The 56,541-nt window shown below is 71.9% G+C and carries 47 protein-coding genes and 2 pseudogenes (1 of these 49 only partly in view); 26 read left to right on the forward strand and 23 right to left on the reverse strand.

Translation table 11 applies throughout. From position 1 onward, the window contains the following. Window positions 1–88: 88 nt before the first annotated feature. The 5 genes and pseudogenes from ACZ4VA_RS37420 to ACZ4VA_RS37440 all read right to left on the reverse strand — a co-directional run. Window positions 89–302, reverse strand: a pseudogene (locus tag ACZ4VA_RS37420) (SDR family oxidoreductase); the annotation flags it as partial. Between the two features lie 115 nt (window positions 303–417). Beyond that, window positions 418–1,044 carry a glyoxalase gene (locus ACZ4VA_RS37425; RefSeq protein WP_468084375.1) on the reverse strand — a complete coding sequence of 209 codons (627 nt, stop codon included), beginning with the start codon at window positions 1,042–1,044 and terminating at the stop codon, window positions 418–420. 159 nt (window positions 1,045–1,203) lie between these two features. Next, on the reverse strand, window positions 1,204–1,581 hold the full coding sequence (locus ACZ4VA_RS37430; protein WP_356173831.1) for an STAS domain-containing protein: 378 nt from the start codon (window positions 1,579–1,581) through the stop codon (window positions 1,204–1,206). 193 nt (window positions 1,582–1,774) lie between these two features. Continuing rightward, the gene (locus tag ACZ4VA_RS37435; protein WP_356239668.1) at window positions 1,775–2,152 is read right to left on the reverse strand and encodes a VOC family protein; all 378 of its coding nucleotides are present in this window, start codon (window positions 2,150–2,152) and stop codon (window positions 1,775–1,777) included. Window positions 2,153–2,288: 136 nt separating this feature from the next. Further along, a complete protein-coding gene (locus ACZ4VA_RS37440) occupies window positions 2,289–3,650 on the reverse strand; it encodes an NAD(P)/FAD-dependent oxidoreductase (RefSeq protein ID WP_356173837.1) in 1,362 nt (453 codons plus the stop codon). A 1,128-nt stretch (window positions 3,651–4,778) separates the two neighbouring features. On the opposite strand from ACZ4VA_RS37440, the gene ACZ4VA_RS37445 reads away from it, so the two are divergent. From ACZ4VA_RS37445 to ACZ4VA_RS37465, 5 genes are all read left to right on the forward strand, one after another. Beyond that, the gene (locus tag ACZ4VA_RS37445; RefSeq protein WP_468084379.1) at window positions 4,779–5,801 is read left to right on the forward strand and encodes a LacI family DNA-binding transcriptional regulator; all 1,023 of its coding nucleotides are present in this window, start codon (window positions 4,779–4,781) and stop codon (window positions 5,799–5,801) included. Window positions 5,802–6,327: 526 nt separating this feature from the next. Next, complete coding sequence (locus tag ACZ4VA_RS37450; protein WP_356239673.1) at window positions 6,328–7,458, forward strand: glycoside hydrolase family 12 protein; 1,131 nt, start codon at window positions 6,328–6,330, stop codon at window positions 7,456–7,458. 205 nt (window positions 7,459–7,663) lie between these two features. Continuing rightward, window positions 7,664–9,910, forward strand: coding sequence for a glycoside hydrolase family 3 N-terminal domain-containing protein (locus ACZ4VA_RS37455; protein WP_468084381.1), 2,247 nt, complete (start codon window positions 7,664–7,666; stop codon window positions 9,908–9,910). Between the two features lie 166 nt (window positions 9,911–10,076). Further along, window positions 10,077–12,302, forward strand: a complete 2,226-nt coding sequence (locus tag ACZ4VA_RS37460; RefSeq protein WP_356239682.1) for a glycoside hydrolase family 6 protein — start codon at window positions 10,077–10,079, stop codon at window positions 12,300–12,302. A 175-nt stretch (window positions 12,303–12,477) separates the two neighbouring features. Then, window positions 12,478–13,593, forward strand: coding sequence for a lytic polysaccharide monooxygenase (locus tag ACZ4VA_RS37465; RefSeq protein WP_468084384.1), 1,116 nt, complete (start codon window positions 12,478–12,480; stop codon window positions 13,591–13,593). Window positions 13,594–13,716: 123 nt separating this feature from the next. Here the strand turns inward: ACZ4VA_RS37465 and ACZ4VA_RS37470 are convergent, their stop codons facing one another. Together ACZ4VA_RS37470 and ACZ4VA_RS37475 are read right to left on the reverse strand one after the other, a co-directional pair. Then, window positions 13,717–14,895, reverse strand: coding sequence for a spore photoproduct lyase family protein (locus ACZ4VA_RS37470; RefSeq protein WP_355791895.1), 1,179 nt, complete (start codon window positions 14,893–14,895; stop codon window positions 13,717–13,719). A 193-nt stretch (window positions 14,896–15,088) separates the two neighbouring features. Further along, window positions 15,089–17,209 (reverse strand): SpoIIE family protein phosphatase, encoded by a 2,121-nt coding sequence (locus ACZ4VA_RS37475; RefSeq protein ID WP_468084386.1) that lies wholly within the window; start codon window positions 17,207–17,209, stop codon window positions 15,089–15,091. Between the two features lie 393 nt (window positions 17,210–17,602). Here ACZ4VA_RS37475 and ACZ4VA_RS37480 point away from each other — a divergent pair, with 393 nt between their 5' ends. Beyond that, a complete protein-coding gene (locus tag ACZ4VA_RS37480) occupies window positions 17,603–18,328 on the forward strand; it encodes a GAF and ANTAR domain-containing protein (protein WP_355793960.1) in 726 nt (241 codons plus the stop codon). A gap of 151 nt (window positions 18,329–18,479) precedes the next feature. Further along, on the forward strand, window positions 18,480–19,184 hold the full coding sequence (locus ACZ4VA_RS37485; RefSeq protein ID WP_468084389.1) for a DNA alkylation repair protein: 705 nt from the start codon (window positions 18,480–18,482) through the stop codon (window positions 19,182–19,184). 19 nt (window positions 19,185–19,203) lie between these two features. Here the strand turns inward: ACZ4VA_RS37485 and ACZ4VA_RS37490 are convergent, their stop codons facing one another. Together ACZ4VA_RS37490 and ACZ4VA_RS37495 are read right to left on the reverse strand one after the other, a co-directional pair. Then, the gene (locus tag ACZ4VA_RS37490; protein WP_389392439.1) at window positions 19,204–20,451 is read right to left on the reverse strand and encodes a hypothetical protein; all 1,248 of its coding nucleotides are present in this window, start codon (window positions 20,449–20,451) and stop codon (window positions 19,204–19,206) included. A gap of 169 nt (window positions 20,452–20,620) precedes the next feature. Beyond that, a complete protein-coding gene (locus tag ACZ4VA_RS37495) occupies window positions 20,621–21,550 on the reverse strand; it encodes an alpha/beta hydrolase (protein WP_356173862.1) in 930 nt (309 codons plus the stop codon). A 240-nt stretch (window positions 21,551–21,790) separates the two neighbouring features. Between ACZ4VA_RS37495 and ACZ4VA_RS37500 the strand changes: the two genes are divergently transcribed. From ACZ4VA_RS37500 to ACZ4VA_RS37515, 4 genes are all read left to right on the forward strand, one after another. Continuing rightward, window positions 21,791–22,669, forward strand: a complete 879-nt coding sequence (locus ACZ4VA_RS37500; RefSeq protein WP_356173865.1) for a helix-turn-helix domain-containing protein — start codon at window positions 21,791–21,793, stop codon at window positions 22,667–22,669. A 364-nt stretch (window positions 22,670–23,033) separates the two neighbouring features. Then, window positions 23,034–23,768, forward strand: a complete 735-nt coding sequence (locus tag ACZ4VA_RS37505) for a D-Ala-D-Ala carboxypeptidase family metallohydrolase (protein ID WP_468084392.1) — start codon at window positions 23,034–23,036, stop codon at window positions 23,766–23,768. A 353-nt stretch (window positions 23,769–24,121) separates the two neighbouring features. Then, window positions 24,122–25,120, forward strand: a complete 999-nt coding sequence (locus ACZ4VA_RS37510) for a YdcF family protein (protein ID WP_356239700.1) — start codon at window positions 24,122–24,124, stop codon at window positions 25,118–25,120. A gap of 134 nt (window positions 25,121–25,254) precedes the next feature. Further along, a complete protein-coding gene (locus ACZ4VA_RS37515; RefSeq protein WP_355785764.1) occupies window positions 25,255–25,728 on the forward strand; it encodes a hypothetical protein in 474 nt (157 codons plus the stop codon). Between the two features lie 60 nt (window positions 25,729–25,788). Here ACZ4VA_RS37515 and ACZ4VA_RS37520 read toward each other — a convergent pair whose 3' ends face one another. Then, complete coding sequence (locus ACZ4VA_RS37520) at window positions 25,789–25,929, reverse strand: hypothetical protein (protein ID WP_356173872.1); 141 nt, start codon at window positions 25,927–25,929, stop codon at window positions 25,789–25,791. A gap of 250 nt (window positions 25,930–26,179) precedes the next feature. On the opposite strand from ACZ4VA_RS37520, the gene ACZ4VA_RS37525 reads away from it, so the two are divergent. Next, window positions 26,180–26,404 (forward strand): hypothetical protein, encoded by a 225-nt coding sequence (locus ACZ4VA_RS37525; protein ID WP_355785772.1) that lies wholly within the window; start codon window positions 26,180–26,182, stop codon window positions 26,402–26,404. Window positions 26,405–26,473: 69 nt separating this feature from the next. Here the strand turns inward: ACZ4VA_RS37525 and ACZ4VA_RS37530 are convergent, their stop codons facing one another. The 4 genes from ACZ4VA_RS37530 to ACZ4VA_RS37545 all read right to left on the reverse strand — a co-directional run bounded on the left by ACZ4VA_RS37530 (window position 26,474) and on the right by ACZ4VA_RS37545 (window position 29,813). Beyond that, the gene (locus ACZ4VA_RS37530; RefSeq protein WP_355785774.1) at window positions 26,474–27,193 is read right to left on the reverse strand and encodes a DinB family protein; all 720 of its coding nucleotides are present in this window, start codon (window positions 27,191–27,193) and stop codon (window positions 26,474–26,476) included. A gap of 72 nt (window positions 27,194–27,265) precedes the next feature. Further along, window positions 27,266–28,267, reverse strand: coding sequence for a TIGR01777 family oxidoreductase (locus ACZ4VA_RS37535; RefSeq protein WP_468084395.1), 1,002 nt, complete (start codon window positions 28,265–28,267; stop codon window positions 27,266–27,268). A 259-nt stretch (window positions 28,268–28,526) separates the two neighbouring features. Next, entirely contained in the window at window positions 28,527–29,213 is a 687-nt protein-coding gene (locus tag ACZ4VA_RS37540) for an HAD family hydrolase (protein ID WP_468084397.1), read from the reverse strand. A 36-nt stretch (window positions 29,214–29,249) separates the two neighbouring features. Further along, window positions 29,250–29,813, reverse strand: a complete 564-nt coding sequence (locus ACZ4VA_RS37545; RefSeq protein WP_355785783.1) for a hypothetical protein — start codon at window positions 29,811–29,813, stop codon at window positions 29,250–29,252. 483 nt (window positions 29,814–30,296) lie between these two features. Between ACZ4VA_RS37545 and ACZ4VA_RS37550 the strand changes: the two genes are divergently transcribed. From ACZ4VA_RS37550 to ACZ4VA_RS37575, 6 genes are all read left to right on the forward strand, one after another. Next, window positions 30,297–31,385, forward strand: coding sequence for a substrate-binding domain-containing protein (locus tag ACZ4VA_RS37550; RefSeq protein WP_356173883.1), 1,089 nt, complete (start codon window positions 30,297–30,299; stop codon window positions 31,383–31,385). 118 nt (window positions 31,386–31,503) lie between these two features. Next, window positions 31,504–32,814, forward strand: coding sequence for an ABC transporter substrate-binding protein (locus ACZ4VA_RS37555; RefSeq protein ID WP_468084400.1), 1,311 nt, complete (start codon window positions 31,504–31,506; stop codon window positions 32,812–32,814). A gap of 118 nt (window positions 32,815–32,932) precedes the next feature. Next, window positions 32,933–33,904, forward strand: coding sequence for a carbohydrate ABC transporter permease (locus ACZ4VA_RS37560; RefSeq protein WP_355788908.1), 972 nt, complete (start codon window positions 32,933–32,935; stop codon window positions 33,902–33,904). Beyond that, window positions 33,901–34,821, forward strand: a complete 921-nt coding sequence (locus tag ACZ4VA_RS37565) for a carbohydrate ABC transporter permease (RefSeq protein WP_388907112.1) — start codon at window positions 33,901–33,903, stop codon at window positions 34,819–34,821. Before ACZ4VA_RS37560 ends, ACZ4VA_RS37565 begins: the two co-directional genes overlap by 4 nt. An 80-nt stretch (window positions 34,822–34,901) precedes the next feature. Next, window positions 34,902–35,879 (forward strand): hydroxyacid dehydrogenase, encoded by a 978-nt coding sequence (locus ACZ4VA_RS37570; RefSeq protein WP_468084423.1) that lies wholly within the window; start codon window positions 34,902–34,904, stop codon window positions 35,877–35,879. Between the two features lie 59 nt (window positions 35,880–35,938). Beyond that, window positions 35,939–37,519, forward strand: coding sequence for an HAD-IA family hydrolase (locus ACZ4VA_RS37575; protein WP_468084403.1), 1,581 nt, complete (start codon window positions 35,939–35,941; stop codon window positions 37,517–37,519). On the opposite strand, the gene ACZ4VA_RS37580 is transcribed toward ACZ4VA_RS37575, so the two are convergent. Further along, a complete protein-coding gene (locus ACZ4VA_RS37580; protein ID WP_468084405.1) occupies window positions 37,506–39,965 on the reverse strand; it encodes a polysaccharide lyase 8 family protein in 2,460 nt (819 codons plus the stop codon). The two genes, ACZ4VA_RS37575 and ACZ4VA_RS37580, sit on opposite strands and share 14 nt — an antisense overlap. Window positions 39,966–41,907: 1,942 nt before the next feature. Between ACZ4VA_RS37580 and ACZ4VA_RS37585 the strand changes: the two genes are divergently transcribed. From ACZ4VA_RS37585 to ACZ4VA_RS37595, 3 genes are all read left to right on the forward strand, one after another. Then, the gene (locus ACZ4VA_RS37585; protein WP_356173895.1) at window positions 41,908–42,345 is read left to right on the forward strand and encodes a peptidoglycan-binding domain-containing protein; all 438 of its coding nucleotides are present in this window, start codon (window positions 41,908–41,910) and stop codon (window positions 42,343–42,345) included. Window positions 42,346–42,627: 282 nt separating this feature from the next. Next, window positions 42,628–43,452, forward strand: a complete 825-nt coding sequence (locus ACZ4VA_RS37590; RefSeq protein WP_355793230.1) for a pectate lyase — start codon at window positions 42,628–42,630, stop codon at window positions 43,450–43,452. A gap of 193 nt (window positions 43,453–43,645) precedes the next feature. After that, a complete protein-coding gene (locus ACZ4VA_RS37595; RefSeq protein WP_356173898.1) occupies window positions 43,646–44,614 on the forward strand; it encodes an aldo/keto reductase in 969 nt (322 codons plus the stop codon). Between the two features lie 99 nt (window positions 44,615–44,713). On the opposite strand, the pseudogene ACZ4VA_RS37600 reads toward ACZ4VA_RS37595, so the two are convergent. Then, window positions 44,714–45,358, reverse strand: a pseudogene (locus ACZ4VA_RS37600) (nucleoside/nucleotide kinase family protein); the annotation flags it as partial. A gap of 243 nt (window positions 45,359–45,601) precedes the next feature. Here ACZ4VA_RS37600 and ACZ4VA_RS37605 point away from each other — a divergent pair. The 3 genes from ACZ4VA_RS37605 to ACZ4VA_RS37615 are packed head-to-tail and all read left to right on the forward strand — an operon-like array spanning window position 45,602 to window position 49,263. Then, window positions 45,602–46,339, forward strand: coding sequence for a beta-phosphoglucomutase family hydrolase (locus ACZ4VA_RS37605; protein ID WP_355791198.1), 738 nt, complete (start codon window positions 45,602–45,604; stop codon window positions 46,337–46,339). Next, window positions 46,336–48,702, forward strand: a complete 2,367-nt coding sequence (locus tag ACZ4VA_RS37610; protein WP_355791195.1) for a glycoside hydrolase family 65 protein — start codon at window positions 46,336–46,338, stop codon at window positions 48,700–48,702. Before ACZ4VA_RS37605 ends, ACZ4VA_RS37610 begins: the two co-directional genes overlap by 4 nt. A 24-nt stretch (window positions 48,703–48,726) precedes the next feature. Beyond that, complete coding sequence (locus ACZ4VA_RS37615; RefSeq protein WP_355791192.1) at window positions 48,727–49,263, forward strand: P-loop NTPase family protein; 537 nt, start codon at window positions 48,727–48,729, stop codon at window positions 49,261–49,263. A gap of 7 nt (window positions 49,264–49,270) precedes the next feature. Here the strand turns inward: ACZ4VA_RS37615 and ACZ4VA_RS37620 are convergent, their stop codons facing one another. From ACZ4VA_RS37620 to ACZ4VA_RS37645, 6 genes are all read right to left on the reverse strand, one after another. Continuing rightward, window positions 49,271–50,683, reverse strand: a complete 1,413-nt coding sequence (locus ACZ4VA_RS37620; protein ID WP_468084409.1) for a CAP domain-containing protein — start codon at window positions 50,681–50,683, stop codon at window positions 49,271–49,273. Window positions 50,684–50,765: 82 nt separating this feature from the next. Next, on the reverse strand, window positions 50,766–51,071 hold the full coding sequence (locus ACZ4VA_RS37625; RefSeq protein WP_356239725.1) for a YkvA family protein: 306 nt from the start codon (window positions 51,069–51,071) through the stop codon (window positions 50,766–50,768). 9 nt (window positions 51,072–51,080) lie between these two features. After that, window positions 51,081–51,974 (reverse strand): MBL fold metallo-hydrolase, encoded by an 894-nt coding sequence (locus tag ACZ4VA_RS37630; protein WP_356173913.1) that lies wholly within the window; start codon window positions 51,972–51,974, stop codon window positions 51,081–51,083. 119 nt (window positions 51,975–52,093) lie between these two features. Continuing rightward, a complete protein-coding gene (locus ACZ4VA_RS37635) occupies window positions 52,094–52,651 on the reverse strand; it encodes an antibiotic biosynthesis monooxygenase (RefSeq protein ID WP_468084412.1) in 558 nt (185 codons plus the stop codon). A 64-nt stretch (window positions 52,652–52,715) separates the two neighbouring features. After that, on the reverse strand, window positions 52,716–53,096 hold the full coding sequence (locus ACZ4VA_RS37640) for a hypothetical protein (RefSeq protein WP_355784882.1): 381 nt from the start codon (window positions 53,094–53,096) through the stop codon (window positions 52,716–52,718). A 302-nt stretch (window positions 53,097–53,398) separates the two neighbouring features. Continuing rightward, a complete protein-coding gene (locus tag ACZ4VA_RS37645) occupies window positions 53,399–54,322 on the reverse strand; it encodes a MurR/RpiR family transcriptional regulator (protein ID WP_355784884.1) in 924 nt (307 codons plus the stop codon). A 170-nt stretch (window positions 54,323–54,492) separates the two neighbouring features. Here ACZ4VA_RS37645 and ACZ4VA_RS37650 point away from each other — a divergent pair, with 170 nt between their 5' ends. Both ACZ4VA_RS37650 and ACZ4VA_RS37655 read left to right on the forward strand, forming a co-directional pair. Further along, window positions 54,493–54,891, forward strand: coding sequence for a hypothetical protein (locus ACZ4VA_RS37650; RefSeq protein ID WP_355784887.1), 399 nt, complete (start codon window positions 54,493–54,495; stop codon window positions 54,889–54,891). Continuing rightward, window positions 54,888–55,721: a DUF1206 domain-containing protein gene (locus ACZ4VA_RS37655; protein WP_355784889.1), complete on the forward strand. Its 834-nt coding sequence runs from the start codon at window positions 54,888–54,890 to the stop codon at window positions 55,719–55,721. Before ACZ4VA_RS37650 ends, ACZ4VA_RS37655 begins: the two co-directional genes overlap by 4 nt. 185 nt (window positions 55,722–55,906) lie before the next feature. Here ACZ4VA_RS37655 and ACZ4VA_RS37660 read toward each other — a convergent pair whose 3' ends face one another. Then, window positions 55,907–56,541: the final stretch of a ThuA domain-containing protein gene (locus ACZ4VA_RS37660; protein ID WP_356239732.1), read on the reverse strand. Its footprint extends 655 nt past the window's final position; 635 of the gene's 1,290 nt are visible here — the last part of the coding sequence; the start codon falls outside the window, past its right edge — the gene reads right to left on this strand; its stop codon occupies window positions 55,907–55,909.

Here is a 56,541-nt window from a genome sequence, read left to right on the forward strand (position 1 = left end):
TCCGCCTTGCAGCTGCACGCACCAGACCCCGCTCGGGTCGGCCGGGACGAACCGTCTGTCACGGCCGACCTGATCCAAACGACAGGCCCTAGCCGAGGCCGCCGTTGCTTTGGAGCAGCTGGCCGTTGATCCATCCGCCCTCCGCCGAGCAGAGGAAGGTGACCAGACGCGCGCAGTCCCGCGGGACCCCGAGACGGCCCAGCGGGGTGAGGCGGGTGATCTCCGCCTTCTGCTCCTCGGCCATCCACCCCGTGTCCGTCGGGCCCTGGGTCGACGGCGTTGCAGGTGACGCCGAGGTGGGCACAGGGCGAGCGGGCGCCCGTCGACCGTCACGTCCCGCCGGGTTCCCCCGGGTGTCTCGCCAGTCATGATCCTCATCCTGGCGGGCCCCGCCGCGAACGGCACCGGGTTTTCCCGTCAGACCGTGACCGCCGGCGACGCGGCCTCCCAGGCGAAGCCGTCCGGGTCGGTGAAGGCCCCGGCGTCGCCACCGATCGTCAGCCGGTGCGATCCCGTGCCGTCGGGGGAGACGCCGGCGTCCTTGGCCAGCGCGCGCCGACGGTACAGCCCCAGCTTGACGGAGCCCGGACCGGTCTCGAACTCCACGTACATCCGGCCGAAGCTCTTCGCCACGGCGAGGCCTTGCTCGACGTAGAACCGCCTGCTCGCGGTCACGTCCGCCACTCCCAGCAGGAGCACCATGCCGTCGATCTGCGGGGTGGCCGGACCGGTGTCCTTCTTCGCCGAGGTCGCGATCTTCCAGATCGCGCCGTCCGGGGCCTGTACGACACCGCCGTAGCCCCAGAGCGACTTCGCGGCGGGCTTCAGCGAGGTGGCGCCGGCGGCCAGGGCGGCGCCCACGAAGTGGTCGACCGTGGCCGGCTGGGACACGGTGAGCGACAGCGTGAACCCGCGGAAGCCGGAGCTGGGCGCCTCGGAGGCGCGCAGCCGCAGCCGCGTGTCCAGGCCGAAGGCCTCGGTGTAGAAGCGGCGGGCGGCCGTGGGGTCGGCCACGTCCAGGGTGAGGGATGCGATGGATGCCATGTCCGCCACGCTAGTTGGGGGTCGGCGGCCGGCGCTTCTCGAATCCTGACCGTTCCGGCGGACCGTTCCCCTTGCGTCTTCGCCAGCCCTTTCGCGGCGTCCGTGCGGTGCCGCGCCGGAAGCGGCCGGGCCCGCGGCCCAGAGGTGGGCGGGCCGGCGTCAGAGCGTGCCCGACGCGAGGTCGTCCTCCCGGCCGTCCGTGGTGCGGCGCAGGGGGAGCCGGGCGCCCAGGTCCGTGGTGTCCGTGACGGCGCGCACGGCGGGGCTGGTGGAGGTGATCTCGACCGGCACCCCGATCATCTCCAGGGCGTCGGTCACACCCAGGAGGCTGTAGAGCCCGCCGGCGTCGCAGTAGGTGACCTCGGACAGGTCCAGCCGGACCAGCCGGGTGCTCCCGGGCAGGACGGCCGTGACGACGGCCTCCCGCAGCTGAGAGCTGGTGTGGACGTCGAGTTCGCCCACCAGCGCCATGAGCACGCCACCCTGGCCCTGCTCGCTGCGGCGCACGCGCAGCCCCGGCAGGAAGTCTCCGTTCACGACCGGCACTCTCCGACCGGCCGGAGCCGGTCATGACTGGGAAGGCCGCTGTTTTCCCAACGGCCCGGCCACAGTCTGCCCGACCCGGGCCCCGTCCTCCGGATCGGAGGGGCCCGTTCGAACATGCCTGCACTGCAGCGACACATCTCGTACACCGGCCGCTCAAAGAGCGCCGGCCGCTCCCGCCCGCCGGTCAGTCCCGGACCAGGCAGAACGGGTGGCCGGCCGGGTCGGCGTACACCCGCCAGCCGCGCCGCCCGTCACCGCCGTCGAGCAGGACCGCACCCGACTCCAGCGCGGTCTCCTCGGCCCGGTCGAGATCCGGGACGCCCAGGTCGAGGTGGAACTGCTGGGGCCGGTCGGGGTCCGGCCACCGGGGCGGCCGATGGTCGGCCACCCGCTGGAAGGCGAGCACGAACCCGGTGCCGGTGTGGAGCGTCGCCCAGTCCTCGCCGAGCGACCAGCGCGGGTCCGGCCGGTTCACCTCCCCGCCGAGCAGCGCCTCGTAGAACCGGGCGAGTTCGAGGGGCCCGGAGCAGTCCAGTACGACGCATTGCAGCTTGGCGGTCATGCCGGGCAGCGTAGACCGGGGCGGGCGCGGGTTTCCGTCCGCGTCCGCCCCGGTCGGGGCCCGCAGCGCCTCCCGGATGCGGCCTCTCACGCTGACCGTCCCCCGAGGGCGCGGAGCCCTCCGCGAAGACCGGCCCTCAGTGGCTCGCGACGCGCTCCTGGAGCTGCTCGGGGGTCAGATAGGCGTCCGTGTATTCGAAGTCCCGCAGCGTGGCGGGGGTGCGCGCCAGGAATCCCGTACGGACGAAGTCGTCGCCCGCCACCGTGTTCAGCGCCCAGTTCGTCGCCACCCTGACCTTCGCCACGTTGGTGCGCAGCGCCGACCAGTGGTAACCGCGGGCGGCGATCAGCGCGGGCAGGCCGCGCAGTTCGACACCCAGTGGCCGGGACACGGCGTCCATGCCACCGAGGTCGACGACGAGTCCCAGGTCCTTGTGGACGTACGGCGACATCCGCTGCCCGCGCAGCGTCGCGATGACGTTGTCGGCGACGTGCTTGCCCTGGCGCATCGCGTGCTGTGCGGTCGGCGGGCACACCGCGCCCTCCACGTCCTTGGCCTCGTCGGGCACGGCGGCGGCGTCACCGAGCGCGAAGACACCGTCGTGGCCCGGCAGGCACATCTCCGAGGTGACCGCCAGCCGCCCCTTGACCGTCTCGGCGCCCAGGGTGGCGATGAGCGGGCTCGCCGCGACACCGGCGGTCCAGATGAGCGTGCGGGTCGGGATCACGCGGCCGTCGGTGAAGGTGACCTCGTCCGGGCCCGCCTTCGCGATGGAGACGCCCAGCGAGACGTCGATGCCCCGCTTGCGCAGCACGTCCAGGGCGCTGCGGCCGAGCTTGTCGCCCAGTTCGGGCATCAGCTTCGGCGCGATGTCGATGAGATGCCACTTGATGAGCTTCGGGTCCAGCCGGGGGTAGCGCTTGACGGCGTTGTGCGTCAGGCGCTGAAGGCACGCGGCGGTCTCGGTGCCCGCGTAACCGCCGCCGACGACCACGAACTGCAGCCGCGCCGCGCGCTCCGCCTCGTCCACGCTGGCGTCGGCGATGTCGAGCTGCGAGATGACGTGGTCGCGGATGTAGACGGCCTCCGCGAGCGTCTTCATGCCCCGGGCGTTGTCGGCGAGACCGGGGATGTCGAAGGTGCGGGTCACGCTGCCCGGGGCCAGCACGATGTAGTCGTACCGCTCGTTGACGATGTCGCCGGAGATCGTGCGCACCACGCAGACCTTGGCCTTGAGGTCCACTCCGATGGCGCCGCCGGGGATGATCCGGGTGCGGTACCTGCGGCTGCGGCGCAGGGACACCGCGACCGACTGCGGGGTCAGCACTCCGGAGGCGACCTGGGGCAGCAGGGGCAGATAGAGCTGGTAGGAGAACGGTGTCACCAGAGCCAGGTCGGCCTCGTCGGGTCCGAGCTTGCGTTCCAGCCGCCGGACGCACTCCACTCCCGCGAAGCCCGCTCCCACTACCAAGATCCTCGGTCGTGACACGATTTTCATCCCTTCACCGGCTGAGACTTGTCTGGCTCCCAGGGGTCTCTCTGCCCCCGGGCAGCCGCCTCGCACTTGTTCGATCCCATCGCGCAACGGGCCGACGCGCCACCGGGCGCCTCTCCGACGGGGCGCCCTTCACCGGGACGGCCGCCGGTCGCGGCCCCGGACGGCGTGCCGACGGCGCCCGGCGACGGCGTCGTCGCCGAGCCGTCTACGAGTGCCCGGGAGCGCGCGAAGTACCCCCGCCGACGCCCGTCCGGTGGGGCGCCCGCGGAACGGGCCGCGACGCATGGCTTTTCCGGCTCCGCGGGCGCCACAACTCCGCTCACTCGTGTCGGAGGAAATCTGTCGTGGCGAGAGTAGACATTCGGCGCCGCCGGGCGCTAACGTCGTCCTCGTAGCCAAGAAGTCATCAAGGCGCGGCGGAGGCGAACCGCCGCGTGTGCTGGACCCGCATATGCAGGGCACGGCAGTGGAGTGGCAGGGCCGGAGGATGCCGGGGTCCTGTCGCTGGCTGCCGGACCCGGCGGCTCACAGGAGCCGTCGACGGTGCGCGGGGACAGCAGGAGCACCATCGGAGATCGAGCACGAAGGAGGTCGACACCATCAGGATCGCCCGGGCGTGTGATCGGCCCGGGTACCGCAGGCCCCGGAACGGAAGGTGGTCTCACGGTCACGCATCCGCGATCCCCGCACTCGCTCACGTCCCCCCGGCGAGCGTGCGGAAACAGAAGGCCGGTGCTGCAGTAGGCCGGCAGATGGTGTTGTAGAAACAGGGGCCCTGGCGCCGAACCGGCGTCAGGGCCCCTCGACTTGCGCCCGGCACGTCCGCGGAGCCGAGTCCCGCAGGAGGCGTTTCGCGCCACCCGCTCCCCGACTCGCCGTTGTCGGCCCGTCGTTGGGCTCTCCGCCGCTCCGGCTGCCCGGCGCTTCGACTTCTTCTCGGCGCTCAGGCTGCCCGGCGTTCCGGCTTTCTGGCGCTGCGATTCCTGACGGACTCCGATGTGTGCGGTGCGGCCGAAGTGCGGCACGCCCCAAGGCCGTTACGCCCCCACCCCCGTGCGCGGAGCGCCCGGTGCCCGACCCGGCCGGGTCGTAGTATCGGGTGATCTCGGGTGGGAGGTGGGGTGGGGTATGGGCAGGCGACGTCCCGGCGGCCCGACGCTGGAGGAGGTGGCCGCCCGCGCGGGGGTGGGGCGCGGCACCGTCTCACGCGTCATCAACAACGCTCCAGGCGTGCGCGGTTCGACCCGGGAAGCGGTGCGGCGCGCGATCGCGGAGCTGGGATACGTGCCGAATCTGGCCGCGCGTTCGCTGGCCGGCCGCCGCGCCGACGCCGTGGCACTGGTCATGACGGAGACGGACTGGCGGCTCTTCGGCGAACCCTTCTTCAGCGAGGTCGTCCGCGCGGTCGGCGACGCCCTGACGGACACCGGCATGCAGCTCCTGCTGACCCTCATCCGCTCCGAGACCGAACGGCAGCGCTTCGTGGAGTACGCACGCGGCGGCCGGGTGGACGGGGTCCTGCTCATGTCCGTCCGCGCCCAGGACCCGCTGCCGGACATGCTCGCGGACGCCGGTCTGCCCACCGTCCTGCTGGGGCGCCGCACCGGCGAGGAGTGCGTGACGTACGTCGACGCGGACAACGTCGGCGGTGCCCGCAGCGCGGTCTCCCACCTGCTGGACAGCGGACGCGGGGCCATCGCGACCATCACCGGACCGCTCGACATGTACGTGGCCCAGTGCCGGTTGCGCGGGTATCGCGAGGCGTTGCGGCGCGCGGGCGTCGCCGACGAGCCGTCCCTGGTCGTGGAGGGCGACTTCACCGAGGAGAGCGGGCGCCGGGCGATGGCCGAACTCATCGAGCGGCATCCCGGCATCGACGGTGTCTTCGCGGCCTCGGACACCACCGCCGCCGGGGCGTTGACGGCGCTGCGCGCGGCCGGCCGCCGGGTGCCCGACGACGTCGGGGTGGTCGGCTTCGACGACTTCCTGCTGGCCCAGAACACGGACCCCAAGCTGACCACGGTCCGCCAGCCGGTGGACGAGATCGGCCGGGCCATGGTGCGGTTGCTGGGGGAGGAGATGGAGGAGCCGGCGGTGGCCTGGCGGCACGTCATCCTCCGGACGGAACTGGTCCTGCGCGACTCGGCCTGAGGCGCGGCGACACTTGCCCGCCGGATCGACGGCGGCGGCTGCGGCTGCGGCCGGGCGAACCGAACCGGCTGCGGTCCACGAAAATCATGCCGAACGAGCCGTACGTGGACCGAGCCGGATGAGGCGTGGGCAAACCGCACCGGCCGAAACCCGCGTGAACGGTGTCGGCCGAGGCGTACGTGAGCGGGCCGAGGCGCACGAGGACCGTGCCGAACGAGGGGTACGTGAGCCCTTCCGTGCGAGGCGTACGTGAACCCTGTTTCGGGGCGGACGGCGCCGGGACTCCGACCGTCGAATGTTTTCGGGAGCGCTCCCAACTCCTCGACGTCCGTACGAAGTTGATTCGCTGAGGGCCTCCGACCTCGGACTTCGAAATTGGTTCGACGGCGTCCCGTCCACACTCTTGTCAGGGACATGCGCGACTCCTACAGTCCCTTTCGAATCGCGAGTGGGAGCGCTCCCATCCTGACGAGGACGGAACGCCCCCGAAGACTCCGGCCGCCCCTCCCAGAGAGGATCCCCCCGCATGCGACCGTTACCGCACCTGGCCCGCGCCGCGCGTGGCCTGTTCGGCGCACTGCTCACCGCTCTCGCTCTCGTCGCGACACTCGTCACCGTCACGACGCCGGCCCACGCGGACACGACCATCTGTGAAGAGTTCGGATCGACCACGATCCAAGGCCGCTACGTGGTCCAGAACAACCGGTGGGGCACCAGCGCCACCCAGTGCATCACCGCCACCGACACCGGGTTCCGGATCAACCAGGCGGACGGATCCGTGCCGACCAACGGCGCCCCGAAGTCGTACCCCTCGGTCTTCAACGGCTGTCACTACACGAACTGTTCGCCGGGAACCAAGCTGCCGGCACAGCTCAGCACCATCTCCGCCGCGCCGACCAGCATCTCCTACGGCTACGTGAACGACGCCGTCTACGACGCGGCCTACGACATCTGGCTCGACCCGACGCCCCGCACCGACGGCGTGAACCGGACCGAGATCATGATCTGGTTCAACAAGGTGGGCCCGGTTCAGCCGGTGGGCTCGCAGGTCGGCACGGCGACCGTGGCCGGGCGCACCTGGCAGGTCTGGTCCGGCAACAACGGCGGCAACGACGTCCTTTCCTTCGTCGCCCCCTCCGCGATCGGCAGCTGGAGCTTCGACGTCATGGACTTCGCCGACCAGGCCGTGGCGCGCGGACTGGCCCAGAACAACTGGTACCTGACGAGCGTTCAGGCCGGCTTCGAGCCCTGGCAGAACGGTGCCGGGCTCGCGGTCAACTCCTTCAGCTCCACGGTCACCACAGGAGGCGGCGGCGACCCGGGCGAGCCCGGCGGCTCCACCGCCTGCAAGGTCGCCTACGGCACCAACGTCTGGCAGGGCGGCTTCACCGCCGACGTCACGGTCACCAACTCCGGTTCCGCCGCCGTCGACAACTGGAAACTGGCGTTCACCCTGCCCTCCGGGCAGCGCATCACCAATGCCTGGAACGCCACGGTGACCCCGTCCTCGGGAGCGGTCACGGCGACCGGCCTGACCCACAACGCGCGTATCGCGGCGGGGGCCAGCCAGACCTTCGGATTCCAGGGGACCTACGGCGGCACGTTCGCCAAGCCGGCGGCCTTCAGCCTGAACGGCACGGCCTGCACGACCGCGTGACGTCCTCGCGGCACGACACCGGTGCGGCCCGCGCCGCCACGACCTGACCGGTCGCCGCGGGCACGCGTCCGGCATCCGCCGCGGCAGTCCGCTCCGGGGCCCGCTCCACTTCCCTGCGCCGACGGGAGGGCCCCGGAGCAACCCGCCGCCCGCCACCCCGCCGTTTCCCCGCCCCTCCGGAGCCCGACCGGAAAGGCCCCCCCGCATGAGCCTTTCGCACTCCCGGCGTCCGGCGCTCGTCGCCGCACTGAGCGCCGTGGCCCTCGCCCTCACCGCGCTCACCGCCGCCGCACCGCACCAGCCCGAGGCGTCCACGTCCTCCGCCGCGTTCCCCTACCAGGACCCGTCCCTGTCGGTGCCGGTCAGGGTCGACGACCTGCTCGGCCGGATGACGCTCGACGACAAGCTGGGCCAGATGACGCAGATCGAGAAGGACGCGCTCGTCCCGGTCTCCGATCTCGCCACCCACCGCATCGGTTCGGTGCTGTCCGGCGGCGACTCCACGGTCAGCCCCAACAACGCCCAGACCTGGGCGGACACCTATGACGCACTGCAGCGCACCGCGCTCGGCACACCGCTCGGCATCCCGCTGATCTACGGGATCGACGCGGTCCACGGCCACAACGCAGTGCGCGGCGCCACCATCTTTCCGCACAACATCGGGCTCGGCGCCACACGCGATCCCGCGCTCGTGCGCCGCGTCGGGCGGGCGGTGGCCGAGGAGGTGGCCGCCACCGGCATCGACTGGGACTTCGCGCCGTGCCTGTGCGTGGCCCGCGACGACCGCTGGGGCCGTACGTACGAGTCGTTCGGCGAGAAGCCCGAGCTGCCCGCCGCCATGGCCACGCTCGTCACCGGCCTCCAGGGCGACACCCTGGGCGCGGACCCCGCCTCCGTGCTCGCCACGGCCAAGCACTACATCGGCGACGGCGGCACCGCCGGCGGCGTCGACCAGGGCGACACGCGGATCTCCGAGGCGGAGCTGCGCGCCGTGCACCTGCCGCCGTTCCAGGAGGCGGTGCGGCGGGGCGTGGGCGCGGTGATGCTCACCTACAGCAGTTGGAACGGCGTGAAGGCGCACGGCGACAAGTACCTCGTCACCGACGTGCTCAAGGGCGAACTCGGCTTCAGCGGCTTCGTCGTGTCCGACTGGGCCGCCGTCGACCAGTTGGACGGACAGAGCGGCTTCACCGGCGCCGAGATCACCAAGGCCGTCAACGCCGGCGTCGACATGGTGATGGTGCCGCACGACTACAAGAAGTTCCTGACGCTGCTGCGAGGTGAGGTGACCACGGGGCGGATCGCGCAGACCCGCGTCGACGACGCCAATCGGCGCATCCTGACGAAGAAGTTCCAACTCGGCCTGTTCGAGCGCCCGTTCACCGACCGGTCACTGACTCCCGGGGTCGGCTCCGCCGCGCACCGGGCCCTCGCCCGGGATGCGGTGCGGGCCTCGCAGGTGCTGCTCAGGAACGAGGGAGGGGTGCTGCCGCTGCCGAGGACGGCGAAGGTGTTCGTGGCCGGCAAGTCCGCCGACGACATCGGCAACCAGAGCGGCGGCTGGACCGTGGGCTGGCAGGGCCGCAGCGGCGCCGTCACCGACGGCACCACCGTCCTCCAGGGCATCCGCGCCGCCGTCTCCGACCCCGCTCGGGTCACCTACGACCGCTACGGGAACGGCATCGACGCGACCTACACGGCCGCCGTCGCGGTGGTGGGCGAGACCCCGTACGCGGAAGGCCGCGGCGACCGGCCGGGCGGCCTGGGGCTGGACCAGGAGGACCTGGCGACGCTCAGCCGGCTGAAGGCGAGCGGCGTGCCCGTGGTCACCGTGCTCGTCTCCGGCCGACCGCTCGACATCGCGTCCCAACTGAGTGACTGGAAGGCGCTGTTGGCGGCTTGGCTGCCGGGCACCGAGGGCGCCGGAGTCGCCGACGTCCTGTTCGGCGGCTACGCCCCCACCGGCAAGCTCCCCGTGACGTGGATGAAGAGCGCCTCCCAGCAGCCCGTCAACGACGGCGACGGGAAGGTCCCCCTCTTCCCGTACGGGTACGGACTGACCTACTCCGGCGCGGACCCCGAACCGACACCGACACCCACGCCGACGCCGACGCCGACGCCGACGCCGACACCGACACCGACACCGACGCCGACCGGCGCCGAGTGCACCGCGCAGTTCCGTGTCGCCTCGTCCTGGGGTGGCGGCTACCAGGCTGAGATCACCGTCCGGAACTCCGGGTCGACTCCCCTCACGGGCTGGGCGGTCGACTGGGACCTGGGCGGGGCCACCGTCACCAACCTCTGGAACGGCACGCTGACCCCGTCCCAGGGCCGGCCCACCGTCCGCAACGCCGCCTTCAACGGCTCGCTGTCACCCGGCGGGACGACGTCCTTCGGCTTCACCGCGAGCGGCACCGCCGGCGCACCCGTCCCGCACTGCGCGGCGAGCTGATCCCCGACACCCCGACGCGCCCGCCGGTGCTCCGCCGAGACCGACGCGCCGGGCCCGGCCACCCCCGCACGGAAGGACGGACGCACGTGCCTGGATGGGCGACCGCCCGTCCAGGCGCACCTCGCACCACCTCGTACCACCCGCAGAACACCCACGAGGAGGGCACATGACCGACCGGACCCCACGCGCAGGCGCCCGTCCGCCGAGGTTCCGCCGCAGACGATGGCGGACGGCCGCGCTCGCCACCACGCTGGCCACCGCCCTGCTGGGCGTGGCGGGACAGCTCTCGCCCCAGCCGGCCGCCGCCGCGGAGGCCCACGTCGACAACCCGTTCGCCGGCGCCACCTTCTACACCAACCCGGACTACACGGCCCTGGTGGGCACTTCAGCAGCGAAGACGTCCGACGCCGCGCTCAAGGCGAAGATGGAGACGGTCGCGACCTACCCCACCGCGGTGTGGCTTGACCGGATCGCAGCGATCGGCGGCGGCACCGCCAACGGAGGCCGCAAGAGCCTGGCCGACCATCTCGACCTGGCACTGGCCCAGAAGAAGCCCGGGCAGCCCGTCACCGCGACCTTCGTCGTGTACGACCTGCCCGGCCGGGACTGCGCGGCACTCGCCTCCAACGGCGAACTGCCCCTCACCCAGGCGGGACTGGACCGGTACAAGAGCGAATACATCGACGCCATCGCCGATGTGTTCGACGACCCGAAGTACCAGGACGTCCGCATCACCACGGTCATCGAACCGGACGGCCTGCCGAACCTGGTCACCAACGGCGCGGACCCGGAGTGCGCCCAGGCCAAGAGCAGCGGCATCTACGTCCAGGGTGTGCGGTACGCCCTGAACAAACTGCACGCCATCCCCAACGTCTACACGTACCTGGACTTCGCGCACTCGGGCTGGCTCGGCTGGGACAACAACCTCTCCCAGACCGTGCAGTTGTACACGGACGTGGCCAAGGGCACCACGGCGGGACTCGTCAGCGTCGACGGACTGATCACCAACGTCGCCAACTACACGCCGCTGGAGGAGCCGTTCCTCACCGACCCGGACAAGACGGTCGGCGGCAACATGGTCAAGTCCGGGAAGTACTACGAGTGGAACCCGAACTTCGACGAGACCGACTTCACGAGGAACGTGCACCGGGCACTCGTGTCCGCCGGATGGCCCGCCGCGACGGGCATGGTCGTCGACACCTCCCGCAACGGCTGGGGCGGAGCGGCCCGGCCCACCGCCGCGAGCACCAGCACCACCCTCGACACCTACATCAGCGAGTCCAAGGCGGACCGCCGCACCCACCGCGGACTGTGGTGCAACGTCGCGGGCGCCGGAATCGGGCAGCGCCCCCAGGCGTCCCCGGCCGGCTACCCCGACTCCCACCTCGACGCGTTCCTGTGGGTGAAGCCGCCGGGGGAGTCCGACGGCGCCAGCACCGACATCCCGAACGACGAGGGCAAGCGGCTCGACCCGATGTGCGACCCCACGTACACCGCGCCCAACGCCGGCAACAGCAAGACAGGTGCCCTGCCGGGCGCCCCGCTGGCCGGACACTGGTTCCACGACGAGTTCGCGATGCTGGTCAAGAACGCCTACCCGGCCGTGCCCACGGACGGCGGCGGCACTCCGGGCGGCGACACCACCGCGCCCAGTGTCCCGAGCGGCCTCAAGGCCACCGCGAAGACGGCGACGAGCGCCTCCCTGTCCTGGACGGCGTCCACCGACGACACCGGGGTGACCGGCTACGACGTCTACCGCGACGGTACGAAGGCCACCTCGTCGCCGGTGACCGGAACCACCTTCACCGACACCGGGCTCAGCGCCGGCACCGCCTACAGCTACACCGTCCGCGCCCGTGACGCCGCCGGCAACGTCTCCGCGCCCTCCAGCGCCCTGAGCGTCACCACCGACCCCGGCGGCGGCGGTCCGGAGCCCTCCGGAGGCCTCACCGTCCGCTACCGGAACAGCGACACCTCGGCCACCGACAACGCCATCAAGCCGAACCTGCGCATCGTCGACACCGGCAGCGACGCGGTCGACCTGACCAAGGTCACCGCCCGCTACTACTTCACCCGGGACGGCGGTTCCGCCACGGTCAACGCCTGGTGCGACTACGCGGCCGTCGGCTGCTCCGCCCTCGACCTCAAGGTCGTGCCGCTGAGCACACCGGTCGCGGGAGCCGACGCCTATCTCGAAGTCGGCTTCAAATCAGGCACGTTGGGGGCCGGCAAGGACACCGGTGACATCCAGCTGCGGATGAGCAAGTCCGACTGGTCGGCCTTCGACGAGGTCGGTGACTACAGCCGGAGCACGGCCACGTCCTACACGGACGCCCCGGCGATCCCGGCCTACCTCGGCACCGTACGCGCCTGGGGCACCCCGCCCGCCTGACCAGCCCGGCCGCCCCAGCGGGCGGCACACCGCCTCCCCGCCCGTCCGGCCGGCACCCTCGCCGGACGGGCGGGGACTCCAAGACCGGCCGCGGCCCGCACCACGGCCCCCGGCACCCGCCGCGACACGCGGCACCCGATCTCGAACCGCCCGAGTACGACCGGAAGGAGAGGACATGGCTCGACGCAGCACCGTTCTGTCGCGACGCGGCACCATTCTGTCGATGGCGGCCGCCTTCGCCACCCTGATCGCGGCGCTCGGCATGACCCTGCTGGGACAGGGCTCCGCCCAGGCACACGGGGTGGCGATGCTTCCCGGCTCGCGCACCTACCTGTGCTACCTGGACGCCCGGACGGGCAACGGAGCACTGGACCCGACGAACCCCGCGTGCCGGGACGCCGTCGCGAAGAGCGGCACGACACCGCTCTACAACTGGTTCGCCGTACTGGACTCCCAGGCGGGCGGCAAGGGCGCCGGCTACGTGCCGGACGGCACCCTGTGCAGCGCCGGCGACCGGTCCCCGTACGACTTCTCCGCCTACAACGCGGCCCGCTCCGACTGGCCGAGGACGCACCTCACCTCGGGGAAGACCCTCCAGGTGCAGTACAGCAACTGGGCCGCGCACCCGGGCTCGTTCCGGGTCTACCTGTCCAAGCCCGGCTGGTCGTCCACGTCCGAACTGGGCTGGGACGACCTGGACCTGATCCAGACGGTCACCAACCCGTCCCAGCAGGGTTCGCCGGGCACCGACGGCGGCCACTACTCCTGGGACCTGACCCTGCCCTCCGGGCGCTCGGGCAACGCCCTGATCTTCATCCAGTGGGTGCGGTCCGACAGCCAGGAGAACTTCTTCTCCTGCTCCGACATCGTCTTCGACGGCGGCAACGGGGAAGTGACCGGCATCAGGAACCCCGGCGGCACCCCGACCCCTACCCCCACGCCCACCCCCACTCCGACCCCGACTCCCTCGGATCCGCATACCGGCTCTTGCATGGCCGTCTACAGCGTCGTGAACTCCTGGAGCGGCGGCTTCCAGGCGTCCGTCGAGGTGATGAACCACGGCACGGAACCGCGCAACGGCTGGGCCGTGGCGTGGAAACCGGGCACGGGCACCAAGATCAGTAGCTTGTGGAACGGTTCCCTGTCCACGGCGAGCGACGGCACGGTCACGGTCAAGAACGTCGACCACAACCGGGTCATCGCCGCCGACGGCAGTGTCACCTTCGGCTTCACCGCCACCTCCACGGGCAACAATCTGCCCGCCGGATCGATCGGCTGCGTGCCGGTCTAGGGCCCGATACGGCGTGCCGGCCGCGTGACCTCCAGAGGTCGGCGGCCGGCCCGTCGCTGTGTGACGAACCGTCAGCATGCCTTGTGGTGAGGCGACTTGCCCAGACGTGGTTGTACCCGTGGCTCAGAACGCGTACCGGATGCGCAGCCAGGGGGCCCGGTCGGCGACCAGATCGCGCAGGCGCCGCACCGCGCGCGCCTTGATGTCCACGGCGTAGCGGACGTTCAGCGCGCCGTTCTCGGAGCGCTTGGCCTCCTGGAGGTCGGGCTGCCACAGGACGTCCTCGGCGCGGGGGTGCCATCCGAGGTTGACCTCGTGCAGCTCCCGGTTGTGCGTCAGCATGATCACCTCGGCGGCCGCCTGCCGCTTGACCCGGTCCGGCAGGACGTCGTCGAGGTGCGTGAGCAGTTCCGTCCACGCCTCCTCCCAGCCGGGGCGCACCACGACGGGGGAGAGGTTGAAGTGCACCTCGTAGCCCGCGTCCAGGAAGTCCGCGGCGGCGGCGATCCGCTCGGCGACGGGGGAGGTGCGCACGTCCAGCAGCCGGGAGTCCTCGGGAGGCATCACCGAGAAGCGGATACGGGTCCGGCCGCGCGGGTCGAGGGCCAGCAGGTCCGGGTTGACGAACTTGGTCGCGAAGGACGCCTTGGCCGTCGGCCACTGCCGGAAGGCGTGCACGAGATCAGCGGTGTTGTCGCAGATCAGGGCGTCGACCGAGCAGTCGCCGTTCTCGCCGATGTCGTACACCCAGGCCTCGGGGTCGCACTGGTTCGGCTCGGTCTTGGGGCCCTGGCGTGCGATGTGCCGGCCGATGTGGGCGACGATCCGGTCGATGTTCGTGAAGACCGTGATCGGGTTGGCGTACCCCTTGCGGCGGGGCACGTAGCAGTAGGCGCAGGCCATCGCGCAGCCGTTGGAGGCGCCCGGGGCGATCCAGTCGGCGGACCTGCCGTTGGGGCGCGTGGCCGGTGACTTCCGCTCGCCGAGCACGAGTGTCTCGCCCTTGACGCGCACCCAGCGTGCGACGTTGCCCTCGTTGCCGTGCAGCCCGGGGATGCGCCAGTGGGACTCGACCTCGACGAGCCGCGCCTCGGGGAACCGGGCGATGATCTGCCGGCCGCGCGGGGAGGCGGCCGCCGCGGGCTCGGCGTGGATCTCCTGTACGGGAAGCAGGCGCCGCGCGGTGTCGGAGTCCCGGTAGGACGGCCGGTCGTGGCTCGGCGCCGCGGGCGCGGGGCCCAGGGCGTCGAGTCCGAACAGGGTGTCGGAGTCGTCGTCCGAGGCGCTGGACGGGTGGTGCATGGACGCTCCGGATCGGATGGCGCGGGACTGGACCGGGTCAGCAGCGGACCGGTCAGAAGCGGACGAAACGCGTCTCCCACTGTACGGGCAGCCACGGCGTGGGGACGGGTGACCCCGGTCGCGAGGGGCCGCGCCCGCCAGGTCCCGAGGGCGCGCCGCCCCCGGTCCGACCGGCACCGGCGGGCGGGGCGGATCAGCGGCCGGACCGTTCCTGCAGGACCAGGAGCGCGATGTCGTCGGTACGGTGCTCGGTCGCACGGGTCATGCTCAGCAGGTCGTCGATCAGCAGGTTCAGGTCACGGTCGTCGGCGCGGGCGAGCCGGCCGGCCAGATCGGCGACGGAATCGTCGAGATCGATACCCGGTGTCTCGATCAGACCGTCGGTGTACAGGAGGAGCAGCATGCCGGGGGTGAGCGGGATCTCGGTCAGGGGGAAGACGGCGTCGGGGTCGACCCCGAGCAGCGGTCCGGGCGCGACGGCGACGGGCCTGGTGTCACCGTCGGGAAGCCGCAGCAGCGGCGGTGGGTGACCTGCGCCGGCCAGCGTGACGCGCCGGGCGGCGAAGTCGAAGTGGGCGTAGAGGCAGCTGGTGAACAGGTCGGGGGACAGTTCCGTCAGAAGCCGGTTGGTCCTGGCGAGGACCCGGTCGGGGGAGGTGCCGAGGGTCGCGTGGGCGTAGACGCCGGTGCGGACCTGGCCCATCAGGGCGGCCGCGGCGACGTTGTGGCCCTGGACGTCGCCGATGACGGCAGCGGCGGCCGTGTCACCGAGCCGGATCAGGTCGTAGAAGTCCCCGCCGATGTCCATGCCCCGGGTCGCGGGCAGGTAGCGCGCGGCGACCCGCGCCCCGGCCACCCGGGGAAGGGTACGCGGGAGCAGGGCCTGCTGAAGGCCGTGCGCGAGGTCCTGCTTGACGTCGTACAGGCGGGCGCGGTCCAGCGCCTGCGCGATGAGCCCGGCCAGCGACGTCAGCACGGCGCGTTCCTCGGCCGGGAACGTGTGCGGTCGGTCGTAGGACAGGATGCAGCACCCGACGGGACGGCCGGAGATGATGAGCGGCAGGAAGGCCCACGCCTCCTTGCCGCTGACCTGCGGCGCCTCGGGATACAGCCGCCGCATCTCCTGCGTGTTCGCGAAGAACGCGGGTGTGCCGTTGCCGAGGGCGCGTCCGGCCGGGGTGAAGTCGGTGTCCAGGGGCAGGCCGTCCAGGCGCTCGATGCTCTGCGCCGAGTAGCCGCGATGGCCGGTGATGCGCAGCCGGCCGGCGTCGGCGGCGGACAGGACCAGGCCCTGCGCGCCGAACGCGGGCATGATCTGGTCGGCGACCAGGTCGATGACGTCCTGGACCCCGACCACCTCGGTCAGCGCGGCGGCCAGGTGGGTGAGCTGGTAGAGCCGCCCGGCGCGCGTGGGGGCGACGCTGCTCGCGGACCGGGCGGTTCCCGGGAGCGGCGGGGAGGGGGTGCCGGTGGGCACGATACGGACGCTGATGCCGCTGGCGTCCGGGTAGAGGTGGAAGTCGAGCCACCGGTCGGGCGGGCGGCACGCGGTGAAGACGATGGGCTCGCGGCTCAGCACCGCGGCACGGTAGCGGTCCTCGTAGGCCGGGTCGTCCAGCCAGCGCAGGGACTGCCACGGCAAGGTCCCCAGCAGGCGGTTCGCCGGGCAGCCCAGCAGGTCTGAGGCGCCGGAGCTGAGGTAGACGAAGCGGCCCCCCAGGTCCAGCGAGCAGCTTCCGCCGGGCAGGCGCTCCACAAAGTCCTCGGCGGCCGTGGACGGGATGCCAAAGCGGTCGTGGTCCGCCGCGGCCACGACCCGGGGCTCGGCGCGCGGGGCGGGAGCGTGGCCCTGCCCAGCGGCCTCCTCCAGCAGCCGGGCCAGCCGCCGGCAGCTCGACGCGATGTTGCCGCGCTCCCGCCCGGTCATGTACGGCGGACGGGTGGCCGGCCACATCAGCAGCAGCGTGCCCCACCGCCGGGCGCCCGTGACCGGCGCGGCGACCAGCGCCAGCGGATACGGAAGCACCATCGCTGTGCGCGGATACGAGCGGGCCATCTCCTCCTGGCTGCCCACCCACACCATCCGGTCCTCCCGGACCGCGTCCGCCACGGGTGCCGGAGAGGCCGTCGCGACCCGTGTCCACGGAGCGGCGAACTCGGCGGGCGCTCCGCACAGCACGTCCAGCCACAGCACCTGCTCACCCGGCGCGAGCAGGTACAGCGCGCCGAGGGACGCACCCGTCCGGCGCACGGTCTCCGCGAACTCGGCATCCAGGGCGCGCTCGGCGGCGGCCGGATCACCCACGCTGGTCACCAGGCACCTCCAGCATCGCGGACGCCTCCCCGGACGGCTGCCACATCAGGCACGCCGGACGCACCGGAAGTCGCCCCCCTCTGGACGGTACGCCGATGGGAAGCGGTCGGCACGTCGCTGCCGTGCCCGGGGCGTGCCACCGGGCGTGTCCGGCACAGGCCCGTGAGGTCGGGCGACAGCCGGGCGGAGCCGCAGGAACGCGGCAGGCATCGGCGGGTTCCGCCAGGGCCCAGCGTGGTACTCGGGAGGAAGGAAGACCACGCCGCCCCGACGACGACACAGGCGCCGGACGGCGGTGGCACCGGAGGTGTTCCTGCGGATGCCGGACTCCGTCGGCCCAGTGGCGCCGACGCCGATCGAAGGGGCCGCGGGCCTTGCGCGAAGGAACACATGATGAACGCTGATGACATGTACGGCAGCAGGGACATCACGCAGTGGCTGCTGGACACCGACACCCTGGAGGAGTTCCTCCAGGCGCTGGCCGAGACCGCCCTGGAGCTGTCGGAGGGAGAGGGCGTCGGGGTGACCGTGGAGGGCGACGGCAAGCCCGTCACGGTGGTGAGCGCGGGCCCCGCGGCGCCCAAGCTGGACGAGAAGCAGTACGGCCGGGACGACGGCCCCTGTCTTCAGGCGCTGCGCACCGGCGAGGAGGTCGCGGTCGTCGACATGCTGCGGGAGAGCCGCTGGGGTGACTATCCCGCCTACGCCGCCGCGTGCGGGGTCCGCTCCTCGCTCTCCCTGCCGATCGCCGCCCACACCCGTACCGCGGGCGCGCTCAACCTGTACGGCGGCCCGCCCGACGCGTTCGCGGACAAGGACCTCACCGCCCTGCGGTTCCTGGCGGCCCAGGCCACCGGTGGCATCGCGGTGGCCCAACGCCTCGCGGACACGCAGGAGTTCACCGCACAGCTCCAGACCGCCATGCAGTCCCGCAGCGTCATCGACCAGGCCCTGGGCGTGATCATGGGCCAGCGCCGCTGCACCGCGGCCGAGGCCTTCGACACCCTGAGGTCCGCCTCCCAGCACCGCAACATCAAACTCCGCGACCTGTGCGCCGAGTTGATCACCAACGTCACCGGAGGACCGCCGGCCGAGCCGGAGTTCCGGCCGCGCGGGTGATCGCCGGGCAATGAGATGTGGGGACTTGTGGGAGCGGGGCCCCGCCCCTTCTCCCGAGGACGCCCGCACCCCGGAGGGTGCACCCGCCGGGGTGCGACACCCACCTCAGGCAGGCTGCGAGGACGGGCCGCGGGCGATACCGTCCGTCGGCATGACCACTGACACCCTGGAACGACTGCGGGCCGAGTTGCGGGAGCGGGCGGACGTCGGGGTGCGGGCGCAGCTGGTGCGGGTTCTCGCCCCGGCGGACGACGACGAGCTGCTCGGCGTACGCGTGCCGCTGATGCGTGAACTTGCGCGAAGGTACCGGGAGTTGTCGCTGGAGGACGTGGACGTCCTGCTGAGCGGCCGGGTGCACGAGGAGCGGTTCACGGGTCTGCTGGTCCTCGCCGAGCGGGTACGCCGCGCCCGGGGCGCCGAGCGGAAGCCCCTGGTCGACTTCTACCTGGCACACACCGGCCGCGTGGACAACTGGGACCTCGTGGACGGCTCCGCGTACGTGGTGCTGGGGCCGTGGCTCGTGGACGGGCCGCCGGAGGCTCTGGAGGTGCTGGACGAACTGGCCGGGTCGGCGTGGCTGTGGGACCGCAGGATCGCCTTGGTGGCCACACTGGCGCTGATCCGGTCCGGCCGCTTCGATTCGACCCTCCGCCTCGTCCTCAGGCTTCGCCGGGACCCCGAGCCACTGATCCACAAGGCGTCCGGGTGGATGCTCCGGGAGATCGGCCGCCGCGATGAACCGCTGACGGTGGACTTCCTCGACCGGCACGCCTCCGAGCTGCCGCGGATCACCGTGCGGTACGCGACCGAACTCCTCACACCGGCCGCGCGGGCCCGCTTCGTCAGGACGCGATAGCGCCCCCGCTCGGTGCGTGTCAGGTGCCGCGCTGGAGACGGACGACGACGGGAGCGGAGAAGGGATCACCGCTCTGGTTGACCTGGACGAGCCCGGCGCCCAGCCATTCGTCGGTGCCCGGGATCCGGTGGACCTCCTCCAGCCACAGCGACTGGTTCGACTCCTTGCGGGCGCCGGTCGACAGGGGCAGGCGGTGCCGCCCGATCTTCACGCACCGGCCGTCGTCGGTCAGGTACCAGTTGCCGTCGAGGAACAGGCCCTTGTCGTCCTCGGCCTTCGGGATCCGCTGGGCGCACCCGCCGGGCGCCGGCTCCTCCTCGGCCCACTTCGAGCCGTCCCAGCGCAGTTGGAGGAATTCGTCCGCGGGTTCGTTCTCGATCTCCCCATGGTTGAAGCTGTTGGTGCCGTAGGCGCGCACCTCGCCGTCGGCGCGCGCGAAGACGTCGCCGAGGCCGGCGCCGGGCTCGGGCGGGAGGGGTTCCTCGAAGCGGGCCTGCGGAGTGTCCACCGACGTCCAGGACCTGCCGTCCCAGTGCATCGAGGCGGGCTGGCTGTACCGCTCACCGGCGCCGGGCTCGGTGCCCGGCCCCGTCGAACGGCTGCCGACCGCCCAGACGTCGGCGGGGCCGACCACCGCCAGGTCGGAGGCGTCGTGGGGGAGCCGGGTCGTGGTCCAGCGGGTGCCGTCCCAGTGCTGGGCGGACCGCTCGCCCGCCAGCGCCCAGATGTCGTCCGGGTCGTCGCCTTCGAGCTCCCCGACGTTGCCCGGCGGGGGGTCGGGCACGGCGGACCAGCGGGTGCCGTCCCACCGCGCCCAGGAGTTCGCGGCGGCGGGGTCCTCGACGGTCAGCGGCCGCAGCCACAGGGTCTCGTCGCCGACCTCCTCGAGCGCCGGCGGATACGCACCGGCACCGAGCGCCTCGGGAAGCGGCTCACGCGTCCACTTCGTACCGTCGTAGTGCAGCAGGAACGCGGGTGACGACCCGTCGTTCTCGCTCCCGACCGCCCATATGTCGTCCTTGGCCAGGGCGGCCACGTCGGTCAGCTTGCCGTTGAAGTCGGCGATGTGCTGGAACTCCCAGGTGAGGGCGCCCTTCGCCACCCCGGAGGGAGGCTTGTCGCCGCCGGACCGGGTGGTGGGGGACCCGTGAGGCCCGGAGTCCGTGGCGCAGCCCGCGGCGGTGAGGACCCCCGCCAGTACGGCCGCGGCGACCGCCGCGCCCCGGTGTCCGATACCCCCGGACCGGCATCCCGCAGACCTGCGCATGATCGCTCCCCCTCGCCGCATCCCCGCCGGCCGCCATCCTCTCCCACCTCGGACCCATGTCCAGGTCGGGGGCCCCTCCGCCGCGCGATGCGCCGCGAGCACCGGGACGACGGTCGCCGCCCGGGAGAGGACGCGGAATCCGAGGGCTGAGGTTCCGCGCGGGGCGAGGTCACGCCGGAGCGGCGGTGAGGTGCGTGGTGTAGAAGTCGGTGAGCTTGTCGACGGCCGGGTCGATGTACTCCTTCTTGTCGTAGAGGTCGACGTGGCTGGCGCCCGTGATCCAGTGGATCTCCGCGGGCCCGGTCGCACGCTGGTGGGCCTCGACGGCCATCCAGGCGGTGACGGCGCGCTCGCCGATGACCTGGAGGACGGGACGGGGGCCGATCAGCGGGACGGCGGCGAAGGCGTCGTGGAAGGCCATCCTGTCGATGCTCTCCCAGGCCAGGCTCTTCGCGGAGCGCTCGTGCCGGCCGCGCGAGGTGCAGTAGTACTCGAAGCCCTCCTCTCCGTGCCGGCCCCCGAGCGCGTACGCCTGCTCGGCGGTCTCGGGGAACATGGTCATCGCACCGGGGTCCTCGCCGCGGGCGGCGGCGCTGCGGGCCGCGGCTGCCGCGTCCAGCAGGGTCTGGAAGACGGACGGGTCCTGGGTGCCGTCGGCACCGAGACGGAACTGGCGGGCGGGCTCGGCGGTGGACACGGTGGCCACGGCCCTGACGCGGTGGTCGCCGCCGGCCGCGGCCAGCGAGTAGCCGCCGGAGGCGCAGATGCCCAGGAGGCCGATGCGGTCGGCGTCGACCACCTCGAGAGTGGTGAGGTAGGAGACGGCGGCCTTGAAGTCCTCCACGCGCTGGGCGGGGTCCTCCAGGCCCCGCGGGAGGCCGCCCGACTCGCCCTGGTGGGCGGCGTCGAACGCGAGGGTGACGAAACCGCGCTCGGCCATCAGGCGTGCGTACGTGCCGGAGGTCTGCTCCTTGACGCCCGTGCCGGGGTGACCGACCACGAGCGCCGGCCACGGACCCGACACCGGGGTGTCGGGCGTGTAGAGGTGGGCGGCCAGCGGGATTCCGGCGCTGTCGAAGGTGACGGTGGTCTGGGACATGGGGGACTCTCCGTAGGACGTGACTGACGTGACTGACGTGACTGACGTGACTGAGGTGGATGACGCGGATCCTGTGTTGTGACGCCTCGGCGCGGTGGACCCGAGGTCCGCTTCCTGCCGGGCACACGTCTACGTTGCGTCAGCCCGCCGACGGGCGGGAGAGCCAGGTTTCTGCCTGGGAAGGAACTTGCCCCCTCACGCAGGTGCCGTGATCGTCGTCGCGGAACGACACTGGAGAACATGACCGCAGACCCCGACTCCCGCGCGCTGGGTGCCTTTCTCAAGGCCCGCCGGGCCCAGCTGACACCTCAGGAGTGCGGCCTTCCCGAGGCGGACTCCGCCCGCAAGGTCGCCGGACTGCGCCGGGAGGAGGTCGCCCAGGTCGCCGCGATCAGCGTCGACTACTACACCCGGCTGGAACAGGGCCGCGTCCGGGCCTCCGCGTCCGTGCTCGACACCCTGGCCCGCGCCCTGCGCCTCGACGACGACCAGCAGGCGTACCTCTACGAACTCGCCGGCCGGACCGACGCCCGGCCACGCCGCCGCCGGCCCGCCCAACGCGTGCGTCCCGCCATGCGGCGCCTGCTCGACCAGCTCACCCAGACCCCCGCGCTCGTCCTCGGCAGACGCCTGCACGTCCTCGCCTGGAACCCCGCCGCCGTGGCCCTCTACACCGACTTCGCCGCCATCCCGGCCCACCGGCGCAACTACGTCCGGCTGCTGTTCACGGATCCCGTGGTCCGCCGGCTGCACCAGGACTGGGCGCACGACGCCCGGGAGGCCGTCGCCGCGCTGCGCATGGAGGCGGCGGCCGACCCCGACGACCCCGACCTCGCCCAGCTCGTCGGCGAACTGTCCCTCCAGGACCCCGACTTCAGCACCTGGTGGGCCGAACACCGTGTCAACAGCGCCAGTTACGGCACCAAGCACTACCACCACCAGTTGGTGGGCGACCTGACTCTGGACTGCGACACCTGGGCGAGCCCCGACGGTTCCGGTCAGCGCCTGATGGTCCTGACCGCCGAACCAGGCAGCCCCTCCCACGATGCCCTGCGCATCCTCACGTCGTGGACGACCGCACAACCGAGCACCGACCGGGCGGACGACGCGAAGCGGTGACCGGCACGGGGCCCACGGCGCGTGCCGAGACGGTACGACGGTGTCGCGGCACGCGTCGGGGCGGCCGGCCGGCGCATGCCGAGGCGATGGACCCGCGACCGTGATCCACGCTGAACGAGGCGCAGGGGAGGCCGGGTTGACGATGCCGCCGGGCCCGAGGTTCTGTCTCTTGGGTCAGTGTCGGGTCCAGATGAGGATCCCGGCGAGGTGGTGGGCGACGCCCTGCTGATGTGGCCGGCGTGCCACGTGAAGCGCGCGCCGCCTGACAGAGGCCGCACCGTTGACGCGCGTAGTACTTGGGCTCAGGCTGGGGTCGACGGCCGTCACGAGAGCGGTGGCCGCACCGACGACCCCGGAGGTCTGGATGTTCAGAGGGTTCGCACGCCTCGTCACCGTGATTGTCATGCTCGCGTCAGGCGTGATGGTCGGCCTGGGCGCCACCGCCGGCACCGCACACGCCGACGAGTGCTACACCTGGAGCCGCACCCTTTCCCAGGGCGCCTCCGGCAGCGACGTCACCCAGTTGCAGATCCGGGTCGCGGGCTGGGTGACGTCCGGGGAGCGCCTCTCCTACGACGGCCAGTACGGCGCCCGTACGGCCGCCGCCGTGCGCACGTTCCAGTCCGCGTACGGCCTCGCCGCCGACGGGGTCGCGGGGCCGGCGACCTTCAGCAAGCTCTACGCGCTGCAGGACGCGGACTGCACGCCGGTCCACTTCACCTACGCCGAACTCAACCGCTGCAACTCCGACTGGTCGGGCGGTGCCGTCCCAGCGGCCACCGCCAAGGCGAACGCGCTGAAGACCATGTGGAAACTGGAGGCGATGCGTCACGCGCTCGGGGACGTCCCGCTCACCATCTCCAGTGGCTTCCGCTCCTACGCCTGCAACAGTGCCGTCGGTGGTTCGTCCACCAGCCGCCACCTGTACGGCGACGCCGCCGACCTGACCGGTGCTCCCACCCTCTGCCGCCTCGCCCAGCAGGCCCGCACGCACGGCTTCTCGGAGATCCTCGGTCCGGGCTACCCCGATCACAACGACCACACCCATGTCGCACTCGACCCTTCCCCGTACTGGTCCGCCCCTACCTGCGGCATCTGAGCGCGTCGTCGGTGCCGGCGGACGCGGTGCCCGTGAACGAGGCTTCCCGGTACAACCGCGTGCCGCCGTCGGCCGCCACACAACCGCCCGCGGTGCCCTGCTGATCACCGGCGCTCACAAACCGCGCGGTCCACGTCCGGCCGGGCGGCACCACCACCGGCACGACATGCCGGTTCCGTCGAACTCACCACCACCCGCCCGGGTTCGGGGCACTACACCGGATCTGGGAGGATGGTCGGCGGCCGTACGTAGCAGGTCCCCGTAGTGCACGGGTCCGGGGACCCGCGGGCGGCGCGAAAACGGGCGGGTACGGGCAGCGGCCCGCCGGGCGGGAGAGCGGAGCGGTGCGGCACATGCCGGAGTACCCGGAGTACCTCGCCGCGGTCGTGTTCGCCGCGGGTGGCGTCGTCAACGCTCTGCTGGCACCGCACCGGTTCTCCACCGCCGTCCTGTTCTGCCTGGCGGTGACCTCTGCCGGACTCGGCGTGGCCGCTCGCAGTGCGCCGGCCCACCCGGCCGTCGCGACCGTACTCGCGGTCGCCGCCCTGCTCCTGGCGCTCGCGCTGGGCCTGCTGCTGCTGGCCGACGGCGTCCTCCTGGTCCGGCGCTACGGCCCGCAGGCGGCCCTGCTGGCAACGGGGGGCGCCGGCTGCGCGGTGCTGGCGGTGCTCGGCCTCGACGCGGTCTTCCACACGGTCGGCGGCGAGGCGTTCGGTGCCTTCGTGGTCGCGGTCAACGCGGCCGCGGGATACCTCACTCTGCTCTTCCTCGTCTTCGCCGGCTACGTGTTCCTCCGGGGCCGCAGCGCCCCCCTGCCGGAAACCACCCATGTCGTCGTCCTGGGCGCCGGGCTCGACGGCGGCCGGCCCGGCCCGCTGCTGACCCGCAGGCTGGAGCGCGCCCTCGCGATCGACGCCACCCGCGCACCGGACACGCCTCGTATGGTGTTCGTCGTCTCGGGCGGCCAAGGCGACGACGAGGTGCGCTCCGAGGCGGACGCGATGGCCGACTACCTGCGCGGACGCGGAGTGCCCGCCGACCGGATCGCGCGGGAAGACCGCTCCGTCAACACCGGGCAGAACCTCCGCTTCAGCGCGGCCCTCGTGGACAGCACCACTCCCGGCCACCGTGCCACGGTGGTCACCAGCGGCTTCCACGTCTACCGCACGACCCTGCTGGCCCGCCGCGTCGGCGTGCCCGTGCACGTCGTGGGCGCGCCGACCTCGCCCGCCTACTGGCTGGCAGCGACACTGCGCGAATTCGCCGCCGTCCTGTGGCTGGACCGCCTCCCTCTGATCGGACTCAGTCTGCTGCTGGCAGTGCCTGCGGCGACGGCGGTCTTCGCGCACTGAAGCGCCGGCCGCACACCTCGCAAGGGATCCTTGCACGGGCAAAGACAGGCTCCGGTCGACAGCACGCGGCAACACGGGGCAGAACCCCGCAGCACCGTCGGCAGCACCTGGCAGCACACATGCAGGATGAGGACATGACCGACGACGAGAACGCCGGCTTCACCGTTCCGCGCGGAGCGACGGGCTTCCGCCACCCGGGGACCGGCCCGCTTCCCGAGACCGACCTCGCGAAATTCCGCACCGCGCTTCACACGGCCGCCCGCGCCGCCGGAGGCAAGGTGGGTGAAGTGGAGAAGCAGGGATACCCGCGCACGTTCCACACGGCGACCGTCGTCGGGGCAGCAGAGTCCGTCATTTTGTGTCACGCCCACCACCCCTGGATCGCGTTCGCCCGCGAACGCCGGGACTGGTACACCGAGGAGTTCGTCCCGCCGCCACCCTGGGCCGACGCCTTCGCTCACCTCGGGTTCGAACTGCTCGGTCCGGCGGAACTCACCCGGCCTCTTTCGGACGTCGACACCTCGGTCCTGACCCAGGGGGAGTGGCGCCAAATCCGCTCCTACGGCATCACCACTCTGGGCGGCGTGCTGTTCAACTCCTGGGACTGACCGACGATCGCGCGCCGGAGGACGGGGCGGAGCAGCCGGTCACGCAGGCCGCACACCCCGTCAGAGCCTTCGCTGCCTGCGCCGCGCGGCGTAATTGCTCGCCAACAGCGCGGCGAAGACGACGACCTGACAAGCCGTCACCGCGATCGCCGCCCCGCGGGCACCCTCGGCCACGCGGTAGACCAACATGGCGATGCTCAAGACGAGCAAGGGCCAGAAGACCCACGGACCCCAACTGGCACCCGGCCTGGCCCAAGACGGCACATTCTCAGAACTCGACCGCTGCGGCATACGCGCCTCCCCTCGCCCAGTCCCCTTGCCCGCGAACCGCTACGACGAACTCCCGTTTCCGGGAGCGGGCGCCGGATAGGGGCTCGAACTCGGGTGCCCTCCTTCCGGAACTGTGGCCTCCACCACTGCGTGAAAGGTACGCACCTGCTCGACTGGCCCGATGTTGATCAACCTGATTCTCCGCGTCCTGCCCTTCTACATCCGCGAGCCGCTGATCATCGGCGTCTGCCTGTTCTTCGCGGGCCTCGCCCTGTACTGGTTCGTCGTCGTCGGAGAGTGGCAGCGAGCCGCCTTCGGCGTCGCGTTCCTCGCCATAGCGGTCCTGCGGGCCTTCATCCTGCGCCGCGAGTGGAGAGCCCGCCCGAGAGCCGCCCAGGCCGGCTGAAGAGAGTTCCCGGCTCTTCCCGGGGCCGGGCGCTCAGTGGATCCGGGCCGCCCGGGCCGGCCGCGTCACCTACTTGGAAGCAGTGAAGCGGGAGCGGTACAGGTCGCGGAGCAGGGCGATCTCCGCCATGTGGTGGATGAATTCGAGGTTGGCCCCCGACAGCACCGAGATGTAGGGGTCGTCGGGGTCCGACCCGTACGGGTACTGCGAGAAGCCGACCGTGTCCAACTGCTCCTCGGTGACGGAACCGACGCTCTCGCGCCAGCGGTCGATCACCGTCCAGAACCGATCGAGTGCCACCGCGGCGGACGGACTGAAATCGACGCCCAGCTTCGGCTCCTGCCGCCGCTCACCGAACGTCCACTCCCACCCGCCGGCGAAGTGGAAGTGCAGATGCCCCAGCCGCCACGCGATCGTCGTGATCGGCGTCTCGTCGGGTTCCGGTTCGCCGGTGTGCGCGAGGATCTGCTCGACCCGCTCGACGCTGACGCTCCAGTCCTCGGCGATCTTGGCGACGCTCATGCCGCCGGCGGCCTGCCGGGCGACCTCCGCGTACTCGTTCGCCGGGATGTCGGCAGCGCCCAGGTCGAGCACCCACTCACCAGGCCCGAACGCCCTGGGCGTCGTCGCCTCGCTCCGGGGCCGGACCGACCAGCAGCCTGGCACCGGCTCCCACAGGTACTCCTCGTCACCGAGCCCCGCCAGCCTTACCTCCGCCATCTCCCGGGCGCGGTCGAACTGGTCGAGCAACAACCCCAGACGATCGGTCCGTACGCCGTCGATCTCCATGCCTGGCTCCTCGTCTCGTACCGCGCCGCGAACACGCGGAACGTAGCGCCTGACGTCCTGGGGCGCGAACGATTAACTCGCCCTGGCCATGGGGGCGTCCGGCCCACGGCGGCGTTCGTCGCGCCCACGCGGGGTGAGGTCGCGCCCGCGTCGTACGAGCTCGCGGGCGGCGTCCGGCCACAGCGCGTGTTCGAAGGCGAAGCCCTCGGCCAAAAGGCGGCCGGGGACGACGCGGCGGCTCTTCAACAGGAGTTCGGTGTCCGAGCGCAGGACGAAGGCGCCGAGCTCGGCCATGGCCTTCGTCGCGGGCAGACCCGCCGGCACGCCCCGGGCGGCCCGCAGGTCACGCATGAACTCCCGCTGGGGCACCGGATTCGGTGCCGCGAGGTTCACCGGCCCGTCGAGGTCCTCCCGGTCGATCAGGAACTCGACGGCACGGACGAAATCACGCTCGTGGATCCACGACACGTACTGCGCCCCGCCCGCGACCGGACCGCCGAGCCCGAGCCGCGCGAGCCACAGCAGGACGTCGAAGACGCCGCCGCGATCAGGACTCATCACCATGGCGGAACGCAGGGCGACCTTACGGGTGTGCGGCGTGCGTGCCTCCTCCTGTGCCCGCTCCCACGCCTTGGCGATGTCGACGCTGTACGCCCAGTACCCCGGTACGTCGGGTTCGGCGCCGCCGAGCACGCCGGTGGCCTCGTCGTTGGGCGCGTCGTAGCGGTGTGCGTAGATGGTGGCGGTACTCATCTGGAGCCACACCCGAGGTGGCCGTGCCGCCGCTGCGATCGCCTCGCCCACCACCCGGGCGGAGTTGACCCGCGAGTCCATCATGGCCTTCAGATTGACCGGTGTGTAGCGGCAACTGACGCTGCGGCCGGCCAGGTTGATCACGACGTCGCTGCCGTCGACGGCGTCGGCCCAGGGGCCGAGCGTCTCGCCGTCCCACGCGAGCTCGCCCTCACGAACCGGCCGCCTGGTCAGAATCAGGACCTCATGACCGGCGGCGGTCAGGGCGCGCCTCAGAACCGTCCCCACCTGCCCGGTTCCCCCGGGTATCACGATCTTCATCGGTACCCCCCTTCTGGCGTCCACTGTAGTGCACGAAGTTGAACATGTTCAAAAGGGGATCGTGCGGAGCGACGACTTGCCGAGACGCCTTCACCGCCCGTACAGGCCAGGACATCCCGGTCGGACATCGGGACGGGTGATGCTGCCGCTCTCGAAAGCGCAGGTCAGCAGCATGTCCGCGCTGCGGGGCGCCCCTATAGGGGGAGTGCGGTTGCTGCCCCGAGTGAGTGCCTTCGGGCCATCACGCAGGTACCGGCGCTCAGTGAGCCGCCGGAACCTCCCGCCAAGTCCCCGACGCGAACCCGACGATGTCCGGGGCCGCCTCCCGCAACGTGGCGAAGTGGCGGTGCACGCCGGGTACTTCGCTCGCGGAGTTCACTCCCCACACCGTCATGCCCGCCCTCAGCCCGGCCTCGACTCCGGACGGAGCGTCCTCGATCACCAGGCAGTTCGCGGGGTCGGCGCCCAGCCGCTCGGCGGCCGCGAGGTAGGGAACGGGAGACGGCTTGCCCTCCGTCACGGCGCCGGCGTCCACGATGACGGCCGGGACATGCAGGCCGGTCCGGGTGAAGCGCCCGCGCACCCGGTGTTCGTAGTTGGAGGTCACCAGCGCCCACGATCCCGGCGGCAACGCGCCCAGCAGGTCGGACGCACCATCGAAAGCGCTGTAGACGCCGGACCGGACGTCGTCGTCCTCAAGGGCGTGCAGCGCCGCCAGGCACTCCTCCGGATCCAGGTCCGGGGCCACCTGTGCGAAGGTCTCCATGGGGCGCGTCCGCAGTGCGACCCGGTGGACGGCATCCACGTCCAATCCGTGTTGCAGAGCCCAAGTCGCCCAGACACGGCGCTGGTTGTCCAGAGCGTCGATCAACGTGCCGTCGACGTCGAAGAGGACGAACCTCGCGGGGGCGGGCTGCACGGCGGGCTGCACATTCTCACTGGTCACGCCGTGATCATGCCAGGCGGCCCGACGGAGGTCCGCTCAATCATCCTCGCGCGCGGATCGCGGGACCATGCCCGCGGCTCGCAGGAGGGACGCCCGGTCGTCGGGCCCGACGAGTTCGTCGGGCAGGGTGGCCAGCAGCTCCGCGTGCTCGGCGAACACCGCCCTGCACTGTGCCCGCTCCGGGTGTTCGTCGTCGCCCCCGAAGAGCCGTACCGCCCGCTCGTCGTCCGCGTCGACCGGCAGCGCCAACTCGGCGGCGACGAGCAGGATGTCGAGCCTCCGCTCGCGAACGGGGGCCCGCAGATCGGCCGCCAGGCGCAGCAGGAACGGCAGGGCCGCCGGCATCGCCGCACCGAGGGAGAACACGCTGTCCATCAGCACGTTGGTGAGGACCCGCGCCGCCTCGGGTGCGGCCTCCTGATGGAGCAGTCCACGCAGGACCGCCGGTATCTCGGCGGGGCATCCGGGGATGTCGGACCAGGCGACCTCGTCGCAGCCGCCGAGTGCGGGATGTCCGATCCCGGCCTCCTCGGCCCGCGGGTGGGCGAGCAGATACCTCGCGACCTCGGCCTCCTTGGCCGCCAGGTCCAGTACACACATCGTTGTGTCCCCCGCCGTGTCGCACGCTCCGGCCCTCGCGGCCCGCACACCGGTGGCACTCTCCCCGCCGGCGCCCTCGCGCGCAAACGGCCAGGCGACAGCCGTTTGCTGCGGGAGCCTCCGCACATGGACCGCAGCCTCCGCGCAGGGGCCGAGGTCCAGTGTCGGCATGTCGACACCTCCCCCGTAGCGGCTGCGCACCCTCCCGCAGCAGCGCCGCGGCGCCCTCGACGACCCGGTTCCGCGCCGCTCTCCCCTTGGCCGTCAACTCGCCGCGCATGCCGCGCCTCTTCCGAAGTGGACTGTGCGGTCCGTCGTCGGGCTGGGACCGGGACGCTTTCCGGTCCAGGTGCGCAGGCCACACGCCTCCGTGAACATATTGAACGCAAACGATCGATACGACGTGTGGGCGTACAGTGAGCACACGGGATCACGCCTCGCGTCTCCTCGTTCGTCCGTCCGGCCTTGCTCCAGGGGGAGCCCATGCGACTGCACGTCGACCAGCGCCATGAGCGAGTGCTCGAACTCGTCCGGGAGCGCGGCAGCCTGCGGGTCGCCGACCTCGCGGCCGAACTCGGGGTGTCCGCGGTGACCTTGCGGCGTGACGTGGAGGCGCTCGCCGCGCAGGGCCGGGTGCACCGGCTGCACGGAGCGGTGGTCTGGCCGGGCGACGCGGCCGCCGAGCCCCAGCCCCGCCGGGAGTCCGCCGAGGGCGCCGTGATCGGCATGATCGTGCCGACCACCAAGCACATCTTCGCGGACATCGTCCGAGGGGTTCGCGAGGTCGTCGCCGCGCACGGCGGGCGGCTGGTCCTCGGCATGACCGGCTACGTCGACTCCGAGGACCCCGTGCAGGCGGAACACCTGGTCGCGGGCGGTGCGGAGGCGCTGCTCGTCGCCCCGAGCTGGTTCGGGGGAGTGCCCGTCGGCGGTCAGGAGAAGTGGCTGCTCGACTGCGAGGTGCCGACGGTCCTGGTGGAGCGTTCGGCGCCGGCCGGCAACCCCGCGGCGGATCTGGACCGGGTGCGCACGGACCGCGCCCACGGTGCCGCCGTCGCCGTCGGTCATTTCGCCGCGCTGGGCCACCGCCGGGTCACCGCCGTGCTCCAGGAGGGCCCGCACGCCGATCAGATCTCCGCGGGCTATCTGGCGGCGGTGCGGTCGCTGGGTCTGGAGGGCGACACCGGTGCCCCCGCGACACGTGAACACGGCGACTACGAGGCCACCCTCGACTACCTCACCGAGGCGGTCCGCAAACGCGGCGTCACCGCGGCGCTGATCCACAGCGACGAGGACGCCATCGTGCTGGTGCCGAAACTGCAGGCGGCCGGCATCAGCGTGCCCGGCGACCTCGCGCTGATCGCGTACGACGACGAGGTGGCCGCCCTCGCGGACGTCCCGCTCACCGCCGTCGCCCCGCCCACGCGCGCGGTGGGGGAGCTGGCGGCGGGGCTGCTGCTCCAGCGGCTCGCCGAACGTCGTGCAGGGCGCGGGCCCGGGCCGCGTCAACACATCGAACTGCTCCCGGAGTTGAGGGTGCGCGCATCCTGCGGTGGTGGCACCTCCGCTTGATGAGCGTTGTGCGATCGTTTTGATTGTTGTGGTCGAACGCTCTTGACTCTGATCGTGTGCGCGCAAAAGATGTCCTGCATCCGCCTCTTCCCGTACGAGGTCTCGTAGGAGCCGTGCCATGCCGCGCACTTCACGTTCGTTCCGCACCCGCCTTGCCGCCACCGCCGCCGTCGCCGCTCTGGGCCTGCTCGCCACCGCCTGCGGCGGCGACGGCTCGACCGACGCCGCGTCGGACGGCAAGCCGGTCACCATCGACTACTGGACCTGGACGCTCGGAGCCAAGTCGACCGTCGAGGCGTTCAACCGGACGCACAAGGACATCAAGGTCAGGTTCACCGAGATACCCAGCTCGACGGAGGGCTACAGCAAGCTCTCCAACGCGGTGAAGGCGGGCAACGCGCCCGACGTGGCGACCATCGAGTACCAGATGGTTCCGGAGTTCGCGAGCCAGGGCAATCTGATCGATCTGACCGAGTACGCCGGAGAAACGGTCAAGACGAAGTTCCCCGAGTCGCTCCAGAGCCTCGTGACCTTCGGCGGGAAGACCTGGACCGTCCCCTACGACGTCGCGCCGCAGCTCTACTACTACCGCACCGACCTGTTCAAGAAGTACGGCATCGAAGTCCCCGCCACCTGGGACCAGTTCGAGGCCGCCGCCGCGAAGGTGAAGAAGAAGGACAAGAACGTCCGGCTGGCCTCGATGCCCAAGTCGGACCCGGCCCTGCTGGCCGCCCTGTCCTGGCAGGCCGGCGGCAAGTGGTTCGCCACCGAGGGCGACGCCTGGAAGCCCGGCGTCGACGACGCCGCCACCAAGAAGGTCGCCGCCTACTGGGACGGCCTCGCCGAGAAGGACCTCGTGCAGTCCTTCACCGGCTACAGCCCCGAGGAGACCAAGGCTCGCGCCACCGGCAAGACGCTCTCCTTCCTCGGCGCCTCCTGGTCCGCCGGCGGCATGAAGACCGCCATGCCCGACCTCAAGGGCAAGTGGGCCGTCGCGCCACTGCCCAACTGGGGCACCGCCGCCACCGGCAACTACGGCGGCACCTCCTACGGCGTCCTCAAGGGCAGCAAGCACGCCGAGGCGGCCACCGAGTTCATCGAGTGGCTCACCACGAGCAAGGCGGGCGTCGAGGCGCGCCTCGCCGACCTCGAGTCGCCGAGCAGCGCGCTGCCCGCGAACCCGGCGCTGCGCACCGTCGCCGCCGCCAAGTTCGACACCTCGTACCTGAACGGCCAGGACCTCTACAAGCTGGCCTCCGAGCAGGTCGACACCATCGTCCACGGCTGGACCTGGGGCCCCAACCAGATGGACGTGTACACCGCGGTGCAGGACGCGGCGGCGAAGTCCGGCTTCACCTCCGGCGTGGAGGCGGGCCAGCGGAAGGCCGAATCGGGCATCGAGGAGCGCGGGCTGAAGCTCGCCGAGTGACCCGGCGGATCCGGCCGTCGTCCCCGGTGTCCGGCAGGCACCCGGACACCGGCCGCGGCCGGATCCCCCTTTCCTCCGCCGTCTCCCCGTAGCGCCCAGCCCGCCAAGGAGTCCCACTGTGGCAGCACCCGTCCTCCAGCCCGTGAGCCCACCGAAGACCAGACCGCCGGGTGCGGTGAAGCCGCTGGGCTCCGTACGGCTGCGGCGCACCCAGCGCCGGGCCGCGGCCCTGTTCATCACACCGTTCTTCGTGCTGTTCGGTGCCGTCATGGTCGCGCCCATCGGCTACGCCGTGTGGATGAGCCTGTTCCAGGAACACTCCTCCGGACTCGGCTTCGGCGGCACCGAGCGGGTGTTCTCCGGATTCGGCAACTACACCCGGGCACTGTCCGACGCCGGCTTCCGGGACTCCTTCGCGCACATCGGGCTCTACTGCGCCCTGTACATCCCGGTGATGATCGGCGGGTCGCTGCTCCTCGCCCTGCTGGTCGACTCGGCGCTGGCACGGGCCAAACGGTTCTTCCAGCTCGCGCTGTTCCTGCCGCACGCCATCCCCGGGCTGATCGCCTCGATCATCTGGATCTACCTGTACACCCCCGGACTGAGCCCGGTACTGGAGTGGATCGGCGCGCTCGGCGGCTCCTGGAACTTCTACAGCAATGACCACGTGCTGTCGTCCATGGTCAACCTGTGCGCCTGGCAGTGGATCGGCTACAACATGGTCATCTTCTACGCCGCGCTCCAGGCCGTTCCGCGCGAAGTGATCGAGGCGGCCGTCGTGGACGGAGCGGGCGCCGTCCGGACGGCACTGCGCATCAAGGTCCCTATGATCGCTTCCGCGGTCGTCATGACCGTTCTGTTCACCTGCGTCGGCGCCATCCAGATCTTCACCGAGCCCAAGCTCCTCAACCAGCGCGGAGCGCCCTCCATCGACACTGAATGGTCGCCCACCCTGTTCATCTGGAAGGCGGGCTTCGTGCAGCACGACTACGGGCTGGCCGCCGCCGCGTCCCTGATCCTCGCCCTGCTGGGCGTCGTCCTCTCCTACATCGTCACCCGGCTCGGCAACCGGTGGAAGGCGGCGTCATGAGCACCCTCATCCGAACCACGGGCGCCCCCCGCGCGCAGACCGGCCCCGAGGCCGCCCCGGCCGCCCGCCGCCGCACCTCGCCCCACGCCCTGCTCTCCAAAGGAGTCGTGAACGGCGTCCTCGTCGTCGCGGCGTTCTACACACTCATGCCGGTGAGCTGGCTGCTCTTCGCCGCCACCAAGAACAACCGCGACCTGTTCGGCACCTCAGGGTTCTCCCTCGGAGAGTTCAACCTGTTCGGCAATCTGCACCGCGTCTTCACCTTCAACGACGGCATCTACCTCCGCTGGTTCGGCAACAGCATCCTGTACTCCGTGGTCGGTTCGGCCGCCTCCACGTTCCTGTGCATCGCCACCGGCTACGCCTTCGACAAGTACGACTTCAAGGGCAAGGAGAAGCTGTTCGGCCTGGTCCTCGGCGGGGTCCTGGTCCCCACCACCGTGATCCAGCTGCCGATGTACCTCCTCGCCACCAAGGCCGGAGTCGTCAACACCTACTGGGCGCTGCTGCTGCCCGCCCTGGTCAACCCGTTCGGGGTGTACCTCGCCCGGGTGTTCTCCGAGGGGTACGTACCCGGCGAGGTGCTGGAGGCCGCGCGCGTCGACGGCGCCGGTGAACTGCGCACCTTCGGCGGCATCGCGCTGCCGATGCTCGCGCCCGGCTTCATGACCATCTTCCTGTTCTCGTTCACCGCCAGCTGGAACAACTTCTTCGGTGCCCTCGTCATGCTGAACGACGAGAAGCTCTACCCCGTCAACCTCGGCCTGTTCATGTGGAACAGCGTCACGCAGCAGCAGCCCGAGTACTACTCGCTCGTCATCACCGGCTCCCTCGTCGCCGTCGTCCCGCTGATCGTCGCTTTCGTCTGCCTCCAGCGCTTCTGGCGCTCGGGCCTGACCGCCGGCGCGGTGAAGTGACCATGCTCGTACCGGAAGAGACCCTCCTGACCGGCCCCGAGCCGGCGACCCGGGAACGACGGCCGCGCACCGCTCTCGCCATGGGCCGCGAGGTCCACGGCTCCCTGCGGGCGGAGGGCGCGCTCGACCGGCTGCGCACCGTCGCAGAGGTCGACCCCGCCGCCCACATCACCGACTTCGGCACCGTCGACGACAGCGAACTGGCACAGCTGGAGGTCCTGTTCACCCACTGGGGAGCGCCCCTGCTGACCGAGGAGGCGCTGGGCCGCATGCCGCGGCTGCGTGCCGTCGTCCACGCCGCGGGCTCCGTCAAGCACCATGTCACCGAAGCCGTCTGGAAGCGGGGCATCACCGTCTCCTCCGCGGCGGCGGCGAACGCCCTGCCCGTCGCCGAATTCACCCTCGCCGCCATCCTGTTCGCCAACAAGCGGGTCCTCGACATGGCCCGCACCTACGCCGACGTACGCGCACAGCCCGCGCTGCTGCCCCACTTCACCGGACACGGCAACTACCGGCGCACGGTCGGTGTCGTCGGCGCCTCCCGCATCGGACGCCGCCTAGTCGAACTGCTCCGCCCCCTCGACCTCGACGTCCTGCTGCACGACCCGTACCTGGACCCCGCACAGGCCCGGGCACTGGGCGTGGAACCCGTCGACCTCGACACGCTCGTCCGGCGCAGCCACGTCGTGTCCATCCACGCCCCCGAACTGCCCGAGACACGGCACATGTTCGACGCCCGCCGCATCGCGCTCCTGCGGGACGGCGCCACCCTCGTCAACACCGCCCGCGGTTCCCTCGTCGACACCGACGCGCTCACCGAGCACCTGCTCACCGGCCGCATCCACGCGGTGCTCGACGTCACCGAACCCGAGGTGCCGCCCGCCGGCTCGCTGCTGTACACACTGCCCAACGTGCTGCTCACCCCGCACATCGCGGGCTCCCTGGGCAACGAGCTTGGACGGATGGCCGATTGGGCCGTCGACGAGGTCCGGCGCTACGCCCAGGGGCTCCCGTTCGCCCACGCGGTCGGCCCGGACGACCTGAGCCGCTCGGCCTGAACACCTGCCCGAGCCCGGCCCCGTACTCCCCGCGACCGCCGTACCGAAAGGACCCCTTCATGCCCGCCGCCGTCCACCGCGTCCTCGTCGTCGGCATCGACGGCGTCCGCCTCGACGTGCTGCGCCGCCTGCGCACCCCGCACCTCGACACGCTCGCGGCCGCCGGTTTCCTCGCGCCCGTCGAGGTGGACGACCGCACGCCGACCATGTCGGGCCCGTGCTGGGCGACCGTCGTGACCGGTGTGAGCGCCGCGAAGCACGGCGTGTGGAGCAACGACTTCAGCGGCCACCGGCTCGACGTCTTCCCGGACTTCGCGACCCGCCTCACCGAACAGGACGGCCGCCGTACGTTCGTCGCGGCCGGCTGGCGGCCGCTGATGCAGGCGCGCGACGGCGGCCCGCTCTTCCGCGCCCCCTCCAGGACCGCGTACGTCGCCCCCGCGGCCGACACCCCGGAGGCCTGGGAGGAGTGCGACGAGCGGATCACCGAGGAGGCGGCGCGGGTCCTCGCCGGTGACGACGTGGAGGCCTCGTTCGTCTACCTCGGCGCACCCGACGAGACCGCCCACTTCCTCGGCTGCGGGGAGGCGTATGAGACCTCCGTGCTGCGCGCCGACGAACGGCTCGGCCGGCTGCTGGCGGCGGTGCGCTCCCGCCCGTCGTACGACGCCGAGCGGTGGACCTTCCTCGTCGTCACCGACCACGGGCACGTCGACGCGGGTGGCCACGGCGGCCGTTCGCCCGAGGAGCGCACCGCCTGGCTCGCCGCAGCCGGCCCCGGTATCTCCGCGCCGCCGCCGACGGTGCGTCATACCGACGTCGCCGCCCAGGTGTTCGCGTCCGTGGGGCGGCTCGCGGACCGGCACTGGACGCTCGACGGGCGACCCTTCGCGGCCGCCCCGCACGCGGTGCTCGTCGACATGGACGGGACGCTGGTCGACACCGAGTCGCTGTGGCTGCGGACGGTACGCGAGAGCGCCGCCCGCCTCGGTCACGAACTCGGGGACGACGACCTGCCCCACGTCCTGGGCCGCGCGGTCCAGGACACCGCCTCCCATCTGCACCGGGTGACGGGGCACGACACGCACACGCTCGCCGCGGAACTCGACGCGGCCTTCCTGACCGCGGTGCGGGCGCAGGCGACCCCTTTGCCAGGTGCGGCCGAACTACTGGACCTGCTGGCGGACTTGGGAATCCCGGCGGCCCTGGTGTCGGCGTCCCCGCGTCCCGTGGTGGACAGCGTGCTCAAGGTGCTGGGCGCGGAGCGATTCCGGACGACGGTGGCGGCCGGTGAGACACCCCGGACCAAGCCCGCCGCCGATCCCTATCTCGCGGCGGCCCGGGCGCTCGGTGTCGACCCCGCGGCCTGTCTCGCCGTCGAGGACAGCCCGGCCGGGGTGGCCGCCGCCGAGGCCGCGGGCTGCCGGGTGCTCGCCGTGCCGTCGTACACGCCGATCGCACCGGGGCCGCGGCGCACTGTGCGCTCCGGCCTGGCCGGGATCGGCGTGCACGACCTGTGGACCGCGGGTCTCCAGGCGTCGGAGGGGGCGCCTGGAGACCCGCACGACCGCCCCGGAACCCGACCCGGCCGGGGCGGCGCCGGGCGCTCCTTCGGGGGACCGTCGGTCAGGCGAGCTTGACGGTGATCCGCTGCGTGACGCCGGCCGTGGCGCCCAGGTCGCCGAAGGTGAGCCGCAGGGCGGAGCCGGTGGTCGCCGAGGTGACGGTGGACGGCTTGGACGTCACCGCGGAGACCGCCCGGTTCCAGGTGAGGGTGAGACCGGTCTGCGCGCGCATCGGATCGCTGACGCAGACGACCGCCGTCCCGTCGCTCCTCTCGCTGATCATCACGGAGCACGGGGCGCTCGCGGTGAGAGGTCCCACTGTGCCGCCGAACCAGAAGTTGACCCCGGTGAAGCCGAGCGACGGCACGCCGACCCCCTGCTGGTCGTCCGAATTGGCCAGCAGAGTCAGCCAGTTGACCGCGGCGGCACGCGCCTGGGTCTGGGCCGCGGTGGCGCCCGGCATGAGCAGGTGGGCGTACGAGCCGCCGGTCGGGTTCGTACCGTGGTCGACGTACATGGTGAGGTACTTGCGGTTCAGGACCGTGGTGGAGCCGCCCTTGTTGATGTCGCTCCACCTGCCGTCCCGACCCTCGCGCAGCGCCTTGACGGTCGCTCCGCCGGGGAAGACATAGCCGCCGTGGCCGCCGAGGTGCGCCCACCGGACGCCGGTGAGCGTCTCCGACCAGGGGTAGCCGGACGGCTTGGTGACGCCGTCGGCCTGGAAGGGCGCGCCGCCGGTGGGGCCGAGGTTGCGGTTGTCCACCGTCGACTCCACGGCCGTCCCGTCGGTGCACTTGATGCCCGCGCCGAGGCAGACGATCGCGTCGTCCAGGCAGAACCACGACTTCTTCGCCATCAGGGTGCTGCCGAGGCCCTTCAAGTACTGTCCGACGGCTGCCCGTTGGCCGTCGGTGGCGCCGCCGACCCAGTTCACGTCCGGCCGGGACGCTCCCCAGTCGCCGCCCGCGGCGTCCGCGAGCACCTTGCGCGAAGCCGTGACGCCGGGCAGCCGATAGGGGTCGACGGTGGGCCAGAAGGCGTCGCTGTACTGCCCGTTGCCGAAGGTGTCGCCCCACCAGTAGAGCATTCCGGAACCGGTGTGCCAGCCGCGCAGGTTCTCGCCGTTGCCCGTCTCGTAGTGCGTGATCCGGCGGTCGGCCATGCTGATGGACGCGGTCCAGCCGGGGCGGCGGTGCGTGGCGCGGGCCATGTCGGTGAACAGCCGGTGCCCCGTCGGCTCGGCGATCGCGGACACCGAGGTGTCGTCCGCGACGCCCTTGAGCCGGGCCAGGCCGGTGAGCCCGAGCGCGGGATCATCGAGCGGCGGGCTGTAGTAGTCACGTTGCATCCAGCCCTTCACCAGGCCCCGCCATCGCGCGTTCCGGGTGCTGTCCGCGCCCTGCCCGAGGAGCACGATCGAGGCGAGGATCGCGTGCCCGCGCACGTGGTCGTCCTGCTGGATCTGCTTGGCGTCGGACGCGGACAGGCCCCGGCTGATCGCCCGCCCGGACACGCCGTCCATGACGAGCCCGTTGTGGAGGAAGGGCGCCCACGCGTTCTCCACCGCGTCGAAGACGATCTGCCGGCCGGGATCGGTGACTTCCCAGGTGGAACCGGCGAGCAGGCTGAAGAGCATGCCGAGTCCGCCGAGCATGACCGACCCGTAGGAGCCTGTGTACGGGACGGAGGTGTGCTGGACGAACGAACCGTCCTTGTAGAGTCCGTCGCCGCTCGTCACGTACGGGAAGACCGGCGAGAGCGCGTCCCGGGCCAGGGCGATCTTGGCCGCCTCGGCGCCCACGACGCCCCGCAGCGCCAGCACGCGGCAGAGGTCGACCCGGTTGGCACCCGTGCTCGTACCGGTGTACGTCGCCACGGCCGAGTCGGGCACGAAGTGGTCGACCGCCCTCAGATAGGCGGCGATCCGCGCCGCCGGCAACTGGTCGTACATCAGCACGCAGACGTCCAGCAGCGCCTGCGGGGCGCCGATCTGCCAGCTGTACCAGTTCCCGTAGCGGGTCCGGTTCTCGTTGTAGGCCTCGGAGTAGAGATGGTCGAGGCCCGTGAGGACGGCGTCCCTCAGCCCCGTGTCGCCGGTCAGGCCCGTGCCCTGCTGGCAGTAGGCCTGGGCGAGCGTGCTCAGTCTGGTGTAACTGGCGTTGAGGTTCCCCGAGTAGCCGTACGACTCCTGGTCGGTGTCGGGTTCGGGGTCCGCGTACACCAGGTCGGGCCACAGGGAGCCGGTGGCGGGCGCCATCGAGGAACGCAACTGCGCGGCGGTGGTGCCGAGTTCGGAGAGCCTGCTCTTGAAGGGCTCGGCGGTGGGGGAGAACCCCTCGCCGAGAAGGAGGGTGCGCCAGGTCGCGCGCAGGGTCGCGAACTCGTCCGCGGCCTCGGTCGTGTCGGTGGCGGACGGGACGGCGGCACCGGCGGCACCGGCGGCGCCGACGGTGCTGCCCAGAGCGAGTGCGGTGCCGCCGCTCGCGGCGAGGAAACCACGGCGTGACCATCGAGTCGTCATGAGCGCGTTTTCTAGCACGGAATTGTTCAAACGCTCAATAACTCCAGCCGAAGTGAGCGTATCGATCGATTGAAGAGCGGTGTGGTCGGTGGCGCCCGCGGTGAACCCGGCGCCCGCCCGCCACGTATCACTGCTCGGGGATGCCGGGAGACCGCGTCCGTGGAAGGAGAGCAGTGTGTCGACACCGCCCGAGCCCGGCCCGCGGCCGGAGCACCCGGCGATCGAGCCCACGCATGTCGAGCGCGGGCGTACGTCGGATTCTCTGGCGGACCTGCTGAGACAGGTACGGGAGAAGGAGGCCGCCCGCCGCCCGACGCCCTCGGACGACGGGCCCGCAGGAGACGTCGGGCCTGCCCGAGATGACGGGCCTGCGCCGGATCCCGCGCCCGCCTTTGCCTCGCCGTACTTAAACGACGGGCCTGTGCCCGATCCCGCGCCCGCCTTCGACGCGCTGCACTCGGATGAGGGGCCTGGGTTCGGTTCTTCGCCCGCCTTCGTGTCGCGGTCCTTGGACGACGGGCCTGTGCGCGATCCCGCGTCCGTCTTCGAGCCGCCGTACTCGGACGACGAGCCTGTGCTTGATCCTGCGTCGGACTTCGAGCGGCTGTACCCGGATGACGGGCGTGTGTCCGATCCCGCCGCCTCGGCCTTTGACCCGCAGTACTTGGATGACGGGCGTGTGCCGGATCGCGCCGCCCTTGCCTTTGACCCGCTGTACTCGGACGACGGGCCTGTGCGCGATCCCGCGCCCGCCTTCGACGCGCTGCACTCGGGCGACGTGCTGCACTCGGATGAGGGGTCTCGGTTCGGTTCCTCGCCCGCCTCCGGGTCGCGGTCCTTGGACGACGGGCCTGTGCCCGATCCCGCGCTCGTCTTCGAGCCGCCGTACTCGGACGACGGGCCCGTGCCTGATCCTGCGTCGGCCTCCGACCCGCCGCATTCGGACGACGGACCTGCGTCACGTCCAGCCTCGGCCTCCGGCTCCGGCTCCGGCTCCGGCCCCGGCTCCGAGCCGCCATACCTGGGTCACCGCCCCGCACCGGACCCCGATCCCGCGTCCGCCTTCGACCCGCCGCACCCGCAGTACCCGCACCCGCAGTACCCGCACCCGCAGTACCCGCCCCCGGCCGCGCGCCCGCCGGGCCCTGAACACTTGCCCGGTCCGGACCTCGTGCCGGACTCCGGCTACCCACCGGCCCCGCAGCACGCACCCTCCGCCGCGGAGTACGCGCCCGTTCCGGAGTACCCGCCGACCCCCGCGAGCCCGCCCGCCGAGGACGCTTCGCTCGACTCCGGTTATCCGTCGCCCCCGGAGCACGCGCCTGCTCCGGACCTCGTGGGCAACCCCGCTTATGCGCCCGCCCCGAAGTACCCGCCGACCTCAGCCGGTCCGCATGGCGACGCGGCCCCCGCGCACCCTCCCCACCTGGGTCCCACCCCTGACGCACGTGGCATGGCCGACCCCGCCCCCGACCCCACCCCCACCTCCGACCTCACCCCCACACCCGACGAGAAGTACGAGTTCAACGCCAGGCCCTCAGCGCCCCCGGCGTCGCCCACCCCGGACGCCGTGAAGCGGGAACTACCTCCGCCCCGGATGGGCAGGCAACCCGCTTCGGGCGGCGCGGATCCGGCCACCAGCCGCGCCGACGCCCGACGCCCAACCACTGGACGCACTGCCGCCGAGGGTGACGTCACCCCGGAAGGCGCGGCCGGCACGGCGGGGAGCGCGGCAGGCAGAAGGCGAAGCCCTCGTCGGCGGGCGGCGGCGGGACAGGGGGCTGAGGCAGAGGCCGTGGGCTCGTCCGTGAGACGGCTGACGGCAGGTCGCGGTACCGGCAAGCGGGCGGTCGGCAGGGCCACGGAGGGAGCCGAGGGAGCCGAGGGAGCCGAGGGAGCGGCGGGCCGGCGGGCCGTGGAGAGGGCCGCGAGGCGCCGACGCATGCGGCGGCCCGTGGACGGTCCGGTCCTGCGCCGCGCCGCCATCGGCACCGCGGTCGTCGCGGCGGCGGTGCTCGGGTTCACCGTGGCCATGCTCCTGCCCGGTGACGACGCCGCCCGAGCGGACCGGCCGACCACGCCCGCGGGTGCTCCGGTGGAGGCCGCCGACGGAGTGCCGCCGGGAGAGGCCGACCCGGACGGCGCGGGCACCCTCCGGGAGGGGGACAGCGGCCCGGCGGTGGTGGAGCTGCAGAAGCGCCTGCTGCGTCTTCCGGACGTGTACGTGGGCGGGTCGACCGACGGCACCTACGATGCCGTCCTCACCGCGGCCGTGGCCCGCTTCCAGCTCTGGTACGGCATTCGCGGCGACGAGACCGGCGTCTACGGCGACGACACCCGCCACGACCTGGAGGCCCGGACCACGCCCGCCGCGGGGTAACCCCAAGGGCTCCCAACGCCTGTCCGCACCGCGCGAGTTGGCCGGATGCGTTCTGCGCGACTCGTTGACTAGAAAGCGCTTTCCCCCTACCTTCCCGTTCAGCGACGTGACCCGCAGGAGTCACCCCGCGTACGGCACTCGGCCGCTGTACCCCGGCGAACAGGGGTAGTTCGGCCTCGGAGCACCTCTCGGCGCCTGTGCTTCACGCTCGCACGCATCCAACGTTCAACATGCCGTATGCGGTTCATGGCACTGAATCCCCCACGCAGAAGGAATCGGGACATGACCTCATCAGCACGCCCGCACAGCCGGCGTCGCCCCACTCGGCGCCGCGCCCTTCTCGGCACACTGGCCGCCCTCGGGCTGACCGGCAGCACCTTCCTCGTGAGCGGCATGGCCGGCACGGCAGACGCGGCGGCGGCCTGGCCGACCCCGACGAGGAGCGTGCCCGTCACCGCGACGAAGGCGGTCTCCGGCACATACGACGGCGGCCTGCAGCGCTTCTACGGCAGCGGTGACCTCGGCGACGGCGGCCAGGACGAGGGCCAGGACCCGCTGTTCAACCTGGCGGACGGAGCGGTCCTCAAGAACGTCGTCATCGGCGCCCCGGCGGCCGACGGCATCCACTGCGCCGGCACCTGCACGCTGCAGAACGTCTGGTGGGAGGACGTCGGCGAGGACGCCGCCACCTTCAAGGGCAAGTCGTCCTCGGCCACGTACACCGTGACCGGCGGGGGCGCCAAGTCCGCGTCGGACAAGGTGTTCCAGTTCAACGGCGCCGGCAAGCTGACCGTGACCGGGTTCCAGGTCTCGAACTTCGGCAAGCTGGTCCGCTCCTGCGGCAACTGCTCCACGCAGTACAAGCGCACGATCGTGGTCAGCGACGTGGACGTGACCGCGCCGGGCAAGTCCGTCGTCGGCATCAACACCAACTACGGTGACACGGCGACCCTGTCGAAGATCCGCATCCACGGCGACAGCAGCAAGAAGATCAAGCCGTGCATCCGGTACACGGGCAACAACACCGGAGCCGAGCCCACCGAGACCGGCAGCGGTCCCGACGGCACCTACTGCAAGTACACGGCGTCCGACATCACCTACAGCTGATCCGGCGTCCCGGCGGCCGGTGGACCCGCCCTTCCGAGGGTCCGCCGGACGCCGAGCGCCTTCGGCCCTGTCGAGCGCCGGAGTTCACGGGAACGGGGCCTGCCTGCGGTTCGGGGCGTGCCGGTGGGATCTCTCCTGTGTACCGTCGGCCTGGGGTGAGGTGCGCCCCGCCTCCGTGACGGCAGGAGTGAACATGCAGTACGTGAAGCTCGGTTCGACGGGCCTGGACGTGTCCCGGATCTGCGTGGGATGCATGAGTTTCGGCGTCCCGGACCGCGGCACGCACGAGTGGACCCTCGACGAGGAGGCGTCCCGCCCGCTGATCCGGCAGGCCCTGGACGCCGGGATCAACTTCTTCGACACGGCGAACGTCTACTCCGACGGCACCAGCGAGGAGATCGTCGGACGAGTGCTCGCGGACCTGGCGCGCCGCGAGGAGGTCGTCATCGCGACCAAGGTCAACGGCGCCATGCACCAGGGGCCCAACGGCCGCGGCCTGTCCCGCAAGGCGATCATGACCGAGATCGACAACAGCCTGCGCCGTCTGGGCACCGACTACGTCGACCTCTACCAGATCCACCGCTGGGACCCGGCCACGCCCGTCGAGGAGACGATGGAGGCCCTGCACGACGTGGTCAAGGCGGGCAAGGCCCGCTACATCGGGGCGAGTTCGATGTACGCGTGGCAGTTCTCCAAGGCGCAGTACACCGCCCGGCTGAACGGGTGGACGCGGTTCGCCTCCATGCAGAACCACTACAACCTCCTCTACCGCGAGGAGGAGCGCGAGATGCTGCCGCTCTGCGCGGACCAGGGCGTCGCCGTCCTGCCCTGGAGCCCGCTCGCCCGCGGCCGGCTGACCCGCGAGTGGGCCACCGACAGCGAGCGCAGCCGCACCGACGAGTACGGCAAGAAGCTGTACCAGGAGGGTGACCGCGTCATCGTCGACACCGTCGGCCGGATCGCCGCCGAACGCGGTGTGCCCCGGGCGCAGGTCGCCCTCGCCTGGCTGCTGCGGCAGGACTCCGTGACCGCTCCCATCGTGGGCGCCACCAAGGCCCGGCACCTTGACGACGCGGTCGCCGCCCTGAGCCTCGAACTGAGCGACACGGAGGCCGAACAGCTGGAGGAGCCCTACACGCCGCACGCGATCAGCGGCCACTGACGTCCCCGCCGGGCGGTGTGCACGGCCCCGCCGGGCGTGCCCGTTCTCCGGGCCACCGGGTTCTCTCGTCTGGCGGGAACCGAGGCCGGCGTCCCGCGCTCAGTCACGCGGGACGAGTGTCCCCGGCACCACCAGGTCGGCGTGCTCGCGGGTCGTGGCCACCAGTCGGGCGTTGTGCTCGTCCGTGCCGTGGACCCAGGCGACCGCCGTGTCGTGGTCCTTGCCGAAGCGTTCGTGGCGGGCGACGAGGCGGCGTACGCGCTCCTCCTCGTCGAGCTCGCAGAACCAGACCTCGTCCAGTTGCGGCCGCACCCGCGCCCAGTCGCCGTCCGGTACGAGGAGGTAGTTGCCCTCCGTGACGACCAGGCGCGCGCTGCGGGGGACCGGGACGGCGCCCGCGAGAGGCTGCTCCAGGGTGCGTTCGAAACCCGGCGCGTAGACGACGTCGTCCTCGTCTTCGCGCAGCCGGCGCAGCAGCGCCGCGTAGCCCGCCGCGTCGAAGGTGTCGGGGGCGCCCTTGCGGTCGCGGCGGCCGAGCCGGTCCAACTCGGCGTCCGCCAGGTGGAAGCCGTCCATGGGGACGTGCGCGGCCCAGGGCGCGACGTCCCCGTTGAGTGCCGCGACGAGGCGTTCCGCCAGCGTCGTCTTGCCCGCGCCGGGACTGCCCGCGATGCCGAGCAGGGCGCGGCGGCCGGGTCGCACGAGCGCTGCCGCTCGCTTCAGGAGGTCGTCGAAGGTCATGGACGCGTTTCCCCTTCGGTGGTCGGGCGGCCGGGCGGAATCCCGAGAGCCGCTGCCGGCAGGACTGGCGGGGATGACGCTCCCCATCTCGGGCAGACGCTTTCCGAGATCGTGGAAGGAGTATGAACCGACGATGCCCGCAGCCGGACAGCACCATCGCACCGGGCGCCGCGCGGCTGACGTACGCGATCGGCGTGTGGCGCCCGCCACCCGCTGGGAGGGCACCGCCCTGGGAAGGTTCTCACCATGACGCAGCTCGGTCTTCCGAAAGAAATCCAGGCCTGTCTCTTCGATCTCGACGGGGTCATCACCAAGACCGCCGTCGTGCACGCAGCCGCGTGGAAGCGGACCTTCGACGACTTCCTGCGCCGGCGCGACGGCGACGGCTTCCGTCCCTTCTCGGACGACGACTACGACCGGTACGTGGACGGAATGCCCCGTGCCGACGGCGTCCGCTCCTTCCTCGCCTCGCGCGGCGTCGAACTGCCCGAGGGCGGCCCCGACGACCCGCCGGACGAGGAGACGGTGCACGGACTCGGCAACCGCAAGAACGAACTGCTGCTGGACCTGATCCGCACCGACGGCGTCGAGGCCTACGACACCACCCTGCGCTACATCCAGGCGGCCCGCGCCGAGGGACTGCTCACCGCCGTGGTCTCCTCCAGCGCCAACTGCCGGGACGTCCTCAGGTCGATCGGCGCGGAGTGCCTCTTCGACGTCCGGATCGACGGCGTGGTCGCCGCGGAGCGGAAACTGCCCGGCAAGCCGCGGCCGGACACGTTCCTGGCAGCCGCCCGCGATCTCGGCGTCGAGGCGTCGGCGGCCGCCGTGTTCGAGGACGCGCTGGCCGGCATGGACGCCGGCCGTTCCGGGCACTTCGGGTACGTCGTGGGCGTGGACCGCGTCGGCCAGGCGGACGCCCTGCGCGAGCACGGCGCGGACGTCGTCGTGTCGGACCTGGCCGAACTGAGGGAGCAGCGTTGATCACCCACACGTCGTACGCCGTCGAGCCGTGGGCGGTGCGGGAGCACATCCTGCACCTCGACGTGCTCCCGCAGAGCGAGTCGGTGTTCGCGCTGTCCAACGGGCACGTCGGCTGGCGCGGCAACCTCGACGAGGGGGAGCCGCACGGCCTGCCGGGGTCCTACCTGAACGGCGTCCACGAGACCCACCCGCTGCCGTACGCGGAGGCGGGATACGGCTACCCGGAGTCCGGGCAGACCGTCATCAACGTCACCAACGGGAAGATCATCCGGCTGCTGGTCGACGACGAGCCCTTCGATCTGCGGTACGGCCGGCTGCGTTCGCACGAGCGGGTCCTCGACCTGCGCACCGGTCTGCTCACCCGGACCTGCGAGTGGACGTCGCCTGCCGGGTCGACCGTGCGGGTGCGGTCGACGCGGCTGGTCTCCTTCACCCAGCGGTCGATCGCCGCCGTGGCCTACGAGGTCGAGGCCGTCGGCAGCGAGAGCCGTATCGTCGTCCAGTCGGAGCTCGTCGCCAACGAGCAACTCCCGGGCCACAACGGAGACCCCCGGGCCGCGGTCGCGCTGGACTCGCCGCTGGAACCGGAGGAGCACTTCGCGAAGGACCGGCGGCTGCGTCTGGTGCACCGCACCCGGCGCAGCGGCCTGCGTGTCGGCGCCGCCGCCGACCACGCCGTCGACGGACCGGAACCGACGACCACGGACAGCGAGAGCACCGACGACGTCGCCCGCCTCACCGTCACCTCCGTCCTCGCCCCCGGGCAGAAGCTGAGGGTCGAGAAGTTCGTCTCGTACGGCTGGTCGAGCACGCGGTCGCTGCCCGCCGTGAGCGACCAGGTGGACGCGGCGCTGGCGGCGGCCACGAGGTCGGGCTGGCAGGGCCTCGTCGACGAACAGCGCGCCTACCTGGACGACTTCTGGGCCCGCGCCGACGTCGAGGTGGACGGTGACGAGGAGGTCCAGCAGGCGGTCCGCTTCGCCCTCTTCCACGTGCTGCAGGCCGGTGCCCGCGCCGAGCAGCGGGCCATCCCGGCGAAGGGGCTCACCGGCTCCGGTTACGACGGGCACGCCTTCTGGGACACCGAGACCTTCGTACTGCCCCTGCTCATGTACACCTCGCCGAATGCCGTCGCCGAGGCCCTGCGCTGGCGCCAGAACACCCTGTCGGCCGCCCGCGAACGGGCGGCCCTCCTCGGGCTGAAGGGCGCGGCGTTCCCGTGGCGGACCATCGCGGGATCGGAGGGGTCGGCGTACTGGCCCGCCGGCACCGCCGCGTTCCATGTGAACGCCGACATCGCCGACGCCGTGGTGCGCTACGTCGCCGTCACCGGTGACCGGGCCTTCGAACGCGACACCGGCGTCGAGCTGCTGGTGGAGACGGCCCGGCTGTGGCGCTCGCTCGGCCACCACGACCACCAGGGGAACTTCCACATCGACGGCGTCACGGGACCGGACGAGTACAGCGCGGTCGCGGACGACAACACGTACACCAACCTGATGGCCCGTACGAACCTGCTCGCCGCCGCCGAGGTCGTCGAGCGCCATCCCCGGCGGGCCGCGGCCCTCGGTGTGGACGACGAGGAGAGCGCCGCCTGGCGCGACGCCGCCGAGGCCATGCACATCCCGTACAACCACGAACTGGGCGTCCACGAGCAGCACTCCGGCTTCACCCGCTACCAGCGCTGGGACTTCGCGTCCACGGGCCCGGAGCAGTATCCGCTGATGCTGAACTTCCCGTACTTCGACATCTACCGCAAGCAGGTCGTCAAACAGGCGGACCTGGTGCTCGCGATGTACAAGTGCAGCCCGTTCTTCGACGAGGAGCACAAGGCCCGCAACTTCGCCTACTACGAACCCCTCACCGTCCGCGACTCCTCCCTGTCGGCGTGCTGCCAGGCCGTCATCGCCGCCGAGACCGGCCATCCGCACCTCGCCTACGACTACCTGATGGAGGCGGCGCTGATGGATCTGGAGGACCTGGAGCACAACACCCGCGACGGGCTCCACATCGCCTCCCTCGCCGGGGCGTGGATGGCGCTCGTCGCGGGCTTCGGCGGGATGCGGCACCAGGGCGAGCGGATCGAGTTCGCGCCCCGGCTGCCCGAGCGGATCAGCCGCCTGGCCTTCCACGTGGAGATACTCGGCCGCCGCCTGCGCGTGGAGGTCAAACCGGCCGCCGCGACGTACACCCTGCTGTCCGGCGAACCGCTGACCGTCCACCACTACGGCGAACCGCTCACCGTCGACGCGGACAAGGCGCGGCAGCGCGACATACCGAAGACCCGGCAGCGCCCGGCACCGGAGCAGCCGCCGCACCGGCGCCCCAACAGCGGACTGCTGGGACGCGTCGACGGGGGGTGAACGGGCCGGACGTATGCTCCCGGCATGAAGCGCATCCTCGTGGCCGGCATCAGCGGAGCCGGGAAGTCCACCCTGGCGCGCGCCCTGTCGGCACAACTCGGCCTGCCGTACCACGAGATGGACGTGCTGTACTTCGCGGGGCCCGGCTGGGCGGTGAACGAGACGTTCGCCGAGGACGTCGGCCGCATCGCCGGGTCCCCGGGCTGGATCTTCGACTCGTTCGGCTATCCGGAGGTCCGCGACCTGCTGTGGGAGCGCGCCGACACGGTGCTCTGGCTGGACTACGGGCGAGGCGTGGTCATGCCGCGCGTCCTGCGCCGCTCGCTGCGCAGGACGCTGACGCGCGAGCGGCTCTTCGGCGGCAACAGGGAGACCCTGGCGGACTGGTTCCGCGCCGACCACCCCGCCTGGTGGGCCTGGTCCCGGCACGGGGCGCGGCGCGCGGAGATCGGCCGCCGCGCGGAGGACGCGCGGTTCGCTCCGCTCCGGGTCGAGCGCTTCACCACCCCGCGTCAAACCGCCCGCTGGCTGCGGTCCCTCACGGCCGCCGAGTCGGACTGACGCCGCGTCAGCCGCCGAAGAGCTGCGTCCAGTACGTGCCCGCCGGGCCGCCGCCCGCGAAACCGACGCCGAGATGAGTGAAGGCCGGTTTCAGGATGTTGGCGCGGTGGCCCGGGCTGTTCATCCAGCCCTGGACGACCTCGGTGGGGAAGCGCTGACCGCAGGCGATGTTCTCCCCGACGGAGCGGTGGCCGGAGCCCGCGGCGGCCGCCCGGTCCCAGGGCTCCCGGCCCTCCGGCGAGGTGTGGGAGTAGAAGCCGCGGACGGCCATGTCGGTGCTGTGCGCCTGCGCGGCCTCGGTCAGCCGGGCGTCCGCGGCCAGCGGGCGCAGACCGGCCGACGTCCGCTCGGCGTTGGTCAGCGCGAGGACCTCCGCCGCCGTCCGCGCCAGTCCGGCGGGGGAGAAGGGGCAGGCCCACAGCGCCGTCCAGAACAGGTCACCGGAGCGCGGCGCGGCGGCGTGGCCCACCCCGACCTGGCCGAACGCCGGTGCGCACAGGGTGAGTCGGGACCGCTCCGTCGAGAGGCAGTACTCCACGAACTCGGCCGGGGTGCGCGGGCCCGACACCAGGTGCTCGCCGACGGTCAGGTACGCGTATCCGGTCGCCGTGAGGCGCTGGTGGACGGAGACGCCGTCCAGGGTCTCGGCGCCGAGGCGTCCGGTGGCGGCCATCGCGGCGGCGTGCGCTTGTGCCGCGGCCGTCAGCCGCGCCTCGGTGAACACGGGCGGGGCCCCGGCGGCGGCGCGTGCGGCGTTCACGCGCGCGAGGAACTCGTCGGGGCCCTGGTGGACGCGGGGGTCTCCACCGGGCGGCCGGCCGGCGGGCCGGGGCGGGACGACCCCGGGTGCCGGGCGAGGCGGCGCAGGCATGGCGGGGGTCGTCCCGAGGGGCGCGGGGCGGGGAGCCTCCGGTGCCCGGCGGGCCGGCTCGGCGGGAGTCTCGTCGATGACCTCGATGCCGAAGTCCCGGGCCACGCCCGCGAGTCCGTCGGCGTAGCCCTGTCCCAGCGCGCGCAGTTTCCATCCGGTGCCGCGCCGGTAGATCTCGGCGATCAGCAGGACGCTCTCGCTGTCGGGGCGTGGCGGCGCGAAGCGGACGAGGGCACGCCCGCCCGGCCCGCTCACATGCAGTACGGGCACGGGCAGCCGGCCCAGGGGTGTGTCCGGGTCGGCGGCGCCGACGACCAGGCAGACACGGGAGGCGCCGGGCCGCAGCCCCGCGGGGTCCACGGTCAGGCCCTCGCCCGTCAGCCGGACCCCGGGCGCGCCGTGCTGGTTGTAGAAGACGAAGTCGCCGTCGCCCCGGACCTTCCCGCCGTCGTCCGTGATGAGCGCGCTGACGTCGAAGGGGCCCGGCACCCGGAGCGTCAGGGTGCCGGACGGCAGGGGCACGTTGCCCCCGGGAACAAGCTCGCTCATCGCGCCGCCCGTCGGGTGTCGGTCCTCCGCAGCGGCCTGCCGAGCGGGCGGCCCGCCGTCCCTGGCCGCACCCCTCGGGCCGCTACTCCGACAACGCCCGGCCGGTACCGCGCGGTTCCCTCGACGGCACGGCGGAGCGCAGCGACCTGAGGGCCAGCAGCAGGACGCCGATGTCGTCCAGGTAGACGGGGTCGGGCACCAGGTCGGTGGGGAGCACGAGATAGGCGACGGCACCCCAGAACACCCAGCGGGGGCCGGCCGGGAGCCCGGCGCGGCGCAGATCGCGGCGGGCCCGCACGAGCCGGACCAGCAGGGCGACGGCCACCGCCAGTACGGCCGCCGCGAGGATCGCGCCGACGACGAGCAGGTTCCGTGTCGTGGGTTCCATGTCCGCGTCCTAGTCGTGGTCGGGTGTGTCGAGTCGGCAGACGACGAAGTCGGTGAAGGCGTGGCGTCCGGGCCGGTCCCCGATCTCGTCGATCGCCGCGCGGATGTCGCGCAGCCGTTCCGGCGGCAGTTGCAGAGGCGGCTCGTCGGGCTGGTACGTGGTGCGCACCGGGTAGTCCTCGCCCGGACGCCGGGTCATCTCGATGTGGCAGCCGAGGACGTGGCTGACGGGCCGCTCCGCGCAGAAGGCGATCAGCCGGTCGACGCTGCGGGTGAAGGCGGGCCAGTCGTCCACGTAGAGGCGGCCCGGGTAGACGGTGTCGCCGGTGAGCAGGAACCCGGTCCAGGGGTCGTAGTACGTCACGGCCGCCTCGTGGTGGCCGGGGGTGGCCAGGCACTCCAGCACCCGCCCGCCGAGGTCGACGCGCGCGATCCGGTCGGGGTCGTCGGTGAAGCCGAAGTAGGCGAAGGCGCTGTCGCGGGCCGCGTCCACCACGCGGGTGTCCGGGCGGCCGGTGAACTGGCCGTCGGCCGCGATGTGGTCGCCGTGCGGGTGGGTGTGCAGCACGAGCAGTCCGTAGCCGTCCCGGGGGTGCGCCGCCAGCCACCGGTCCATGAGTCCGTCGACCACCCGGCGCAGCGGGAAGAACGCGGGCGACGCGGTCGCCCCGGTGTCGATCAGCACGGCACGGGTCTCGCCGAACAGCAGGAAGAGGAACGGCGCCTCGTAGTCGACGGCCATGTTCTGCCGCAGGACGACGGTGTGCTCGTCGTACACGTGGACCTGGATCTCGGGGTCCGTGTCGTGCTTCGCCGACGGCGATCCGTGGATCCACCGCACGTCGAGCGAGCGCACGCCGGGGGATGCGGCGGTGACGAGGCCCTGCGGCTCTGGCGCGTCCACGACGGCTCCTTCGCTGCGTCGTCCTGCTGACCGGGTACGGCTCACATCCGGCCCGAGGCAGGCACGGCCGCGCCGCCGCGGGGAAATTACCACGGCTCGCGTACCCGCCCTGCCGCTGATCAGGCGTCGGGCGAGGGATAGAGCCACAGCCGGAACAGCCGGCTGAGTCCGGGCATGATGACGTAGGTGAGCAGGGGCAGCAGGACGAGCGGGAACACGGCGGCCCGCAGCGGCAGGGGCCAGGCGGCCGTCCACGGCGTCACCAGCCACTGGATCAGCAGGGTGCACGGATAGGCGCCCAGGAACGTCGTGAGGGCCATCTTCCAGCGCGCGGGTGCCCGTACCGCGGTGCCCGGGAGACTGAACCAGGTCTCCATCCCGGTCGTCGACTGCCGCTCGCTGCTGACCTCGGTGGCGACGCCCTCGATCCGCGCGTGCCACTTGGCGCGCTCGGGCGAGTCCAGCCACTCGCCGAGCCGCCGCGCGTCGGCGAAGCGGAGTACGGCGTGGCTGAGGTGGCCGTCCTCGGGGCGCAGCCAGGAGACGCCCTCGTTGCCGGTGAACTCTCTCGCGCAGCGCGTGATGCCGTGCGTCCACTCCTCGAACTCGGCCTCGTGTCCCGGGCGGACCTTCCAGGTGAGTACGGTCGTGATGGGGTCGCCGTGAGGGGTGCTCATGTCGACATCGTCTGCCACGTGTGGCGCCGGTCATGCACCGGCGCGCCTCCGGGGCGGTGCGCCGTCAGTGCGGGCGGCCGGCACCGCCGTCGACGAGGGCCTGGCTGACGACCCTGATGCTGCGGGCGATGTGGTGGAGCTGGCGGACCTCGGCGGCGTACATCTTGATGGTGTGCTCGATGACGGACTCCGGGATGCCGAGGGCCGGGAGTTCGGCGCGCGCGGTCTGCAGCGCCGTCCGCGCGACCCGCATCTCCTGCTGCACCTGGATCTGCGCGTGGCGGGCGAGCAGCACGGGATGGCGCATGAGCGCCGGGTAGCTGGCGTAGCGGGCCGGCACCAGGTCGCGCAGCCACTTGGCGGCCGACCTCTCCCAGTCGTAGCTGCCGGGGTTCTTGACCTGGCACGGCCAGTCCGTACTGATCGGCGAGTAAGTCAGGGCCATGTTCTTCGCTTCCGGGGGACGTCGGCGGCTCAGTGCGGGTTCTGGGGCGGCCCCGACCTAGGGGATGACCGGGGCCGCCGCCACGGCACTCGTGAACGAGTCCCGTTCCGAGCACCCGGAACCCGTTGGGTAGGAGCGGACGGCCCCGGGTGATCGTCGGAGGTGACCCCAGAGGCCTCTGGGGTCACGATCCGCAAGGAGTATTTATATATACCGCCGGATACGCAAGGACATGAAAAAATTCATGCGCGATATGGGAGGAATAGTCCGGTGATGACACCGTCACGCACCGTGCCGCGTCGTCAGTCCTTCAGGAAGAAGTGGTGCTGCTCGGCGATCTGCTCGTACTCCTCCAGGCGGCCCTGGGTCCGCTCCGGGTCGGCGTCGGTCATGGCCTGGAGCAGCGCCGAGGACATCACCACGGGCGCCGCGTAGGAGTCGAAGACGAGCCGGGAGCCCGTCCCGGTGGCGAAGGTGACGTCGGCCTCGTCGGCCAGCGGCCCCAGCGCCAGGTCGGTGACCAGCGCGACCCGCAGCCCGGCCCGCCGCGCCACCTGCACCGCCGTGAGCGTCTCCTGGGCGTGCCGGGGCATCGCGAAGGCCAGCACCCAGGTGCCGCCCGCCTCCCTCGACTGGAGCAGGGCGTCGTACGCGACGCTGCCGCCCCGGGTCACCAGCCGCACGTCCGGGTGGATGCGCCGAGCGGCGTACGCGAAGTACTCGGCCAGGGACACCGAGATCCGCAGGCCCAGCACGGTCAGCGGGGTCGAGAGGGACAGCGCACGGCCGATCTCGATCACCCGGTCGGGGTCGGCGAAGTCGCGGCGCAGGTTCTCCAGGTTCTCGATCTCGGCGTCCACCGCCGCTTGGAGCTCGTTGCTGCGGTTCTCCGCGGGCGTGGCCGGCGCGCTGCCGAGCGTGGCGAGGGCGATCGCCTGGAGCCGCTCCCGCAACGCCGGGTAGCCGCTGAAGCCGACCGCGGCGGCGAAACGGGTCACCGAGGGCTGGCTGACACCCACCCGCTCCGCGAGATCGGTGATCGACAGGAAGGCCGCCTCGGTGATGTGCTCGATCAGGTACTGGGCGATGCGCCGCTGCCCGGGCGAGAGCCGGGGGCCGTCGAACAGCTCCCTGAGCTGGGAGGTCGGGGCCGCGCCCGCCTCAGGTGCCGTCCTGCCCGAGGTGATCGCAGATGCCTGCGCGCGTGCCTGCTGCGGCGATGGCACCGGGCCGCCTCCTTCGTGTCCCACGAGGACTCAACATAGCTCACTGTCTGTGCTGACCTGGGCGGGTACGGCCACAACCAGGTGGCAGCCGACCCGTTTCACCGCCACCCTCGGGGTACCCGTGTCAGCACGAACGCGCCTGTGCGCAGGCGAGAGGGAGAGGCTTTTCGATGAGTACGAGTCCGCTGGCCGCATCGCAGGTTCAGGTGGTGCTCAGCGACTGCTCCGCGGCGGACGCCGGGAGCCTGTTCGCGGCACTGTGCAGCCGCTTCTCCTCGGACCGCTGTGCCGAGGACAAGCCTCATGAGACCGAGGGGAAGCGGCCCACGATGTGGACCGGTACCTTCGACACCTCCGGTTCGTCCGGAGACACCCCCGTGCCGCCCGCGCAGCTCTCGGCGCCGGTGACCGCGGACGTCCAGGGCGGTCCTCTCGCGGTCAAGCACCTGCGTGAGGCCCTCGGCGAGGCGTTCACCGTGCACGTACTGGGCGAAGAGGCCGGTGACCAGGAAGTGGAGGTCCAGCTGCGGCTGGAGAACAAGGCGGCGAACGGGGACCAGGCCATATGAACGCGGACGCGGTGGCAAGGGGAGGGCGATTCCGCGTCCGGCGAGCGGCGACCGGTTCGGCGACGGAGACCGCCGCCAAGGCGGGACTGGCCGCACGTGGTGTGATCTATCTGCTGGTCGGTGTCCTGGCGCTGCAGATCGCCTTCGGCGAGGGGCACCGGCAGGCGGACCGCAGTGGTGCGCTGGAGGAGATCGCCGCGCAGCCCTTCGGGGCGGCGCTGCTGTGGATCCTGGGCGCCGGCCTCGTCGGCATGGCGCTGTGGCGGTTGTCCGAGGCGGTCTTCGGAGCGGTCGGTGAGAACGGCCGCTCCTGGCGCAAGCGGCTCATGTCGGCGGCGCGCTGCGTCTTCTACGCGTTCGTCGCCTACTCGGTGCTGTCCTTCGCCGCGGGCTCGGGCGGCGGGAAGTCCAGCGACAAGCAGTCCCGGGACGTGACGGCCCGGGTGCTGGAGATGCCCGGCGGCCAGTGGATCGTGGGCGCGGGCGGTGTCGGCATCGTCTGTGCCGGCGTGTGGATCGCTGTCCGGGCGGTGATGCGCAAGTACCACAAGCACATGAAGCTCGGTGAGATGTCGCGGACGACGCGCCGGGTGGTCGACGTCTCGGGTGTGGGCGGCGGAGCGACGCGCGGTGTGGTGTTCGCCGTCGCCGGTGTCTTCGCGGTGCGGGCGGCGGTCGCCTACGAGCCCGACAAGGCCAAGGGGCTGGACGACACGCTGAGGTCGTTCGCCGAGACCCCCGTCGGGCCCTGGCTGCTGGCGTGCGTCGCCGCGGGTCTCGTCCTGTTCGGGGTGTTCTCCTTCGCGATGGCCCGCTGGCGCAGGGTCTGAGGGCCTGACACGAACAGCGGCACACGGCCGGCTCCCGCTCATCGGGGGCCGGCCGTTCGGCGTCTGAAGCACCGTCCTCCGTCAACTCCGGTCTGACGGAAAGTTGCTGACGTTACGTCACCACAGCCGGCCTGGACGCACCGGTGCCCCCGTCGCACGGCGGCGGGGGCACCGGGCCTGATCGGTCAGGGCTGCGCGGTCAGGGCGAAGCTCTGCACCGAGGAGTCGTCACACGTCCGCTGGGTGAGCTGGACGCTGTTCGTCGCGGTCGAGGCCGCGCTCAGGCACTTGCCGCTGTGCCGGGCGACGAAGTGGTACCGCCCGCTGCTCTCCTTCACCGGCCGCCACTGCTGGTTCGTCCCGCTGGAGTAACTCCACAGCTGGAGCGGCGCGTTGTCGGCCGTGGAGCGGTCGACCACGTCGATCACCTGCTGCGGGTTGCCCCGGACGGCGATCCGCGTGTAGCCGCTGTCCGTGGCACGGAACTGGAACTGCTGGGCCTGCGTGCCGTTGCAGGTGTACTGCTGGACGGCGGTGCCGTTCGCCGTGGCGGCGGAACGGGTGTCCACGCAGGTGCCGTTGGCCTGGTTCGTCAGGGAGTACCAGGTGGTCTCGGAGATGCCGTCCGCCGGGGGTGTCGTCGGGTCGGCGCCGCCGAGCCACTTCAGGCCGTCCAGCAGGAACCGGTTCTGGGTCTCGCTCGCGAACGTCGACGACAGACGCGTGTTGGTCGAGTAGTTCATCGCGTTGTGGCCGAAGTTCGCGTACAGCATCCGGTACTGGGTGTTGGTCCACAGGATCGGGTAGTAGCCGCTGTACC

Source organism: Streptomyces sp. NPDC028308, assembly GCF_055565855.1.

Excerpts from the sequence above, each read along its gene's own strand:
- ACZ4VA_RS37425 (WP_468084375.1), bottom strand. The coding sequence starts at position 1,044 with ATGGCATCCATCGCATCCCTCACCCTGGACGTGGCCGACCCCACGGCC.
- ACZ4VA_RS37435 (WP_356239668.1), bottom strand. The coding sequence starts at position 2,152 with ATGACCGCCAAGCTGCAATGCGTCGTACTGGACTGCTCCGGGCCCCTC.
- ACZ4VA_RS37440 (WP_356173837.1), bottom strand. The coding sequence starts at position 3,650 with ATGAAAATCGTGTCACGACCGAGGATCTTGGTAGTGGGAGCGGGCTTC.
- ACZ4VA_RS37445 (WP_468084379.1), top strand. The coding sequence starts at position 4,779 with ATGGGCAGGCGACGTCCCGGCGGCCCGACGCTGGAGGAGGTGGCCGCC.
- ACZ4VA_RS37450 (WP_356239673.1), top strand. The coding sequence starts at position 6,328 with ATGCGACCGTTACCGCACCTGGCCCGCGCCGCGCGTGGCCTGTTCGGC.
- ACZ4VA_RS37455 (WP_468084381.1), top strand. The coding sequence starts at position 7,664 with ATGAGCCTTTCGCACTCCCGGCGTCCGGCGCTCGTCGCCGCACTGAGC.
- ACZ4VA_RS37460 (WP_356239682.1), top strand. The coding sequence starts at position 10,077 with ATGACCGACCGGACCCCACGCGCAGGCGCCCGTCCGCCGAGGTTCCGC.
- ACZ4VA_RS37465 (WP_468084384.1), top strand. The coding sequence starts at position 12,478 with ATGGCTCGACGCAGCACCGTTCTGTCGCGACGCGGCACCATTCTGTCG.
- ACZ4VA_RS37470 (WP_355791895.1), bottom strand. The coding sequence starts at position 14,895 with ATGCACCACCCGTCCAGCGCCTCGGACGACGACTCCGACACCCTGTTC.
- ACZ4VA_RS37480 (WP_355793960.1), top strand. The coding sequence starts at position 17,603 with ATGAACGCTGATGACATGTACGGCAGCAGGGACATCACGCAGTGGCTG.
- ACZ4VA_RS37485 (WP_468084389.1), top strand. The coding sequence starts at position 18,480 with ATGACCACTGACACCCTGGAACGACTGCGGGCCGAGTTGCGGGAGCGG.
- ACZ4VA_RS37490 (WP_389392439.1), bottom strand. The coding sequence starts at position 20,451 with ATGCGCAGGTCTGCGGGATGCCGGTCCGGGGGTATCGGACACCGGGGC.
- ACZ4VA_RS37495 (WP_356173862.1), bottom strand. The coding sequence starts at position 21,550 with ATGTCCCAGACCACCGTCACCTTCGACAGCGCCGGAATCCCGCTGGCC.
- ACZ4VA_RS37500 (WP_356173865.1), top strand. The coding sequence starts at position 21,791 with ATGACCGCAGACCCCGACTCCCGCGCGCTGGGTGCCTTTCTCAAGGCC.
- ACZ4VA_RS37505 (WP_468084392.1), top strand. The coding sequence starts at position 23,034 with ATGTTCAGAGGGTTCGCACGCCTCGTCACCGTGATTGTCATGCTCGCG.
- ACZ4VA_RS37510 (WP_356239700.1), top strand. The coding sequence starts at position 24,122 with ATGCCGGAGTACCCGGAGTACCTCGCCGCGGTCGTGTTCGCCGCGGGT.
- ACZ4VA_RS37515 (WP_355785764.1), top strand. The coding sequence starts at position 25,255 with ATGACCGACGACGAGAACGCCGGCTTCACCGTTCCGCGCGGAGCGACG.
- ACZ4VA_RS37525 (WP_355785772.1), top strand. The coding sequence starts at position 26,180 with ATGTTGATCAACCTGATTCTCCGCGTCCTGCCCTTCTACATCCGCGAG.
- ACZ4VA_RS37530 (WP_355785774.1), bottom strand. The coding sequence starts at position 27,193 with ATGGAGATCGACGGCGTACGGACCGATCGTCTGGGGTTGTTGCTCGAC.
- ACZ4VA_RS37535 (WP_468084395.1), bottom strand. The coding sequence starts at position 28,267 with ATGAAGATCGTGATACCCGGGGGAACCGGGCAGGTGGGGACGGTTCTG.
- ACZ4VA_RS37545 (WP_355785783.1), bottom strand. The coding sequence starts at position 29,813 with ATGTGTGTACTGGACCTGGCGGCCAAGGAGGCCGAGGTCGCGAGGTAT.
- ACZ4VA_RS37550 (WP_356173883.1), top strand. The coding sequence starts at position 30,297 with ATGCGACTGCACGTCGACCAGCGCCATGAGCGAGTGCTCGAACTCGTC.
- ACZ4VA_RS37555 (WP_468084400.1), top strand. The coding sequence starts at position 31,504 with ATGCCGCGCACTTCACGTTCGTTCCGCACCCGCCTTGCCGCCACCGCC.
- ACZ4VA_RS37565 (WP_388907112.1), top strand. The coding sequence starts at position 33,901 with ATGAGCACCCTCATCCGAACCACGGGCGCCCCCCGCGCGCAGACCGGC.
- ACZ4VA_RS37570 (WP_468084423.1), top strand. The coding sequence starts at position 34,902 with ATGGGCCGCGAGGTCCACGGCTCCCTGCGGGCGGAGGGCGCGCTCGAC.
- ACZ4VA_RS37575 (WP_468084403.1), top strand. The coding sequence starts at position 35,939 with ATGCCCGCCGCCGTCCACCGCGTCCTCGTCGTCGGCATCGACGGCGTC.
- ACZ4VA_RS37580 (WP_468084405.1), bottom strand. The coding sequence starts at position 39,965 with ATGACGACTCGATGGTCACGCCGTGGTTTCCTCGCCGCGAGCGGCGGC.
- ACZ4VA_RS37585 (WP_356173895.1), top strand. The coding sequence starts at position 41,908 with ATGCGGCGGCCCGTGGACGGTCCGGTCCTGCGCCGCGCCGCCATCGGC.
- ACZ4VA_RS37590 (WP_355793230.1), top strand. The coding sequence starts at position 42,628 with ATGACCTCATCAGCACGCCCGCACAGCCGGCGTCGCCCCACTCGGCGC.
- ACZ4VA_RS37595 (WP_356173898.1), top strand. The coding sequence starts at position 43,646 with ATGCAGTACGTGAAGCTCGGTTCGACGGGCCTGGACGTGTCCCGGATC.
- ACZ4VA_RS37605 (WP_355791198.1), top strand. The coding sequence starts at position 45,602 with ATGACGCAGCTCGGTCTTCCGAAAGAAATCCAGGCCTGTCTCTTCGAT.
- ACZ4VA_RS37615 (WP_355791192.1), top strand. The coding sequence starts at position 48,727 with ATGAAGCGCATCCTCGTGGCCGGCATCAGCGGAGCCGGGAAGTCCACC.
- ACZ4VA_RS37620 (WP_468084409.1), bottom strand. The coding sequence starts at position 50,683 with ATGAGCGAGCTTGTTCCCGGGGGCAACGTGCCCCTGCCGTCCGGCACC.
- ACZ4VA_RS37625 (WP_356239725.1), bottom strand. The coding sequence starts at position 51,071 with ATGGAACCCACGACACGGAACCTGCTCGTCGTCGGCGCGATCCTCGCG.
- ACZ4VA_RS37635 (WP_468084412.1), bottom strand. The coding sequence starts at position 52,651 with ATGAGCACCCCTCACGGCGACCCCATCACGACCGTACTCACCTGGAAG.
- ACZ4VA_RS37640 (WP_355784882.1), bottom strand. The coding sequence starts at position 53,096 with ATGGCCCTGACTTACTCGCCGATCAGTACGGACTGGCCGTGCCAGGTC.
- ACZ4VA_RS37650 (WP_355784887.1), top strand. The coding sequence starts at position 54,493 with ATGAGTACGAGTCCGCTGGCCGCATCGCAGGTTCAGGTGGTGCTCAGC.
- ACZ4VA_RS37655 (WP_355784889.1), top strand. The coding sequence starts at position 54,888 with ATGAACGCGGACGCGGTGGCAAGGGGAGGGCGATTCCGCGTCCGGCGA.